Source organism: Microbacterium daqui (assembly GCF_050408675.1).
In the GTDB taxonomy this organism is placed as follows: Bacteria; Actinomycetota; Actinomycetes; order Actinomycetales; family Microbacteriaceae; genus Microbacterium.
The window spans coordinates 1-52413 of sequence record NZ_JBNTKF010000017.1 but is presented as its reverse complement, the minus strand read 5'-3'; the positions used below and the strand labels follow the sequence as shown (position 1 = coordinate 52413).

At 64.7% G+C, this 52413-nt stretch carries 49 protein-coding genes; 26 read left to right on the top strand and 23 right to left on the bottom strand.

Annotated elements, in window-relative coordinates; translation table 11 throughout:
* Positions 1 to 568: 568 nt before the first annotated feature.
* Complete coding sequence (locus ACQUSY_RS10450) at positions 569 to 1477, top strand: peptidase associated/transthyretin-like domain-containing protein (protein ID WP_428904422.1); 909 nt, start codon at positions 569 to 571, stop codon at positions 1475 to 1477.
* 9 nt (positions 1478 to 1486) lie between these two features.
* Here ACQUSY_RS10450 and purU read toward each other — a convergent pair whose 3' ends face one another.
* On the bottom strand, positions 1487 to 2341 hold the full coding sequence (purU, locus tag ACQUSY_RS10445) for a formyltetrahydrofolate deformylase (protein ID WP_428904421.1): 855 nt from the start codon (positions 2339 to 2341) through the stop codon (positions 1487 to 1489).
* An 85-nt stretch (positions 2342 to 2426) separates the two neighbouring features.
* On the opposite strand from purU, the gene ACQUSY_RS10440 reads away from it, so the two are divergent.
* Complete coding sequence (locus ACQUSY_RS10440; RefSeq protein ID WP_428904420.1) at positions 2427 to 2924, top strand: glutaminase; 498 nt, start codon at positions 2427 to 2429, stop codon at positions 2922 to 2924.
* Positions 2925 to 3005: 81 nt separating this feature from the next.
* Here the strand turns inward: ACQUSY_RS10440 and ACQUSY_RS10435 are convergent, their stop codons facing one another.
* From ACQUSY_RS10435 to ACQUSY_RS10410, 6 genes are all read right to left on the bottom strand, one after another.
* Positions 3006 to 3833, bottom strand: coding sequence for a LysR family substrate-binding domain-containing protein (locus ACQUSY_RS10435; protein WP_428904419.1), 828 nt, complete (start codon positions 3831 to 3833; stop codon positions 3006 to 3008).
* Positions 3834 to 3946: 113 nt separating this feature from the next.
* Positions 3947 to 4354: a transferase gene (locus ACQUSY_RS10430; protein WP_428904418.1), complete on the bottom strand. Its 408-nt coding sequence runs from the start codon at positions 4352 to 4354 to the stop codon at positions 3947 to 3949.
* A 108-nt stretch (positions 4355 to 4462) separates the two neighbouring features.
* Positions 4463 to 5236, bottom strand: a complete 774-nt coding sequence (locus ACQUSY_RS10425) for a DNA-formamidopyrimidine glycosylase family protein (protein WP_428904417.1) — start codon at positions 5234 to 5236, stop codon at positions 4463 to 4465.
* On the bottom strand, positions 5229 to 9950 hold the full coding sequence (locus ACQUSY_RS10420; protein WP_428904416.1) for a DNA glycosylase AlkZ-like family protein: 4722 nt from the start codon (positions 9948 to 9950) through the stop codon (positions 5229 to 5231). Before ACQUSY_RS10420 ends, ACQUSY_RS10425 begins: the two co-directional genes overlap by 8 nt.
* A 358-nt stretch (positions 9951 to 10308) precedes the next feature.
* Entirely contained in the window at positions 10309 to 11910 is a 1602-nt protein-coding gene (locus ACQUSY_RS10415; protein WP_428904415.1) for an ABC-F family ATP-binding cassette domain-containing protein, read from the bottom strand.
* Positions 11911 to 12239: 329 nt separating this feature from the next.
* On the bottom strand, positions 12240 to 12932 hold the full coding sequence (locus ACQUSY_RS10410; RefSeq protein ID WP_428904414.1) for an alpha/beta hydrolase: 693 nt from the start codon (positions 12930 to 12932) through the stop codon (positions 12240 to 12242).
* Positions 12933 to 13083: 151 nt separating this feature from the next.
* Between ACQUSY_RS10410 and ACQUSY_RS10405 the strand changes: the two genes are divergently transcribed.
* Positions 13084 to 14097: an NAD-dependent epimerase/dehydratase family protein gene (locus ACQUSY_RS10405; RefSeq protein WP_428904413.1), complete on the top strand. Its 1014-nt coding sequence runs from the start codon at positions 13084 to 13086 to the stop codon at positions 14095 to 14097.
* 84 nt (positions 14098 to 14181) lie between these two features.
* A complete protein-coding gene (locus tag ACQUSY_RS10400; protein WP_428904412.1) occupies positions 14182 to 14805 on the top strand; it encodes an NUDIX hydrolase family protein in 624 nt (207 codons plus the stop codon).
* A gap of 14 nt (positions 14806 to 14819) precedes the next feature.
* Here ACQUSY_RS10400 and ACQUSY_RS10395 read toward each other — a convergent pair whose 3' ends face one another.
* The 6 genes from ACQUSY_RS10395 to ACQUSY_RS10370 all read right to left on the bottom strand — a co-directional run bounded on the left by ACQUSY_RS10395 (position 14820) and on the right by ACQUSY_RS10370 (position 21682).
* Positions 14820 to 15713, bottom strand: coding sequence for an ATP-binding cassette domain-containing protein (locus tag ACQUSY_RS10395; RefSeq protein WP_428904411.1), 894 nt, complete (start codon positions 15711 to 15713; stop codon positions 14820 to 14822).
* A complete protein-coding gene (locus ACQUSY_RS10390; RefSeq protein WP_428904410.1) occupies positions 15706 to 16551 on the bottom strand; it encodes an ABC transporter ATP-binding protein in 846 nt (281 codons plus the stop codon). The genes ACQUSY_RS10395 and ACQUSY_RS10390 overlap by 8 nt, the downstream gene beginning before the upstream one ends.
* Positions 16548 to 17399 carry an ABC transporter permease gene (locus ACQUSY_RS10385; RefSeq protein WP_428904409.1) on the bottom strand — a complete coding sequence of 284 codons (852 nt, stop codon included), beginning with the start codon at positions 17397 to 17399 and terminating at the stop codon, positions 16548 to 16550. The genes ACQUSY_RS10390 and ACQUSY_RS10385 overlap by 4 nt, the downstream gene beginning before the upstream one ends.
* Positions 17399 to 18361 (bottom strand): ABC transporter permease, encoded by a 963-nt coding sequence (locus ACQUSY_RS10380; RefSeq protein ID WP_428904408.1) that lies wholly within the window; start codon positions 18359 to 18361, stop codon positions 17399 to 17401. Before ACQUSY_RS10380 ends, ACQUSY_RS10385 begins: the two co-directional genes overlap by 1 nt.
* Before the next feature lie 70 nt (positions 18362 to 18431).
* Positions 18432 to 20015, bottom strand: coding sequence for an ABC transporter substrate-binding protein (locus tag ACQUSY_RS10375; protein WP_428904407.1), 1584 nt, complete (start codon positions 20013 to 20015; stop codon positions 18432 to 18434).
* Positions 20016 to 20236: 221 nt separating this feature from the next.
* Positions 20237 to 21682, bottom strand: a complete 1446-nt coding sequence (locus tag ACQUSY_RS10370) for a DUF6421 family protein (protein WP_428904406.1) — start codon at positions 21680 to 21682, stop codon at positions 20237 to 20239.
* A gap of 193 nt (positions 21683 to 21875) precedes the next feature.
* On the opposite strand from ACQUSY_RS10370, the gene ACQUSY_RS10365 reads away from it, so the two are divergent.
* From ACQUSY_RS10365 to ACQUSY_RS10350, 4 genes are all read left to right on the top strand, one after another.
* Positions 21876 to 23102: a sensor histidine kinase gene (locus ACQUSY_RS10365; RefSeq protein ID WP_428904424.1), complete on the top strand. Its 1227-nt coding sequence runs from the start codon at positions 21876 to 21878 to the stop codon at positions 23100 to 23102.
* On the top strand, positions 23099 to 23746 hold the full coding sequence (locus ACQUSY_RS10360; RefSeq protein ID WP_428904405.1) for a response regulator: 648 nt from the start codon (positions 23099 to 23101) through the stop codon (positions 23744 to 23746). Before ACQUSY_RS10365 ends, ACQUSY_RS10360 begins: the two co-directional genes overlap by 4 nt.
* Before the next feature lie 141 nt (positions 23747 to 23887).
* Positions 23888 to 24649, top strand: coding sequence for an ABC transporter ATP-binding protein (locus ACQUSY_RS10355; RefSeq protein ID WP_428904404.1), 762 nt, complete (start codon positions 23888 to 23890; stop codon positions 24647 to 24649).
* Entirely contained in the window at positions 24646 to 26106 is a 1461-nt protein-coding gene (locus tag ACQUSY_RS10350) for an ABC transporter permease (protein ID WP_428904403.1), read from the top strand. The genes ACQUSY_RS10355 and ACQUSY_RS10350 overlap by 4 nt, the downstream gene beginning before the upstream one ends.
* Before the next feature lie 77 nt (positions 26107 to 26183).
* On the opposite strand, the gene ACQUSY_RS10345 is transcribed toward ACQUSY_RS10350, so the two are convergent.
* Positions 26184 to 26690 (bottom strand): hypothetical protein, encoded by a 507-nt coding sequence (locus ACQUSY_RS10345; RefSeq protein WP_428904423.1) that lies wholly within the window; start codon positions 26688 to 26690, stop codon positions 26184 to 26186.
* A gap of 7 nt (positions 26691 to 26697) precedes the next feature.
* Here ACQUSY_RS10345 and ACQUSY_RS10340 point away from each other — a divergent pair, with 7 nt between their 5' ends.
* Together ACQUSY_RS10340 and ACQUSY_RS10335 are read left to right on the top strand one after the other, a co-directional pair.
* A complete protein-coding gene (locus tag ACQUSY_RS10340) occupies positions 26698 to 26940 on the top strand; it encodes a hypothetical protein (RefSeq protein WP_428904402.1) in 243 nt (80 codons plus the stop codon).
* 292 nt (positions 26941 to 27232) lie between these two features.
* Positions 27233 to 27874: a 2-phosphosulfolactate phosphatase gene (locus tag ACQUSY_RS10335; RefSeq protein WP_217336747.1), complete on the top strand. Its 642-nt coding sequence runs from the start codon at positions 27233 to 27235 to the stop codon at positions 27872 to 27874.
* Positions 27875 to 27921: 47 nt separating this feature from the next.
* On the opposite strand, the gene ACQUSY_RS10330 is transcribed toward ACQUSY_RS10335, so the two are convergent.
* The 4 genes from ACQUSY_RS10330 to ACQUSY_RS10315 form a co-directional block, all read right to left on the bottom strand.
* Entirely contained in the window at positions 27922 to 28473 is a 552-nt protein-coding gene (locus ACQUSY_RS10330; RefSeq protein ID WP_428904401.1) for a SprT-like domain-containing protein, read from the bottom strand.
* 21 nt (positions 28474 to 28494) lie between these two features.
* Positions 28495 to 29178: a hypothetical protein gene (locus ACQUSY_RS10325; RefSeq protein ID WP_428904400.1), complete on the bottom strand. Its 684-nt coding sequence runs from the start codon at positions 29176 to 29178 to the stop codon at positions 28495 to 28497.
* Positions 29179 to 29267: 89 nt separating this feature from the next.
* The gene (locus ACQUSY_RS10320; RefSeq protein WP_428904399.1) at positions 29268 to 30131 is read right to left on the bottom strand and encodes a spermidine synthase; all 864 of its coding nucleotides are present in this window, start codon (positions 30129 to 30131) and stop codon (positions 29268 to 29270) included.
* A complete protein-coding gene (locus ACQUSY_RS10315; protein WP_428904398.1) occupies positions 30131 to 30613 on the bottom strand; it encodes a 2-thiouracil desulfurase family protein in 483 nt (160 codons plus the stop codon). The genes ACQUSY_RS10320 and ACQUSY_RS10315 overlap by 1 nt, the downstream gene beginning before the upstream one ends.
* A gap of 46 nt (positions 30614 to 30659) precedes the next feature.
* Here ACQUSY_RS10315 and ACQUSY_RS10310 point away from each other — a divergent pair, with 46 nt between their 5' ends.
* A complete protein-coding gene (locus ACQUSY_RS10310; RefSeq protein WP_428904397.1) occupies positions 30660 to 31496 on the top strand; it encodes an SDR family oxidoreductase in 837 nt (278 codons plus the stop codon).
* Between the two features lie 110 nt (positions 31497 to 31606).
* Positions 31607 to 31738 (top strand): hypothetical protein, encoded by a 132-nt coding sequence (locus ACQUSY_RS10305; RefSeq protein WP_428904396.1) that lies wholly within the window; start codon positions 31607 to 31609, stop codon positions 31736 to 31738.
* 191 nt (positions 31739 to 31929) lie between these two features.
* Here the strand turns inward: ACQUSY_RS10305 and ACQUSY_RS10300 are convergent, their stop codons facing one another.
* Positions 31930 to 32397, bottom strand: coding sequence for a DIP1984 family protein (locus ACQUSY_RS10300; protein ID WP_428904395.1), 468 nt, complete (start codon positions 32395 to 32397; stop codon positions 31930 to 31932).
* A 475-nt stretch (positions 32398 to 32872) separates the two neighbouring features.
* Between ACQUSY_RS10300 and ACQUSY_RS10295 the strand changes: the two genes are divergently transcribed.
* From ACQUSY_RS10295 to ACQUSY_RS10240, 12 genes are all read left to right on the top strand, one after another.
* Positions 32873 to 33622 (top strand): winged helix-turn-helix domain-containing protein, encoded by a 750-nt coding sequence (locus ACQUSY_RS10295; protein ID WP_428904394.1) that lies wholly within the window; start codon positions 32873 to 32875, stop codon positions 33620 to 33622.
* A 66-nt stretch (positions 33623 to 33688) separates the two neighbouring features.
* Complete coding sequence (locus ACQUSY_RS10290; RefSeq protein WP_428904393.1) at positions 33689 to 34672, top strand: DNA-3-methyladenine glycosylase family protein; 984 nt, start codon at positions 33689 to 33691, stop codon at positions 34670 to 34672.
* A gap of 70 nt (positions 34673 to 34742) precedes the next feature.
* Positions 34743 to 34943, top strand: a complete 201-nt coding sequence (locus ACQUSY_RS10285; protein WP_428904392.1) for a hypothetical protein — start codon at positions 34743 to 34745, stop codon at positions 34941 to 34943.
* Between the two features lie 117 nt (positions 34944 to 35060).
* Entirely contained in the window at positions 35061 to 36230 is a 1170-nt protein-coding gene (locus ACQUSY_RS10280) for an exonuclease SbcCD subunit D (protein ID WP_428904391.1), read from the top strand.
* Complete coding sequence (locus ACQUSY_RS10275; RefSeq protein WP_428904390.1) at positions 36227 to 38335, top strand: AAA family ATPase; 2109 nt, start codon at positions 36227 to 36229, stop codon at positions 38333 to 38335. The genes ACQUSY_RS10280 and ACQUSY_RS10275 overlap by 4 nt, the downstream gene beginning before the upstream one ends.
* A 13-nt stretch (positions 38336 to 38348) precedes the next feature.
* Positions 38349 to 39470: an SbcC/MukB-like Walker B domain-containing protein gene (locus ACQUSY_RS10270; protein ID WP_428904389.1), complete on the top strand. Its 1122-nt coding sequence runs from the start codon at positions 38349 to 38351 to the stop codon at positions 39468 to 39470.
* A gap of 45 nt (positions 39471 to 39515) precedes the next feature.
* A complete protein-coding gene (locus ACQUSY_RS10265; protein WP_428904388.1) occupies positions 39516 to 39692 on the top strand; it encodes a hypothetical protein in 177 nt (58 codons plus the stop codon).
* Between the two features lie 60 nt (positions 39693 to 39752).
* Positions 39753 to 43289, top strand: coding sequence for a TM0106 family RecB-like putative nuclease (locus ACQUSY_RS10260; RefSeq protein WP_428904387.1), 3537 nt, complete (start codon positions 39753 to 39755; stop codon positions 43287 to 43289).
* A 42-nt stretch (positions 43290 to 43331) separates the two neighbouring features.
* Positions 43332 to 44786, top strand: coding sequence for an MFS transporter (locus ACQUSY_RS10255; protein ID WP_428904386.1), 1455 nt, complete (start codon positions 43332 to 43334; stop codon positions 44784 to 44786).
* A gap of 25 nt (positions 44787 to 44811) precedes the next feature.
* Positions 44812 to 45501 carry a hypothetical protein gene (locus ACQUSY_RS10250; protein WP_428904385.1) on the top strand — a complete coding sequence of 230 codons (690 nt, stop codon included), beginning with the start codon at positions 44812 to 44814 and terminating at the stop codon, positions 45499 to 45501.
* A complete protein-coding gene (locus tag ACQUSY_RS10245; RefSeq protein WP_428904384.1) occupies positions 45498 to 46061 on the top strand; it encodes a DUF4352 domain-containing protein in 564 nt (187 codons plus the stop codon). The genes ACQUSY_RS10250 and ACQUSY_RS10245 overlap by 4 nt, the downstream gene beginning before the upstream one ends.
* Positions 46058 to 46570 carry a hypothetical protein gene (locus ACQUSY_RS10240; protein ID WP_428904383.1) on the top strand — a complete coding sequence of 171 codons (513 nt, stop codon included), beginning with the start codon at positions 46058 to 46060 and terminating at the stop codon, positions 46568 to 46570. The genes ACQUSY_RS10245 and ACQUSY_RS10240 overlap by 4 nt, the downstream gene beginning before the upstream one ends.
* Here the strand turns inward: ACQUSY_RS10240 and ACQUSY_RS10235 are convergent.
* Together ACQUSY_RS10235 and upp are read right to left on the bottom strand one after the other, a co-directional pair.
* Entirely contained in the window at positions 46549 to 47832 is a 1284-nt protein-coding gene (locus tag ACQUSY_RS10235) for a hypothetical protein (RefSeq protein ID WP_428904382.1), read from the bottom strand. The two genes, ACQUSY_RS10240 and ACQUSY_RS10235, sit on opposite strands and share 22 nt — an antisense overlap.
* Positions 47833 to 47936: 104 nt before the next feature.
* On the bottom strand, positions 47937 to 48569 hold the full coding sequence (gene upp, locus ACQUSY_RS10230; RefSeq protein WP_428904381.1) for a uracil phosphoribosyltransferase: 633 nt from the start codon (positions 48567 to 48569) through the stop codon (positions 47937 to 47939).
* A gap of 80 nt (positions 48570 to 48649) precedes the next feature.
* Between upp and tadA the strand changes: the two genes are divergently transcribed.
* Positions 48650 to 49102 carry a tRNA adenosine(34) deaminase TadA gene (tadA, locus tag ACQUSY_RS10225; RefSeq protein WP_428904380.1) on the top strand — a complete coding sequence of 151 codons (453 nt, stop codon included), beginning with the start codon at positions 48650 to 48652 and terminating at the stop codon, positions 49100 to 49102.
* Between the two features lie 65 nt (positions 49103 to 49167).
* On the opposite strand, the gene ACQUSY_RS10220 is transcribed toward tadA, so the two are convergent.
* Together ACQUSY_RS10220 and ACQUSY_RS10215 are read right to left on the bottom strand one after the other, a co-directional pair.
* A complete protein-coding gene (locus ACQUSY_RS10220; RefSeq protein ID WP_428904379.1) occupies positions 49168 to 50085 on the bottom strand; it encodes a DUF808 domain-containing protein in 918 nt (305 codons plus the stop codon).
* 58 nt (positions 50086 to 50143) lie between these two features.
* Positions 50144 to 51247, bottom strand: a complete 1104-nt coding sequence (locus tag ACQUSY_RS10215) for an alpha/beta fold hydrolase (RefSeq protein WP_428904378.1) — start codon at positions 51245 to 51247, stop codon at positions 50144 to 50146.
* A gap of 214 nt (positions 51248 to 51461) precedes the next feature.
* Here ACQUSY_RS10215 and proC point away from each other — a divergent pair, with 214 nt between their 5' ends.
* Positions 51462 to 52292 (top strand): pyrroline-5-carboxylate reductase, encoded by an 831-nt coding sequence (proC, locus tag ACQUSY_RS10210; RefSeq protein ID WP_428904377.1) that lies wholly within the window; start codon positions 51462 to 51464, stop codon positions 52290 to 52292.
* The last annotated feature ends 121 nt before the right edge of the window (positions 52293 to 52413 follow it).

The following is a 52413-nucleotide window of genomic DNA, read 5'->3' as shown; positions in this document are numbered from 1 at the left end:
CGCGGCGGCCTGACCCACAGGCAGAGCTCTGCCCACCCCGCGATCCCGGAAAGGAAAGTGCCCCCGCACTCTCTGGAAGTCGACACACCCAGCCCTCTCCGGAAGCCGACACACGCCCAGCCCAACCTGAAGGTCGACACGCCCAACCGCCTCAGGACCCAACGCGCCCAGCCGTCTCCGGAGCCCAACGCGCCCAGCCGTCTCCGGAGCCCAACGCGCCCAGCCGTTTCGGGACGCCAACGTGTCCAATCATCTTTGCAAATCTCAGAACCGAGCCATCCCGGGAGGGCGCCCTACCCAAGAAGGAGCGGTGGATGGCGGAGAGAATATTGGTGGGTCTGGCAGGCCGACCCGCAGGGACGGCCCGGAGATACTCCCGCAGCTATCCGCCGCTCCGCTGCCGCAGCCCAGCCATCATGACCCGGTCCTGCAACTATCCGTCGTCGCACCCCAGTCACCGACCCCAGCCCGCCGAAGATCCCGACACTTATCGCAACCCAAGCCGGGCCAAAGTGCCTGCATAGGATTCGGGTGTGTGATGGAGCCCTCCCGAATAAGAAATGGCGACATGACTGAACCTGACAACACCCGCTGGCTGAACGCGGACGGCACCCAGATGGACGAAGACCACCGCGGCCTCGTCTATGACGTACAGACCCTCGTGAACCGCCGTGCCGCACTGGGGCTGTTCGGCGGCGTCGCGCTGACAACGTTGCTTGCGGCATGTGCGCCGGTGGCGTCAGGAACCGAACCCAAGGCGACGCTGTCGGCGACACCACGCACGAGCACCTCCTCGGCCTCGCCGTCGGCGTCGCCTTCTCCGTCACCCTCCGCTTCCACATCTGCCGTGCCTATAACGGAGATACCTGACGAAACTGGCGGACCGTACCCGGCAGACAACTCGAACGGCGTCAACATCCTGGATGACTCCGGCATCGTGCGCAGCGACATTTGCTCCAGCTTCGGAAGCTCCACAACCACCGCCGCCGGGGTTCCGCTGCAGTTCTCCCTCACGGTTCGTGACGCCGCGAGCGGCAACGCGATCGTTGGAGTCGGCGTCTATGCCTGGCACTGCGACGCGGCGGGCAACTACTCGCTGTACTCCCGCGGCGTCGAGAACGAGAACTACCTGCGCGGCGTGCAGCAGACCGACCCCGCAGGAACCGTGACGTTCACCTCGATCTTTCCGGCCTGCTATCCGGGGCGCTGGCCGCACATTCCCATCGAGGTGTACGCCGACGTCGCGACCGCCGTCGCGGCCGGGCCGATCCTTAAGACGAGCCAGCTCGCGTTGCCGAAGGAAGCCTGCGACGCTGTCTACGCCACCACTGGATACGAGTCGAGCGCCCGCAACCTCGGCGGCGTCACACTCACGAGCGACAACGTGTTTGGAGACGACGGCGGCATCTTCCAAATCGCGACCGTCTCCGGCGATGTCACGAAGGGCTACACCGCAGCCCTCGCCGTTGGGATTTAACGCCCCGAACTACAGAATGACGGTCGAGCGGCCGTGCACGATGACGCGATCCTCGGCGTGCCAGCGCACGGCGCGGGCGAGCACGAGGCGCTCAACATCCTGGCCACGACGCTGCAACTCGACAGCCGATTCCGCGTGAGTGACGCGGGTGACGTCCTGCTCGATGATCGGACCCTCATCGAGATCCGCGGTCGCGTAGTGGGCGGTCGCACCGATGAGCTTCACGCCGCGCTCCTTGGCGCGAGCGTACGGGTTCGCGCCGATGAAAGCGGGCAAGAACGAGTGATGAATGTTGATCACCGGAGCACCGATGTCGCGAATGAAATCGTCGGTCAGAATCTGCATGTAGCGGGCGAGTACGACCAAGTCGACCTTGCCGGCCAGCAGTTCGAGCTGTTGTGCCTCCATCGCGGCCTTGTCGCTCGACGGGATGTGCACGAACGGCACACCAAAGTTCGCCACAGACTGCTCGAGCGCGGTGTGGTTGGATACGACACACGTGATGTCGATGTCGAGATCGCCGCGCTGCACGCGCCAAAGCAGATCGAGAAGGCAGTGGTCGTACTGCGACACGAAGATGGCGACGCGCTTGCGCTGGCTGGCGTCGTGAAGCGACCATTCCATACCGAAGTCGGCGGCGAGCTCTTCGACGAGATGCTCGATCTCGGCGCGGCGATCCGCGAACCCCTCGATGTGAAACACCGTGCGCTGGAAGAACTTGCCGCCCTCAGCGTCGGTCGAGTGCTGGTCAAGCGAAATGATGTTCGCGCCTACCCGCGCCATCAGCCCCGCGACGGCAGCGACGATACCTGGCTGGTCGTCACAGGTGATCAGCAGGCGGGCGGTGTCGGTCGAATCAATCATCGTGCTCCTTTTCCGGTCAATTCTTCCCTCTCCGGCCCCGTTCCAACGAATCGCCGCCCGGCGTGTGACGGCGTAGCCTGAATCTGTGACTGCAGCACCTGGTTCCGTCGACCCCGTCTCGTACTTCGGTGACATCCGCTCTCAGCTCGACGGATTGCCGACCGAACTGCTGGGTGAATACCGCGCGGCGAAGCGTGTGCTGGGCATTCCGCGGGCGCCGCGCATCGTCGCGATCGGCGAAGCCTGGCACCTCGGCGCCCTGCTGGTGACGGCCGACGGTGTGCTCGCGACGGGCGATGTGGCGCGGTCGCTGGAACCATCACGCAAGGGATACACCGCCATTTCGGCGCGCGAACGCGACGAACTACGCTTCGCCGCGTACCGCGGTGGCGTGCCCGAGGGGCGTGCCGTGCACTACAACTGGACGCCGATCGACTTCGCGGCTTTGGCGGCGGGCGGAACCTCGGGGCCGCTGGCAATCCAGGATGGCGAGTTGCGAATCCGCTGGTCGGCGGCCGGTGGTTACGCGCCGCTGGATGGCTACCTCCGCGAGCGGATCGAGTTGGCCCGCGGAGTTCTCTAGACCCGATTAGTCGCGTGACGACTGCGCGGGTCCGGCGTTGCGGGGACGTCGGTTTTTTGACCGCGCGGTTGGCTGGCGTGTTTAGTCGCGTGACGACTGCGCGGTGCGGCCACGCACAATGCCGATGAAGGCCTGAACCTCGGCGGAATCATTCGCGCGATCCCACGCGAGGCCGACATGAGTTGGTTCGGCACCGACGATCGGGCGGAACGTCACATCCTTACGTTTGTGCGCCCGCGCGATCGACATCGGCACGATCACGACGCCCACGCCAGAAGCGACGGTTTCGATCGCGTCTTCGGTTGTCGCGGGGGCGTCAAAGCGCGGCTCCACGGTGCCTTCGATCGGGCCGAAGTGCGCGGCGTCATCTCGCGGCACGATAATGACTTCGCCAGCCAAGTCATCGAGCGTGATTTCAGCGACCGACTCCAGCGCACTGTCGATGCTGACAACGGCACCGACAACCTCGTCGTAGAGCGCGATGACGTGCAGATCGTCGTGGGAGAACGGTTCGCGGGAAATCGCGATGTCAATGTCACCGGCGAGCAGCGCGGTGCGAGTATTGGCGGCATCGAGCGGGATGAGTTCGAGCTCGATCTCGGGGTACCGCTCGCGCCAAATGGAGACCCACTTACCCGGCGTCGCACCGGCGACAAACCCGAGGCGGAACGGCTCGGTGCGCGGTGCCGGCGGCAGATCAAACACGACCTGCGAGTTGCGTGCGTTCTTACCGGTGCCGCTCTTGCCAGCTGCTTTCTTGGTTCCGGAGCCCGTGGTTCCGTTCTTCGCGGCGTTCTTACCCTTCGGAGCAGAGCCCTTCGCCGCGCGACCCTTGCCGGCCGGACCTTTCGCGTGCGACGACGGCCGCTTTCCGGACTTTCCCACCGGCCCACGTCGCGCAGAATTCATTCCCCCAGCGTATCCCGCCCGGGTTTCGTCGCGCGACGATGCTGGGTGAATCCGCACCCAAGAAACACAAAATCCCCGAGCACGCGGGGCGCTCGGGGATGAGTATGTGGCGGCTAGGCCGCGAGCCAAAGGCCCTTACGATCAGTCGAGATGCGCATGCCGGGGTGGACGATCTCATCGTCACCGATGCGGGCACCGCGGGCGATACTTGCACCTTCGCCGACCGTGGTGCGAACGCCAATGCGTGCGCCCTGGCCGATGACGGCGCCGTGGCCGATGTGCGCGTGCGCGTCAATGATGGCACCCGGGCCTACCTGCGCGTCGCGTTCAATCCAGGCTCCGCGCGCGATGTGTGCGCCAGCGGCGACGTGTGCGTGCGGCTCAATATAGGCGCCCGCCTCAACGATGGCGTCGGCGTCAACCTTCGCGCCGTGCGCGATGAGTCCGCGCCCGTTGACGTGCTTGCGGTACCGAAGTGTCTGACCCTTGTCGTCTTCGATATCGATGTAGTTCTTTCCCACGTTTTCCTCCATCCGAGAGGGGTGTACCTGAGATAACGGTGCCCGTGCATTTTTCATTCCGTCGAATAAATGAACTCGGCGTTCTCCCAGCGAAGGGTGGCGATCAGGCTATTTCTGGCAGCGGGGGCACCAGAACACATTGCGGAGCTTCGTGGCGTCGGCACCGAGTTGGTCGGTGCGCAGTGGCGTGGAACAACGGCGGCAGTTTTCGCGCTCGCGGCCGAATACCCACGTTGCGCGGCCCGGTCTCGCGTCACCGGTGAAGACACGTCCGCGGCGGGAGAGGTTCGAGCGCATCATGCGTTCGCCGGTCGTGACGAGCTTGAACGCTTCATCAAATGACACCGTGCGATGCGGATCGATGCCCGCCACGAACAGCATTTCGTTGACGTATTCGTTGCCGAAGCCCGCGATGTTGCGCTGATCGAGGAGGGCGACGTGCACGGGCCGCTCATCGGTGGCAACCGCCTCGGCTGCGGCCGCTGGGTTCCAATCGGCGGCGAGCGGGTCAGAGCCTAGGTGTCCAACGAGTTCGTACTCGCGTTCGCGGGGCACAACGCTCACGCCCGACAGGTCGAAACCAACCGTCTGCACGGCATCGGATCCAACGACGGCACGTGCCTGAAAAGCGGGTCGCCGCCACGTGGTTCCGCGCTTGTAAACATGCCACGTGCCCTCCATACGCAAATGGCTGTGCAGCGTGTAGTCACCGATGTGATGCAGGATGTGCTTGCCGCGCGGAACCACGTCGGTCACGGAGAGGCCGGTGAGATCAACCGTTGCGGCGCCGGGCACGCGCAGGTCGAACTCGGTGATCGTCGCGCCGAGCAACACCTGCGCGAGGTGGTGCGCGGTGCGGTAGACGGTATCGCCCTCAGGCACCGGGGCCCGCCTTGCGGAAGGTGAGACCCTTCGTCGACTCGACGAATCCGGCGTCGCGCAGGGCGCGGCCGACGGGCGAGGTGTAGACGAATTCGCCGTTGACCTGTTCGATCGTCAGGGTCTCGAGCTTTCGGGCGCGCGATGTCTGCACGAGGTTGGTGGTTGCGGCGCGGAGCACGTCTTCGTCCATCGTGAAGGCGAGGGCGGTGCGGCCGCCGCGCTCCAGGTACAGCACGAGTTCGCCATCGACGAGGGTGACGAGCCCACCCGCCTTGCGACCCGGGCGGTGCTTGACGCCGTCGAGTGCCGGCCAGCTGAGCGCTGCGCCGTACGCGTTCGCGGGGTCGGTCGCGGCGAGCGTGATGGCGGCCAGCGGTGGTGGGTCGCTGAGTTGTGAGAACTGTCGCAACCGGTCGATCGTTGTACTGCTCGCGAACTGCGCGGCACCGAGCTTCTCGATGAAGTAGCCACGGCGGCAGTGCCCGGCCGTCTCGAACGTCGCGAGCGTGCGGTACACCTGCGCGAAACCGCCGGGAATCTGCTCGCTCTGCACCGGCCCCCGCGTCACAACGCCGTACCGATCGAGTAGGAGAGAGGCCGTCGCCGCGACGCGTTGCGCTGACTCTTCGCCGGCTTCGGGGAGCAGCGACCAGCGTCCGCCGAGCGCGGGTGGCCGCGGCGGAGTCGGCAGGCTGGTGCGGGTGGCGGAACCACGGTACAGCCGGGCGCGTGGGGTTTTGCGGGTGACGCGGTGCGCTTGGCTGCCGCCGCCAGCGAGGGTGCGTAGCGGTGCGAAGGTGTCGTTGGTGACGCGGCCTGCCCACACGAGCTCCCACAGCGCGTCAATGACGGACTGTTCGTTTTCGGCATCGGCGAGATGCTGGAGTTGTGATGCGAAGTACGCGCCTCCCGCACCCAGAATGTTGACGAGTCGCTGGCCGAGGCTTCCCTCGGCGACCTCACCCTCGGGCGGTGTGAGTGTCAGCGGGGCGGAGTCAGCGAGGTGCAGGCTCACCCACCCATCGCGGCCTGGCAGGGCGCCAACACCGGCCCACAGCACTTCGCCGGTTGCGGTGAGTTCATCGAGCATCGCGGGCGTGTAGTTGTGCACGCGCGACGGCAGAATCAACGACTCCCACGCGCTCGCCGGAATCGGTACTCCCGCGAGCTGATCGATCGCGGCAACCACGCCGTCGATGCCCTCGAGCGGACGCGTGAGGTGCTGCCAATCGGGCAAGAACCGTGCGTAGGCTTCGGGCGCGACGGGTTCGACGGCGCCACGCAGGGCGGCGAGCGATCGTAGTCGCAGGCGGCGGAGTACTTCGGTGTCGCACCATTCGGCCTCGTCGCCGCGGCCTTCGGGCAGGAAGAATCCGCTCTGCACGCGTCCGGCAGACTCGAGTCGCTGCAGCGTGTGTCGCACGATCGCGACGCCGAGTCCGAGCCACGTGCTGATGCGCTCTGCCGCAAACGGCCCGTGGGTGCGCGCGAAGCGCGTGACAAGGTCGGCGAGCGGGTCGGCGAGCGGTTCGAGAAAAGCGACCGGAACCCCGACCGGCAGGGCAACACCCAGCGCATCGCGCAGACGCCCGGCATCTTCAATCGCCGCGAACCGCTGCTCGCCCGCGACCGTCACAACGATCGCGCGACGGGTGTCGACGAGCGCGTTCGCGAACGCCTGGGCCTCGGCGAGCGTCGCGTGACCGGGGTCGTGCGGGGTGTCGGAGGCTTCGCGCTCAGCCGCACCCGTGGTTCCGTCGTTCTCCTCTGACCCTTGCAATCGCGGGGCGAGCTCGGTCGCGGTCAGCGGCCCAAGCACACGCAGCAGATCGGCGACGCCCTCGACGCCGCGGGCGCGACGGTCGGGGGTGAGGCGCTGCTGTTCGGCTTCGAACTGGGCGATAACGTCGGGGTCGAGAAGCTGACGCATCTCGACCTTGCCGAGCAGTTCGCCAAGGAGGGTCGGGTCGACGCTGAGGGCCGCGGCGCGGCGTTCGGCGAGGGGCGAATCGCCCTCGTACATGAACTCGCCGACGTATCCGAACAGCAGGTCTTTCGCGTACGGCGATGCCTGCGCGGGTTCGACTTCGATCAGGCGAATCTGGCGTTCGGCGATCTGCCGCGTGATGCGGAGGAGCGCGGGCAGGTCGTAGACGTCCTGGAGCACTTCACGGAGGGTCTCGAGGATGATCGGGAAGGTCGGGTGATTGCGCGCGACCTCGAGCAATTGTGCCGAGCGCTGGCGCTGTTGCCACAGCGGCGTACGCTTGTGCGGGTTGACGCGTGGCATGAGCAGGGCGCGGGCGGCACATTCGCGGAATCGTGCGGCAAAGAGGGCGGAACCGCCGACTTCTTCGGTGACGAGCTGCTCGAGTTCGTCGGCGTCGAAGACGAACAGGTCGGCGCCCGGTGGCTCGCTGATCGCATCGGGAATACGCACGATGATGCCGTCATCACTCGCGACCGCGGCGCCGTCGACGCCGAGTCGTTCGCGAATGCGTGAGCCGATCGCGAGCGCCCACGGCGCGTGCACCGAGCGCCCGTACGGCGAGTGGAGGATGAGGCGCCAGTCGCCGACATCATCTTTGCCGCGCTCGACGGTGAGCGTTTTGTCGGTGGGGAGGGTTCCGGTCGCTTCGCGCTGCTCGGTGAGGTAGGCGAGGAGGTTATCGCGGGCCTTGTCGTCGAGTCCGGCGTCGGCCAACCGCGCTTCGGCCTTTTCGCGCGGGGCAGAGATCAGGGCGCGACTCATCGCGCCGAGCGCTTCGCCCAGTTCGGCAGGTCGGCCCAAGCCATCGCCGTGCCAAAACGGCAGGCGACCCGGCTGGCCGAACGCGGGCACGACGTTGACGCGATCGTGCGTGATTTCGACGATGCGCCACGACGTCGTACCGAGCGTAAACACGTCGTTCACGCGCGATTCGTAGACCATCTCCTCGTCGAGTTCGCCAACGCGCGCGCCACGGGATTCGCCTGCGACGAAGACACCGAACAACCCGCGGTCAGGAATTGTGCCACCGCTCGTCACCGCCAACCGCTGTGCGCCCGGGCGCCCGGTAATGGTTCCGAGGTCGCGATCCCACACCACACGAGGTCTCAATTCGGCGAACTCTTCGCTCGGATACTTGCCGGCGAGCAGATCGAGCGTCGCTTCGAACGCCGAGCGCGGCAGGTTGCGGAATGGCGCCGACCGCTTGACCGTCTCAAACCAGTCTTCGACGTGCAGCGCGTCGAGCGCGGAGGCCGCGACCGTCTGCTGGGCGAGAATGTCGAGCGGATTCTGCGGAATCGCGATCGCCTCAATCTGCCCCTTCAGCATGCGTTCGGTGACGATCGCGGTGTGCAGGACGTCGGCTCTGTGCTTGGGGAAGAGGGCGGCCCGGCTGATCTCGCCGACCTGGTGGCCGGCGCGGCCGACGCGCTGGAGTCCGCTCGCGGCTGACGGTGGTGCCTCCACCTGAATCACGAGGTCGACGGCACCCATGTCGATGCCGAGCTCGAGGCTCGACGTCGCCACGACACAGCGCAGCACGCCGCTCTTGAGCTCTTCTTCGACGAGTGAGCGCTGTTCTTTCGAGACGGAACCATGGTGTGCTTTCGCAAGCACCGGTGCGACACCCGCACTGATGCCGGCTTGTGCCACCATGTCGGGAATCTTCATCTTCGCACCCGCACCGGTGCTGGTTCCGCGACCCATGGTTCCGTTGGTTGCGCGACCTCCGGTGTGAGAATCGTCGCCGAGATTGAGGGGTGTGCCGTCGACGGCGAGGCCGAATCGTTCGGCGTAAATCTCGTTGAGTCGACCGGTGAGGCGCTCGGCGAGGCGGCGCGAGTTCGCGAACACGATGGTCGACGTGTTGGCGACGATTCTGTCGACGATGGCCTCTTCGACGTGCGGCCAGACCGACCCGGTGACTTCGGTGAGCACGGGTCCGTCGGCGTCAAACCAGTCGGCACCGTCGTTTTCGGGCACCGGCGGATTCGTCATGTCATCGATCGGCACCACGACGTTGAGATCGAACGTTTTTGAGGCTTTGGGTGCGACGATCTCGACGGGAGCTGAGCCGCCGAGAAAGCGCGCGACCTCGTCGATCGGGCGCACGGTTGCCGAGAGCCCGATGCGCTGCGCGGGCTTTTCGAGCAGGTTGTCGAGGCGCTCGAGGCTCACCGCGAGGTGGGCCCCGCGTTTGGTTGCTGCGACCGCGTGCACTTCGTCGATGATGACGGTGTGCACGCCCTTGAGGGTGTCGGCCGCGCGACTCGTGAGCATCAAATACAGCGACTCTGGCGTCGTGATGAGGATGTCGGGCGGATTCCGCACCATCTTGGTGCGCTCGTTCGAGGGGGTGTCTCCGGAACGCACACCCACCGTCACAACGGGAGGTTCGGTGCCGAGCCTGCGTGCCGCGTGCGATATGCCGATCAGGGGCGAACGGAGGTTGCGCTCAACATCGACGCCGAGAGCCTTGAGCGGCGAGATATAGAGCACACTCGTGCGCTGTGGCCCGTCGGGGCGGGGCTCGTGAAACACCCGGTCGATTGACCATAGGAACGCCGAAAGCGTCTTACCCGAACCAGTCGGCGCAACAACGAGGGCGTTTTTGCCGTGGGAGATTGCCTCCCACGCGCCGGTCTGCGCCGTGGTCGGCTTCGTGAACGCGCCCTGAAACCATTCGCGCGTCGCCGCGCCGAACCGATCCAGAACATCACTCACCCCACCATTCTTATCCCTGCCACCGACATTCGCCCCGCCCCCGCGGTTCCGGAGCCGCCTGATCAACCGACCCCGCGACCGTTCTGCAGGATTTCGTCGGCGAAAACCGCGAATGGGGCTTGTTTTTCCTGCAGATCGTTCTGGATCCTGCATAACGGTCACCAGCGGCTGCTCCAACAACCGTTATGCACGATTGGGTGTGACTCGTGGGGCTGGAGTGGCTGGTGGGGCACTTTTTGCGTGCCTACCGATTTCAATCGTGCATAACGGTCGTTGAGTGGTGGGGTTCCGGAACCGGGGCTGGAACCAGGGTGCGGAATCGGGGGGCGGAACCACGGATTGCGGAACCACGGTGCGGCTAGACAACCTCGGCGAGGGTTTCGGAGAGGTGCAGGGTCAGGGTGATGCCCAGCCGGTCGAGGAAGGGCTGGTCGTGGCTGACCACCAGGACCGCGCCGCGGTACACCGACAGGGCGTCGACGAGCTGATTCACGGTGTCGATGTCGAGGTTGTTGGTGGGTTCGTCCAGGATCAGCAGCTGCGGCGCGGGCTCGGCCAGCAGTAGAGAGGCGAGCGCCACCCGAAAGCGTTCACCACCCGAAAGCGTCGACACCGGCCGGGTCATCGCATCACCCCGAATCAAGAACCGGGCGAGCCGGTTGCGGAGTTCGCGATCCTCGATGTGGGGCGCCGCCGCACGCACGTTGGCTTCGGCGGACAGAAACTCGTCGAGTCCATCCGCACTCTGCCGAAGGAATCGCACGCGATCCGTGTGAAGCTTGCCAGTGATCTCTGAAGCCAACCCGTCACCCGCACCCCGTGGTTCCACCCCCACGAGCCGCTCGAGCAGCGTCGTCTTGCCGGCGCCGTTGCGGCCAACGAGGGCGACGCGCTCCGGGCCCTGAATGATCCACTCGCGTTCGCCATCGCCGAGCGTCGCAATGCGTCGCACCGCCGACACATCGGGGTCGGGCAAATCAATGCGGATTGAATCGTCGTCACGTAGCCGGCGCTCGGCCGCATCGTGGGCGGCACGAGCCGCGTTCTCCTTTTCCCGCGCGTCGACGCGGAGCTTGCCGGCCGAAACCTGCGCATCCTGACGGCGACCGTGCGCGATGATGAGCGGCACCCGCTTTTCCCGCTCGGCCTTTGCTGCGGTGCGCTCGCGGCCGGCGAGCTTCGTCTCGGCCTCGATGCGCACCCGCTTCTCACGCTTCACGGTGGCTCGGGCAACACGCTCGGCCTGTTGGGCTGCGGCCTGCTCCTGGTCGAGCCACGCGCGAAACTCCGAGTACGGCCCGCCGAACACGGTGAGTTCGTTGCTGTAGAGCTCGGCCGTTTCGTCCATGAGCTCGAGCAGTTCGGTGTCGTGGCTGGTCACGACGAGGGTTCCTGGCCACGACGAAATCAGCCCGCACAGCTTCGCCCGCGCGAAGCGGTCGAGGTTGTTCGTCGGCTCGTCGAGCAGCACGATGTCGGCACCGCTGAGGCGCAATCCCGAGATCGCCGCGAGCATCGTCTCACCACCCGACAGCGTGCCGACGGTGCGTTCGAGCGCCTCCGGCGGCAACCCGATGTCGGCCAGTGCGGCGTGCGCGCGGGCCTCGACATCCCAGTCATCGCCGATCGTGTCGAAGTGCGCCGGGTCGACGTCGCCCAATTCGACAGCGCGAACCGCGCGCAGCACATCGCCAACACCGAGCAGGTCGGCAACCGGCAGATCTGCCTGCGCGGTGATGCGTTGCGGCAGCATCGCGACGGTTCCCGACGCGCGCACGCCACCGACCGTGGGCGTCAGCTGTTCGGCAATGAGTCGCAACAGCGTGGACTTGCCCGAACCATTGCGCCCAACCAGCCCGGTGCGGGCCGAACTGAAACTCCCCGACAACGCGTCGAGGGCAACCTGGCCATCCGGCCAAATGAAAGAGAGGTCGTCAATGACGACAGCAGGATTGAACATGGGGCCTCCGTTTCGGCGACGTCGCGCAGACGCCGCAGTGTCTGTGCTGCGCGGGCGCACCAAACACTGAAGGCCGGTGACGCACGCGCGGAAAACGCTGCGTCGTCACCAAATCGCCATCAAACGTGATGGCGGTGTGGCTCACATGCGAGACCTGAAAGGCCGTCAAACAGGCGATGCCACCGAAGTGGGTCGACAATCAGCGCTTAAGCGCGGGTGTCGATAATGGTCACTTCATTCCAATGTTCTGCGAACAGGGCGAAGCCAGCGTAACCCCACAGGCCGCGAATTGCGAATCCCGGGCGTGTCGCTTCGATAGGAGTCTGCCCCTACTCAGCGGATGGTTCCGGAACCTCGGCTGCGGTGTCAGCGTCGCGGATGTCATCGAGGCGCTTACGGAGGAAGACCCCCAGATCAAGCATCTCCTCTTGTGAAACGGCATGGCCGAGACCGTTGTAAACGCGGCCGGACAGCTCAACAACACCGGGCAGCCATGCGGTCGTGTGCTCGATGAGGGGAGCGGGGATGACCTCGTCATGCGTACCGCGGCCCCAGAACACGGGCGGGCGTCGCTTCGCGAGCGCGGCATCGGTCGGCAGCTCGCCCGCGGCGGCGTAGCCAGACAGGTTGATCGCGAACGCGAACCGCTCGGGACGCAGTCGCATGGACTGCAGGGCGATCGCGCCGCCCTGTGAGAATCCGAGCACGCCGACGTCACCAATATCTTGTTCGTCGAGCCACGCCAACAGCTTCTCGGCACCCGCGGTGACGCTCTCACCGGAGCGGCCATCGAGCCCCTCAATCGGGTACCAGGAGTACCCCGGCGCCGGCCACGGCGGCGTCAGCGGAGCCCGCACCGCAACATAAACGAACTCGTCAGGCAGGTGCGGCACGAGCCCAAACAGGTCGCGCTCGTCTGACCCATAGCCGTGCAACAGCACGACGACGGGCCGCCCAGCGCGCGCTTCAGCGGGCGCCGACCACAGCACAGAATCAGCGTCGATGGCATCAAGATTCGACATGGCCCCCATCCTGCCACGCCCCTCCGACATCGTGCTCTTCCCACGTCCGCCCCCTCCGACATCGCGCGCCCCCTCATGCCGCACCCGTGGTTCCGCCCCACCCACCGGTCACACGGTGGCACGCTCCGCCGACTCGTGTCAGGCTGGCGGCATGAAGATTCTCGTGCTCGGTGGCACCGGTTGGGTGAGCTCTCACGTCGCGCGCATTGCGCTCGAGTCCGGTCACGCCGTGACATGTCTCACGAGGTCCGCCGGGGTGCCGAACGGTGCGCGCTCGGTGCGCGCCGACCGCGACACCAATGACGCTTACGCGCAGGTCGCGAACGAGCAGTGGGACGCTGTGATTGACGTCGCCAGCGAACCCGGCCATGTACGTCGCGCCACGAAAGCTCTCAAAGACCACGCGAAGCGCTACATCTTCGTCTCGACCGTGAGCGTCTACGCCGGCAACGCCGAGCGCGGGGCCGATGAGACAGCTGAGCGTCTCCCCGCCCTCGCAGCCGACGCCATGCAATCCACGGCCGATTACGGCCAGGCCAAGGTTGCCGCCGAAGACGCCGTGCTTGACGCCTTCGGCGCCGACGGTTCGGTGATCGCTCGCCCCGGACTCATCGGCGGCCCCGGCGACACGACGGGCCGCACGACCTACTGGCCGTGGCGCTTTGCGCACCCCGTCGACGCGACGCACATCGTGGTTCCAGACGCCCTCGACCTCACGTGCGCCGTCATCGACGCCCGCGATCTCGCGGCATGGCTCGTGCACTGCGCGAATGCTGAAGTGAGCGGAACCTTCAACGTGCTGGGCGAGCAGCTCACGTTGGCAGAACACCTCTCCGTGTCGCGCGAAGTCGGCGTCGCCGAGGGTGGCGCTGGCGTTGATGAGCCGTGGCTTCTGCCGATGCCGGCCGACTTCTTGCAGGCGCATGGTGTGAACCCGTGGGCAGGGGAGAAGTCGCTGCCGCTGTGGATTCCGGATGAGTCGATGGCCGCGATGAGCGCCCGCAGCGTAGCTGCAGCTCACGCGAACGGCCTCCGCTTGCGCCCGCTCGCCGACACCCTGCGTGACGGCATGTGGTGGCGCGGCAACAACGGCGGCGGCGCCGGGCTCAACGACGCCGACGAACGCGACCTGATCGCCGCCTGGCGCGCCCGCGCCGACGGCTGACGCACCGCGTAATCGCCAACCGCGCCTCGTTCGCCGTTGGCCGAAACCCTCCGCAATAGCGGGCGGGTCGGGTATACAAGAACCATGGCAGTGCGCACTCCGGATCCTGATCCCAATGAGTCAAACGACGAGACGCCGCGCGACCCGCTCGCGGGCTTCGGACTCAATAGTGAGTTTCACGCGCCCGGAGCCAACCCCGGCTGGCTGAGCGAAGTTGAACTCGCCGAAGCACGCCGACACCTGCCTATCCTCTACGTTGAGGCGATTCCGGTGCGCCAAGACGGCACCGGTGCGGTCACCGAGGTCGGCATTCTGTTGCGCGCGACGCCGATGGGTGAGATGACCCGCACGATCGTTTCGGGTCGCGTGCGCTACGGCGAGACGGTGCGCGATGCGCTGTTCCGTCACGTCGAGAATGACCTCGGCCCGATGGCCTTCCCGTTGCTGCCGCCGCAGCCGACGCCCTTCACGGTCGCCGAGTACTTCCCGATTCCTGGAGTCAGCGCGTACCACGATGACCGTCAGCACGCGGTTTCGCTCGCTTTTGTGGTGCCCGTGACCGGAACCTGCGAGCCGCGCCAAGACGCACTGGAAGTCACATGGATGACACCGGAAGAAGCATCATCCGAGACCCTGAGCGCTGAAATGGAGGGCGGCCGCGGCACACTCGTGCGCCTCGCCCTCGCGAGCGTCGGCGCGCTGCGCTAGAGCACCGGGAGAAACTACCCCTCGCGCACCCAGTGGCCGGGCTCGACCTCGACAAGTTGAGCTTCGGCCGGAATGTCCAGCGCAGACCGCACCGACGCCCCAAAGTTCGCGAGCCTTTCGCGCGCAACCGCAGGTTCCGGAACCAGTACGGCGTCCAGCAGACGGTGCGTGTAGGCGTGCTTCGGCGAGGCGAAGAGCGCGGCCGTCGGCCCGACCTCGACGAGCTGGCCGCGGTACATCACGGCCGTGCGAGTCGCAATTTCGCGTACTACGGAGAGGTCGTGCGAAATGAACATGTAGGTGAGGCCGAGGTCGCGCTGGAGCTCTTGCAGTAGCTCCGTCACCTGAGCCTGAATCGACATGTCGAGCGCTGAGACCGGCTCATCGCACACGATAAAACGCGGCCGCACCACAATCGCGCGGGCGATCGCGATGCGCTGACGCTGGCCACCCGAGAATGAGCGGGGCAAGCGCTCGGCCTGCGCCGCCGAAATCCCCACGCGGTCGAGAGCCTCGAGCGCACGGGCACGCATGTCACGGCGGTCGGTGAGAACTTCAAGCGGTTCCATGACTTGCTGGAGCGCCGTGCGGCGCGGATTCAGCGACGAATACGGATCCTGGAAGATGATCTGCATGTCACGCTGATGCCCGTGCAACTCGCGGGAGCTGAGGCCGGTCAGCGTGGTTCCGTCAAATGTCACGGTTCCGCTCGTCGCGGTCTCGAGTCCGAGAATGCAGCGGCCGAGCGTCGACTTGCCACTGCCCGATTCGCCGACGACGCCGAGCGTCTCGCCGGCGGCAATCTCAAGCGACACATCGCGCACGGCCGAGACGACAGACTTGTGCCCGCGCTCGCGAACGATGAAGTCCTTCGACAGCGCCGACGTGGAAATCAGCGGGTTAGACATCGCGCACCTCCGCAGCGGTCACGTCAGAAGAGTCAGATGAGCCAGACACACCAGACGCATCGAGCCCCGGAGCGCGCGGAATCGCCGCCAACAGCGTCTTCGTGTAGTCGTTTTGCGGCGCCGCGAACACGTCATTGACCGGCCCGGTCTCCACAACCCGACCGTCCTTCATCACGACGACGCGATCACACAGCGCCGCCACAACACCGAGGTCATGCGTCACGATCACGATCGTGAGGTCGCGTGATTCACGCAGCGACGACAGCAGCGACAAAATCTGAGCTTGAATCGTGGCGTCCAGCGCCGTCGTCGGCTCATCTGCCACCAGCACTTCTGGTTCCGACAGCAGTGCCATGGCGATCATGACGCGCTGGCGCATGCCGCCAGACAGCTCGTGCGGGTACTGGCCGAGCACACGCTTCGCGTGCGGAATACCGACCTGCTCGAGCGCCGCGGCCGCCCGCTCGCGCGCCACCGAACCCGACACCTTCTGAAAACGCTTCACAACTTCGGTGAGGTGCCCACCGATTTTGCGCAATGGGTTGAACGACGTCAGCGGATCTTGAAACACCATCGACAGCGGTAGGCGCTCGCGCTTGAAGGTCGGCGACACATCGCGGTCGTCGAACGTGATCGCATCCATTGTGGCGACGGCGCGCGGCGGCAGAATCTTCATCAGCGCGCGCAGCAGCATCGTCTTGCCGGAGCCCGATTCGCCCACGATTCCGAGCACTTCGCCACGGTCAACGGCAATCGATACGTCGTGAAGAATGTGCGCTGTGGAACCATCGGGCTGGCCGATAGAGACGTTCAGATTTGAGATGGAGAGCTGGCTCATCGCGATTCCTCCCGCATGATCGCGGACCGCAGACCGTTACCGATGACGTTGATGCAGAACACGGTGATGGCGATCATCAGGCCGGGCACAATCGCGAGGTGCGGCGCCGTCGCGAGCTGTCCCTTCGAAGTCGACAGCAGTGAACCCCACGATGCGAGCGGCGCCGGAACACCGAGACCGAGGAAGCCGAGCGCCGACTCCGTCATGATTGCGCCCGATACCGTCGCCGTTGACACGACAATGATGGTTCCGATCGCCCCCGGCAAAATGTGGCGGAAGATCACGAGCGACGGCTTCTGGCCAATGTATTTGGCGTAGCCGACGAACGTGCGCTCTTTGATCGAGAGTGCTTCAGCGCGCACGAGGCGTGCCGTTGACATCCAGCTCAGGGCACCGATGATGAGGATGATCGTCCAGAGCCCGGGCGGGAAGAACGCGCGGGCGACGATGACGAGCACCATCCACGGCACCGCCGTCATGAGGTCAACGAAGCGCATCAACGTTTCGTCGACGAAGCGGCCGAAGTAGGCGGCGCACACGCCGACCAGCACACCGACCGTCATCGACACGAGGGTGGCAACGAAGCCCACGAACAGCGTGATGCGGCCACCGTCGAGCACGCGGGTGAAGTAGTCCTTGCCTTGCTCGTCGGTGCCGAGCCAGTGCTCTGCGCTCGGCGGCAGCCAGCGGGCGTCGAGGTTCGACTTTTCGCCGTAGTGCGGCAGCAGGGGAGCGGCGAAGCACGCGATCGCGATGAGGACGAGCACGATGAGCGCCGTCATGGCTGCAGGGTTGTGCGTGAAGCGACGCAGCGCGGTGTCTTTTGCGGGGGTTCGTGTTTCAGACATCATGCCGCCTTCTTTGCCAGACGGATACGCGGATCAGCGGCCACGTAGAGCAGGTCGGCGAGCAGGTTGCCGAGCATCACCAGTACGGCAGACAGCAGCAACACCGCGAGGATCACGGGGTAGTCGAGCGCTGCCGTGGCATTCAAGATGTAGAGACCAACGCCAGGCCACGCGAAGATGCTCTCGGTGACGATGGCGCCGGTGACGAGGAGGGGAAGAGCGAGGCCGAGCTGCGTGATGATCGGCAGCAAGATGTTGCGGCTCACGTGGCGGCTCAGGATGAAGCCGTTCGACGCGCCGTAGGCCTTCTGCACCTGGACGTAGTCTTCGTCGAGCTGCGTGATGGTGGAGGAGCGCACGTAGCGCGTGAGGTCAGGGAAGAACGCGACCACAAGTACGAAGTACGGCATCGCGAGGTGCAGTAGGAGGTCGCCGATGTCGCCCTCCTTGCCGATCGAGTGCATGCCAAACACGGGGAAGAGTCGCAGCACATAGCCGAAGACGAACATCACCAGCAGGGCAAACCAGAACGATGGCGTCGCGATGCCGATCGACGAGATCGAGTCGATCGTGCGATCCAGCAGGCTGCCCTTGCGACTGCCGGCAGCGAGGCCAAGCACGATCGCCAGCACGAGGGCGGTGAGGTAGGCGGGTGCCACCAGAATGATGGTGTTCGGAATGCGGCGGGCAAGCTCATCACCGATGGGCAGGCCGGTGGCGAGCGAGTTACCGAAGTTGCCCTGCAGGACGTTCCACAGCCAGGCACCGTACTGCACCCAGACGGGCTCGTTCAGGCCGAGGCGTTCGCGAATAGCGGCGACGGTCTCGTCTGACATTGCGGGTGTCGTGTACGAATCGACAACGTCGTACGGCGCGAGGTGGATCAGTAAGAACACCACCATGCTGAGAACGAGTAGCAGCGGGATAACCTGCGCTAACCGTCGGGCAATAAAACCGAGCAACTCTTCCTCCTCTGCTCACCCTAAAACACGAATGCGGGGGCCAGCCTCCGCCGACCCCCGCATGTTCGCGCTACTTGACGGCGAGCTTGCCGAAGTTCTCCAGCGAGTAGATCGGAACGAGGCGTGCCTCTTCGATACCCGTGAAGGTGTTGCTCATGGCAATGATCTTCTTGTTGTCAGCGATCGGGAAGAACACGGCGTCTTCCTGGATCTTCGCCTGGATCTGGTCGTAGATGTCGCCACGCTTGGCTTCATCGAGCTCCGCCACACCGGCGTCGAACAGGGCGTCAACCTCGGGGTTCGAGTAGCCGAAGTAGTTTGCCGATGCTCCGGTGCGGAACAGTGCCGAGTAAGCGTCGGGCTCGAGACCCATGATGTAGCCACCGAGGAAGAGATCGAACTTGTTGTCGGCACCCTTCTCGAGCTCGGCGTACAGCGCCGAAGCGTCAACACCCGACAGCGTGACCGTGACACCAACCTCAGCCAGTTGCTCCTGAATCTGCGTCGCTTCGGCAACCTGTGCCGGGTCGGTGCCGATGTAGCCCAGCGTCAGCTTCAGGTCGGAGACGTTTGCCTCGGCGAGAAGCTTCTTCGACTGCTCAACATCCTGGTTGTACTGCTCAACCTCGTCGGTCGCCCAGGGGTTGCTCGGCGGCAGAATCGAGTACGCGAGCTCGTAGTACTCGTCGCTCAGGAAGGCAGCGTCCGACAGCGCGGTGCGGTCGAGCGCGAAGAACAGAGCCTGGCGGACCTTCGGGTCAACCAGTGCCGGCTTCTGCGCCTCAACGCCGAGGTACGCCACGCGACCCTCGGAGTACGGGTACGTCGAAACGTTGGTGCCTTCGAACTCAGCAACCTGTGCCGACGTCACGAACGACGCCGAAACCTGGTCGGTCTGCAGCGCGGTCTTGACGGTGTCGGCGTCGGTCAGAATCTGCAGAATCAGGTTCGGAATGTGCGGGGCGTCGCCGTAGTAGTTCTCGTTTGCGGAGAACTTCAGGTATTCGCCGGGCTTGTATTCGTCGAGCTTGTAGGGGCCGGAACCAATGGCTGCGGGGTCGAGTTGGGTCACCGAGAAGTCGGTGACTTCACCGTAGATGTGCTTCGGGATGATGTACGTCTCCGTCGCGATGTTGCTGATCGCAGCGGCACTGATCGACGGGAGCGTGAAGACGACCGTCTTGTCGTCGGTTGCCGACGCGGTGATCGGCTTGTCGCCGACGTACAGCAGGTCAGCGTTACCGTTTTCGCGCACGGCCTTGTTCGTGTACGTGAAGACGACGTCCTCGGCGGTGATGGGCTCACCGTCAGACCACTTCAGGTCGTCCTTCAGCGTGACCGTCACCGACAGGCCATCGGCTGCCGGCTCAATCTTGTCGGCCAGCTCGTTGACGACGGTACCGTCAGCCTCAACACGGGCGAGGGGCGAGTACACGATGTTTGCGAACGTCAGACCCCAACGGTCGTTGAGGTTGATCGGGTTCATCGACATCGGGTCGCCGCCAATGGCGTACGTGAAGGTCGCGGTGCTCGACGACGATGATCCGCCGTCAGACGTGCTACCGCCGTTTTCAGGCGTGCTGCTGGTGCAGCCCGAGAGCAGCAGGCCAGCGGCCGCGACGGCCGCGATGGAAGAAACAATCTTGCGAGGCATATGCACTCCTCAGAATGGGGCAGGGAAACCCGAGCTGTGTGGGGTGTACTTACCTTAAGGTCGCCAGAACACCCCGAGGCGATTCGATGACGGTTCGTGACAATGTTTTGATAAAACATGCACATGAGCGCGCCACGGTCTCATTCAACCGAAAATTCGTGAGATGGCTCCGGTCGCCTCGCGATTGAGCCTCGCGAGGCGACCGGTTTGGGAGTAAATCCCTAGTCGGTGCCGCGGATGCCAGCGGTCGACGTGATGACGTCTGCCATCTTCTTGTCGAGGGCCTCGAAGAACATCGACAGCGGGAATTCGTCATCCAGCACCGCGTCCGTAAAGCCCTTCGGTGGTCCGGCGAGAATCTCGTCACTCAGCCCACGGTTCCACTTCGACGCGGGGTGCGGCGTGACGGTCTTGCTGACGAGTTCGTAGGCCGCCAACCAGTGCACCGTCTTCGGGCGGTCGATCGAGCGCCAGTACAGGTCGTCGATCGCATCGCCGAGCTCGACGACGGCGTCGGGTAGGCGGTCCCACTCGATCGCAAGCGAAACGTCGGTCCAATGCAGCACGCCGCGCTGGTGCAGCCACGCGAACAGCAGCTGGCCGCCGAGGCCGTCGTAGTTGCGCACGCGGGAGCCGGTGAGGGCGAAGCGGAAGACACGGTCAAACAGCACCGCATACTGTACGAGCTTCGCCTTCTCCAGCATCTCCGTCTCACTTGCGGTGAGCTCGTCGCCCGCGTCGACGCGTGCCGCGAGGCGACGCTCGATCGCGACCGATTCGCGGAACGCCGTGAGGTCGCAGCGCATCTCTTCAAGCGAGTACAGGAAGAACGGCATGCGCTGCTTGATCATGAACGGGTCAAACGGCAGGTCGCCACGCATGTGCGTGCGGTCGTGAATGATGTCCCACATTACGAACGTCTTCTCGGTGAGCTCCTGGTCTTCCAGCATGCGCGCGGCATCTTCAGGCAGCTCGAGCTTCGTGATCTCAGCGGCTTCGCGCACGACGCGACGGTAGCGGGCGGCTTCGCGGTCTTGGAAGATCGCGCCCCACGTGAACGTGGGGATTTCGCGCATCGCAACGGTCTCGGGAAACAGCACGGCAGAGTTCGTGTCGTATCCCGACGTGAAGTCGATCAGTCGCAGCGAGACGAACAGCTTGTTGCCGTAGTCGCCCGCCTCCAGGTCAGCGATGAACTCGGGCCAGATGACCTCCGTGATGAGCGCCTCAACGTGCCGATCGGGGGAGCCATTCTGCGTATACATCGGAAACACGACGAGGTGACGCAGACCATCAACGCGGTGCTGCTGTGGCTGGAATGCCACGAGCGAGTCGAGGAAGTCGGGCACGCCGAAGCCCTCCGAAACCCACCGGTCAAAGTCGACGACTAGCGCCGACAGATACTCGGCGTCCTGCGGAAACAGCGGCGCAAGCGCGGTCGCCGACGCCGTGATCGTGGCGACGTGCTGGCGAGCCGCATCGTGGTCGCTGGGCTCGGGGACGGAACCATCTTTCACCTGCAGAGATTGCAGGGCGGTGGCTGCGGCCTTCAGCGCCAACCATTCGGGCGACGTTTCGACGCCGGGTGCGCGGCCATCCTCGACAACCTCGGGCTCACCGATGATGGCCTTGGGTGCAACCTCGTTGCGTGTCTGGCTAATGGACATGGGAACCTCCGATCTCGAGGCTCAGGCCGCCGCGTCATTGCGGAGCACCACGCTTTCGCACTTCTGGTGCTCGGGCGCAGCGGCAGGTGAATGGTTATCGCGACAAGTCTACGGGGCGATGCTGGACAGCGGTGGAGGAGATACATCTGCAGGCTGATGTGGGCGCCATGGTGAACGCGTAGCGTTGGCCGTGATGTTTACCACTCTGACCCGTAAGCAATTGATTTTTGATGTCGTTGCGGCGCTTGTCGTGTGGCTGTTCTTTTCGCCGGTGTCGCTGTACCCGCAGGTGTGGTCTGGTAGCACCGGGTGGCCCGACATTGATTGGCCGGCAACGGCCGTGAGCGTCATCTTGGCGGGCGCACTTGCCGTGCGACGCTTGTCACCCGCGCTCTCGCTGGCTCTCGCCTGGGTCGGTGCCATCGTGCAGATGCTCTTTGGCCTGCCGCCGCTGGGCATTAACTTCGCTATTTTCGGGGTGCTGTATGCCGTTGCGGCCTATGGCTCACCCCGTGTTCGTCGATTCGGCTTCATCTCCGTGTTTGTCGGGGCCGCGACCGTGGCCGCTTATCTCGCGATTGGCGCATGGCTGGTCAACGGCGAAACCATGAGACCGTCTGCCGATCTGATTGCACCCCTCGTGCTCATGCTCGCGCTGGTGTTTGCAGCTTCGACGTTTGGCCTTGGCCTCAGTTATGCGCTCGGTGCGCTGAAACGAACGCGCCTGAGCGCTATTGAGACGCAACGGCAGGCCAGCGTCGCGGAGGCGCTCGCGGCGTCAGAACAGGAGCGCAACCGCATCGCCCGCGACATGCACGACGTCGTCGCGCACTCCCTCGCCGTCGTCATCGCGCAGGCCGATGGCGCACGATATGCCGCGGCCACACAGCCCGAAGTGGCCGCCGAAGCACTCACCACGATTAGCCAGACCGCACGCTCCGCACTCTCCGACGTGCGCCTTCTCCTCACCCAGCTGCGTCACTCGCAGGCCGAAGGACCGCAGCCGTCGCTCGCCGACCTCGAAGAGCTCTACTCCCAGGTGCGCGGCGCCGGCGTCGAACTGCGCATCAGCGTCGACCCCGCGCCGCGCAGTGATCCGCCCGCCGCCGTGCAACTTGCGCTCTACCGCATCATGCAGGAGGCGCTCACCAACGCTCTCCGCCACGGCGATGGTTCCGCCGTCGATGTCTCGCTCGCCTTCGAACCGCACACCATCACGCTGCGCGTGAGCAATGCGGTGGCCGCCGACGATGCGGCCAATCCCGGTGGTCACGGCCTCATCGGCATGCGCGAGCGTGCCGCGCTCGTCGGCGGCAGTCTCGAAACCGAGCGCCGTGGTTCCGACTTCGTGGTGACGGCGGTGATTCCGGTGCGCGAGGTACAGTCGGTGGCGGAACCATCAGCGCGGGAGAGTGTGTGAGCGACAATATTCGAGTGGTGCTGGTTGACGACCAGGCCCTGTTTCGTGCGGGTATTCGCATGCTCATTCAGTCGCAGCCCGATCTTGAAGTTGTTGGCGAAGCGGGTGACGGTGATGAGGCTCTCGCGGTGGTGGCCGCGACGGCGCCCGATGTTGTGCTGATGGACATTCGCATGCCGGTGAAAGACGGGCTCACGGCGACCGCTGAGATTCTGGCGAAGCCAAACCCGCCGCGCATTGTGATGCTCACGACGTTTGACCTTGATGAGGCGGCGGCGCGAGCGATTCGGCAAGGTGCGAGCGGGTTCTTGCTGAAGGATGCCGACCCGGAGTTTCTGCTGGCCGCGATTCGCACGGTGTACTCGGGGTCGAGTGTGATTGCCGCGGCCGCGACGCGCGAGCTGTTTGCGCAGTTCAGTCAGCCCGCGGCCCGCGCATTGCCTGCGGAGTACGAGACGTTGACCGACCGTGAGCGTGACATCTTCGCGCTCGCCGCGCGTGGGCTGTCGAACTCGGAGATCGCGGCGCGCGAATACCTGTCTGAAGCCACGGTGAAGACGCACATTTCGCGTATTTTGGGCAAGCTTCAGTTACGAGACCGCGTGCAGCTCGTGGTGTTCGCCTTCGAACACGGCCTGGCCTGAGTTTTTTGCTTCGGGTGCACTGAACCCCGCCGCGAGTGCCGGGTCATCCGCTGGTTGCACGTGAAACATCATCCTTGAGATGTACGCGGATGAGTCGCTGGGTCGATGCGAAGACGGGGCCCCGATTTCTACCGTTGAAGTATGGAAATCACATCGAGCGACCTGGGCCTCGCCGCCCGTGTACAACACCTCACCAAGACCTACGGCTCGGGCGAGGGCGAAGTTCGTGCCCTCGATAATGTCAGCGTTGGCGTTCGCCGTGGTCAGTTCACTGCCATCATGGGCCCGTCGGGTTCGGGCAAGTCGACCCTCATGCACATCATGGCCGGCCTCGACTCTCCCACCCAGGGCAACGTCTTCATCGGCGACACCGACATCACGCAGATGAGCGACCGCGACCTGACGATCTTGCGCCGCCGGCGCATCGGCTTCATTTTTCAGTCTTTCAACCTGGTTCCGACTCTTGACGTTCGTGCCAACATTCTGCTGCCGTTTGATCTCGATGGTCGCAAGCCCTCGGCGCTCGAGCGTGCACGCATCGACGGCCTGATCGATTCGCTGGGGCTCGGCAACCGTCTCACGCACCGCCCGCATCAGCTTTCTGGTGGTCAGCAGCAGCGCGTCGCGATTGCTCGCGCATTGGCGACCGCACCCGACCTGGTGTTCGCCGATGAACCGACCGGAAACCTCGACTCCCGCACCGGCCGCGAAGTGCTGTCGCTGCTCGCCGCCGCGAGCGCTGAGCACGGCCAGTCGATCGCGATGGTGACGCACGACCCGGTCGCCGCATCGCACGCTGACCGGGTGCTGTTCCTCGGCGATGGTCGCCTTGTGGCCGACAAGCCGCGCCAGACGCCGGAAGAGATTTCGGCCTACATGCTCTCGGCGGAGGTGTCAGCATGACCGCGCTCGCGCCAGCTCCCGCGCTGGCTGACGTCAAGGCGGAGCGCACACCGCCGCTCGCCTGGCTCGGCGACCGCGGCATGGGGGCGTCGATTCTCATTGCTGCAATCTCGAGTGCCTTCGGCGTTGCGCTCCTGACAGTCACGAATTACCTGGCGGCGGACGTCCGGGCCTCGGTGGTCGCCGCTTTCGAGTCGGTGCAGCTCACGCTCAGCATTTTGAGTTGGCTGTTCATCGGAATCGCGATGTACGTCGCCGCGATTGTTACCGCCAATACGTTCTCGACGATCATTGCCGGCCGCACGAGGCAGATCGCCCTGATGCGTCTGATTGGCGCTTCGGCCGAGTCGGAGCGTGCTCAGATCGCTCGGCAGGGTCTCGTTATTGGTGCGATGGGCGCCGTCATTGGCTGGCTCCTCGTTATCGGCGCGGCCCTCATCGCCCTGCCGTGGGTCAACGATGCTGTCAATGCACCCCCGGGCTTTGAATTCACGCCGATCAGCGTGGCCTCCGCCCTTCCGCCTCTCGTCGTCATTGCGACCACAGTGGCGTCGGCGTGGATCGGGTCGCGCCGCGTACTGACGGTCACCCCGCTGGCAGCGCTCAGTGGTTCCGTCGACCGCGCCCCGGAAGACATCGCGGCGGTCCCCCGCAAGCGTGGTGCCATCGCAATGCTGCTCATCGGTGCTGTCTTGCTCGGTCTTGGTGTCGTCGTGGGGCTCGCTTCGCCGATGGGCGTTGTCATCGCCTTCTTCGGTGGACTGTTGTCATTCACGGGCCTCGCGGTTGGTGCCGTCGTGATCATGCCGCCCGTGTTGCGGTTGGTCGGACGCCTCTTTGGCCGCTCGACGCCGGCACGCCTCGCGGCCGAAAACGCGATGCGGTACCCGGAACGCTCCAGCCGCATGGCAATTGGCGTCGTCATGGGAGTGACGCTCGTGGTGATGTTCTCGGTCGCTGCTGCCTCGGTCAACACCATGCTGTTTGGTAGTGCCGAGAGCGAGATTCAGGACGTGGCTGAGATCGCGGTCATACTCAACAACATCGCCGCGATCATGATGGTTCTGGTCAGCATCTCCGCGGTCATCGCGGGTGTCGGCCTGATCAACCTGTTGACGATCAGCATCGTGCAACGCACCCGCGAGCTTGGCCTGTTGCGCGCGCTGGGTCTGACCAAGACGCAGATTCGCGCGATGGTGATGCTTGAGGCTGCGCACATCGCGATCGCTTCGCTGGCGACGGGCCTCGTGCTCGGAACCATTTACGGATGGGCCGCTGCCCAATCCACTCTAGGGTCGGCTCGCCTGGGTGGCGCGGCTATCGTGTGGCCGAACGTCCCGTGGGGGCTCATCGTCGGCGTCATTGCTGCAACCGTTGTGCTGACGCTCGTCGCTTCCGTGGTTCCGACTCGCCTCGCCACTCGCGTCGCACCGGTGCAGGCGCTCGCGGTGGACTAAAGGGTGGCAGAACCAACAGCTGGCGTTTGACGGAACCAGCCGTTGGCTGCGTCGCGGAGTGCCGGCTGGATGCGGCTTCAGGCGTCTGGGACCGCCTGATCGCTCTGCTCCGCCGGATCAAACGCCCACGATGGCGCCAGTTGTGTAATGCGCAGCTGGCGCCACTGCCATGTTGCCCAGAGGGCTGGCCACAGCAGGGGTGCGGTGGCGCCGCCGATCGTGAGGCGGTCGCGCCAAAGGGTGCGGTGGGGTTGGCCGGCGACGGGGGAAACGGCCATCTGGTGATCCCACACGTCGAGCGTCGCGAGCGGGCCGGTGAGGGGAATGCCGGCGTCGCGCATGATGCGCACGTGGCGCCCAGCGTGCGTGCGCTCGCGGTTGGTGATCGAAATGAACTGTTTGCCCATCGGAATGCCGAGAGCTGACAGCGCGACGGCGGCATTGTCGCCGTGCTCCCATGACGTGGGCACGTCGCTCCACGGCTTCATCGCGACGAGCGGCCCGTACAGCTCACTCGCGACCTGCGGCGAGTGAATCGCCCGCCATGCCGCGTCAACGTCGCACTCAATCTCAAACTTCAGCATCACGCGCATGCTTCCATCATGTGCCGCTCCGGGCACCCCGGTCTACACCCTGCCCGTTCTCCCAGCCGCCCCCGCCGTCATCAAGCCCCGGCAGCCAGCCCATGGTTCCGCCCCAGGGTTCGGGCTCAACAAGCCGGCGCGTGGTTCCGTTCCCGTGTCACCCAGCCCCGTGGTTCCGCCCCAACTCCGTGGTTCCGCACTCCGTGGTTCCGCCCCAACGTCTCAGGACAACGACCGTTATGCACGATGAGGTGTGACTGGTGTGACTAGAGTTGCTGGTGGGGCACTTTTTGCGTGCGTACCGATTTGAGTCGTGCATAACGGTCGTTGTGGCGGGCGGAACCACGGGTGCGGGAAGGGCGGATGGCCGTTACGTCGGATTTGGTGGCCCAAAAGGGCAGATATGGGCCGAACAAGTCCTGCGGATTGGTTGGTCCTGCGGCACCGCCACGGGGACAGGCGGAACCACGGCGGAACCACGGCGGAACCACGGGCGGAACCACGGGGCACGTTCCAGAGCAACACATCGCTACGCTGGATTCATGTCATTCGACGATCAGAGCACGTACCAGGTTCGGGCCGAGTGGGGTGTTGCGGGGCTTCGCCGCCTCGCTCCCGCCGACATCGTGATCGTCGTTGACGCCCTCCGCTTCACGACCACGGTGACCGATCGTGTCGCCGCTGGTGACGTGGTTCCGCTCGACGACGACGCCTTCGCGGTGTCGATCAACGGCGCGGTCGTCGCGGCGGCGGCAGCTGACACCGGAGCGATCGTGCTCGCCGGCTCACTTCGCAACGCCAAGGCCGTTGCCGATGCGGTGCTCGCGATTCAACACGAGCGCGCTGCGCGCACGTCGATCGCCGTAATCGCGTGTGGTGAGCGGGTTTCGCGCGACAGCGCTGAGGTGCGGTTTGCCGTCGAAGACCAGCTCGCCGCCGGTGCCATCATCTCGGCCTTGAGCGACCTTGGCATCGACCACACGTCACCCGACGCCGCCGTCATGGGTGAGGGGGCGCGTGCCCTCAGCAGAGCCTGCGTTCACCTGTTCTTGGCGAGCGCCTCGGGCCGCGAACTCGTCGAGATGGGCCGCCGCGATGAGGTGGTCAGCGCGGCTACACGCGATGCGATCGACGCCGTCGCTATCTTGCGCGACGGCGTTTTCGAAGCCCTCGTCACCAACTAGCCGGTGCTTCGCCGCGGACTCAGCCCCGTGGCGCCGCGACACCGAGGCTAGAACAGGGACTCGCCGTGGTACGTGGGTTGCACGTCGCGCGTGGGCGCCGGGGGAGTCGTCTCACGAGGCTTCATCGCTTCGGCGCGCATTTCGTTGGTGACTTCGCGGCGCATCCACCCGATGCGGAAGGCCTCGTTGTAGACGGGGGAGCACTTCAAGCACGACGTTGCGCGTGACGGCTTGCGGTGGCGGTAAACGGTGTGACCCGAGGGGCACATGCCTACCCAGGCAGCGAGTTCGCGCGCCGTCTCACCGGTGTGGCGAACGCCGCCGACGTAGCCCAGCTCGCGGGCGATGCTGAGCCAGCGGCGGTTGTGGCCCTCGCGGGGCCCGGCCAACGCGTGCGCAACTTCGTGCAACAGCGTCTGGTAGTTGTCTTCGTCATCAAAGCGCGCGGCAAGGTATCGAGACACCGTGATGCGCTTGCGCGTGAAATCACACAGACCGGCGCGCACCTTCGCGTGGTCAAACGCAAATGTCCACGTCGAATCGAGGTGCTGGGCAATGAGGGCCTCGGCCCACACCCTTACGCGATCGAGATCTGACACACCTTGAGCCTACGCCGGAGTTCAGACACCAGCTCGATGGGCTGTGGAAACTGAAATCGTGTAGTGCGGTTGCGTCTCGTCTTCGTCGCCAAAATCCAGAGTGTCGGGGTCGTTGCGTAGCGCCGCCTCAGCGGCCGCCGCGGCCTGCTCTGACGCAATCGACACCGACACTTCGTCGGCGTGCTCGATCGACTCCCGCGCCAAACGACGCTCCACCGCGTCAATCGCCAAGAACGTGGTCTCCAGTTCCGCATCGTTCGCGCCCGCCTCCTGACGGAAGAACAGTGAACGCTTAAAGGCAGAACGCGCCGCCTCAAGAGCGCCCGCGTCAAAGTGCACCTTGCCCAGGTGCTGCATCGCGAACGCTGCGATGTTCGGCCACCCCTGGCCCTCAGCCTCGTTCGCGCACGTCACCAACTCCGCCTCAGCGGCAGCGAACGACGAACGCCAGTGCAACACCGACGCGTGCAGCACGCGAGCGCGCAACAGATCTTTGCGGGTGCCAGCCATCCGCGCCAACCGCACCGATTGTTCCGATACCTTCAGCGCATCGTCGAGCTCGCCCAGCATCTTCAGCAGAAACACCTGTTCGAGAAGCGCAGCCAGCGAGCGCTGCTCGGCAATCTGATCGAGCCGCTCGCGGCACTCGGCCAGGTCGACGCGCTCGCGAAGGGTGTCTCGGTCATACCCAAGAATGAGGCTCATGAAATCTCCCTGCGACGGCGATGAATACAGTCTGCCCCGGGATTTCTGCGAATCAAGTCGGGCACGCCGCCCTGCAAGCGATCCATAGGTTAGCGGTCGAAAAGCGACTTCGATGGTGCCGGTGAGGCCACCGCGTCGGCGTCAGTGACGATGGCGGAACCACGATAAAAGGTGCGCGCATCGGCACCGGCAAGAAGCTGGGCGGGGTGGGGCCCGGCGGCAAGCAACCGCGGCAACCATTCGGTCGGCAACTCGGTGGCCGACGCCGCCATGACGAGGTTGCCGAAGCGGCGTCCCTTCAACACTTGCGCCTCAGCGAGCACCGCGACGTGCGGCAGTACCGACTGAATCGTCGCGAGCTGACCGCGGGCAAACGCGAGCCCGGGAGCATCAGCAACGTTGACGAGCAAAACACCATCGGCGCGCAACAGAGCCGCGGCCTCACGATAAAACTCGACCGACGTGAGGTGCGCCGGCGTGCGAGCGCCCGAATACACGTCACTCACCACGAGATCAACGTCACTCGTCATCGACGCGGGCAACCGCGAGAGCCCCGCACGCGCATCGCCAATGCGCACGCGCACCTGCGCATCACGAGCGAGCGGCAGGTTCTCCCGCACCAAGTCCCACAGCGGCTGCTCAAGCTCAATCACCTGCTGGCGCGAACCCGGCCGGGTCGCCGCGATGTACCGCGGCACGGTTAGCGCGCCACCGCCCAAATGCACGGCCGAAATCGGTGCCCGCTTCTCACGAAACACGTCAATCACCGCGCCCATGCGCGCGATGTATTCAAAGTGCAGATGGGTCGGGTCGGCCAGGTCAACGTGCGATTGTGGCGTCTCGCCGACCACCAACTCGAACCCAGAAACGTACGGCGAGACGATCACCTGCGCCGTGGTTCCGTCACTCAAAACGGCAGACGGAACCTGCGCTTCGTGACGCTGACGGCCCACTATGCGCTCACATCGCGGGGTGCGGAAGTTCCGCGGCGCACCGAAATTGTGAGGCCGCGGCGGGTGAGCGCGGCGGCGGTCACACCATCGCCGTCGATGAGTTCGCCCGAGAACGAACCGTCGTAAATGCGTCCGCACCCGCACGACGGGCTGCGGTCTTGCAAAATTGCGTGCGTCGCGCCGAGCGCCACCGCGGCGTCGGCGACGCGCTCGGCACCGGCAACGAATTCAGCGGTGACATCATCCCCGGTGTTGGTGACGACGCGCGCGGCGCCGTCGAGAACAGCGGAACCATCACCGCCGACAATTTCGGCTGCGGGCCTGGGGGTGGGCAAGTCGCCCAAGACCTCGGCGCACAGCGGAATCATCTCGCCCCGCTGCACGGCCGCAACGACCTCAGCATCTGGCTTCGCACGCCCGTCGTAGCGGCACGCGGCACCGGCCAAACAGGCCGACACTATCGTGCGGGTCGTCTCGGTCATTGCGCTTGCCTCCTGCATCCAGCCTACGCCGGGGCAGAATAGGCATATGACGCGTCAACTTGAGGCGGGATCGGTCGTTGTTATTACCGGTGCCGGCATGGGCATGGGCGAGCTCTATGCGCATCGTGCGGTCGCTGCGGGTGCCGCTGGTGTCGCACTATGGGATATCAACCGCGAACAGGTCGAACGCGTGGCCGCTGACATCGAAAAGCGCGGCGTCACGGCACGCGCCTATGTCGTGAACATCGCTGATCGTGACGCGGTCGCCAAGACCGCTGAGCAGACGCTCGCCGACTTCGGCCGCGTCGACGCGCTCATCAACAACGCGGGCATCGTGCGCGGCAAACGCTTTTGGGAGCACGACGCGGAGCACGACATCGAGCTCACGATGCAGGTCAACGCGCTCGCGCCGATGTGGATCACGCGCGCCTTCCTGCCCATCATGATGAAGCGCGGCCACCGCGCTCGCATCCTCAACATCGCGTCAGCCGCCGGCACACTCGCGAACCCTGGCATGAGCGTTTACGCGTCAAGCAAGTGGGCGATGATCGGGTGGAGCGAATCGCTGCGCCTCGAGCTGCAGGCCGACAACCACCCGCAGATCACCGTCACCACCTTCTGCCCGAGCTACATTTCGACCGGCATGTTCGCCGGTGCGCGCGGCCCGCTGCTCACCCCGATCATGACGCCCGACAGGGCCGTCACCGCGGCGTGGAACGGCATGATGGCGGGCACCCCGATGGTCACGAAGCCGTGGACGGTGAAGTTCGCCATGGCGCTGCGCGGCGTGCTCCCGACCCGCGCGTGGGACGCCGTCGCCGGCCGCGTTTTCCGCGTCTACTCGTCGATGGAAAAGTTCACGGGCCGCCCGGGCGACAACTAAACCTGCTTGTCCTGCTTCGGGATCCACACCTGCTGAATCACGATCAAGATTGCCGCGGCTATCGGAATCGCGATGAACGCGCCCAACAGGCGATCATTGGCGCGTTCGCGGTGCAGGCGCAACAGCTCATTTCCGGCCCGGCCGTCGTCGTCGCGCTCGTGCTCGCCGTGGCCACGCTCATCGTGAGCGCTGGTGGAATGATTGTGCGCAACGCGACACCGCGCGATATCGCGGCTGCTTAAAACTGAGAGAGTCCCCGAACCCACCCTCGTTACTCACTCGACGCCCGGTAATGCGGGGTGCGTTGTACGCGGTGACGTGTCTTGGTGCTGGGCATGCCCGGTGAGGGGAGAAGCGCCCGCGCTCCATGGACAGTGGTCGATTTTCCCGTCGACCGCGGGTTGGCATCCGCCGTGAGTAACTACCTGCTGTCTCAGTCTTCGATGAGCTCACTCGTCCAGTTGGCCTCCTGAATCTGGCTGTCAAGCTCACGCAGTTGCTGTGCCACAGCGTCGATCTCCTTGCGGAGAGTCGGTACGTCGATCGCGACAATCTGGCGTAGCTCAGAACGCATCTGGCGGTGGTAGTCGACCCCACTGATGGCCGACTGCGCGGCACCGCTCAGCACGCTGTGCCGCAGCTTCAGCATGTCGCGCGCGGCGAGGGCGGAAGTCATGGAACGGCCGTCTTTCAGCACAAGCGACGAGTTCGTCATGTTGATCGCGGCGATCAACGACTGCAATCGGTCGATCGTTTCACCCGCTTCGGCGAGGAGTTCGGTGGCGTTTTCTGAGGGTTCTTCGCCCTCCTGGAAACGCACGTTTGCGTGAATTCTTTCGCGCAATTGCGCGACCCGCTTCTGCAGATCGCCGCGGAGGGAGAGGGCTTCAGCCAAACGCATATGGTTCCTTTCGATGCCGCTGTGTGCCTAGTGAAACATGATTCAGCTGGCGAAGAAAGCCCCGACGGAACCAACAGAGCGCTTGGCTAGGTGCTGCTCATATGCGCACGGCATAGTCCCGTAGCCGCGCGCAAGCGCGAGGACTCAGTTTGACATTGAGTGACCAATATCGTCATAATCTGCACATGACTAACAACGCATTTCCTGTGTCCGCCCTGGAGGCGAACGGGACGACTGGCATGATGATGGCCGGTCGCGTTGCTATGTATTCGCGAATGTGTCGCTAAACCAGTAGCCCTTCGCCTGGTTCATCCTCGGTCAATTCACCTGAGTTTGTATGAACCCCCGCGTTCGCTCACTGCCCCCACCAGGGAAATGTGTGTGTCGATCGCGTACACCGGTCACCAGACCACAAACTTTCATCATCTGAGATCGACGTCCTCGTCGTCGTCTCCACCCCTCAAGGATTTTCCTCATGTCGAACGCAACCCTTCTCGCCCCCGTTCAGACCGCTCGTCCCGCTACGTCGATTGCCCGCCCGGTCACCCCGGCCGCTCGCGCCGCGGCCCCGGCACACACCGCACCCGCTCCGGTAGCTACTCGTCCTGAGCCCGCCGTTCCCGCTGGTTCCGCCGCTCGCGGCTTCGCTCTCTACGTCGGTATCGACGAGCAGAAGGCCGCTCAGGCTGGCGTCTCGCTCGGCATTCTGGTCGACGCACTGCGCCGCACCCTCGCTGACCTCGCTCCCGCCGCTCAGACCTACGCCACTGTCGCGCTCGCCCCGGTTGCTGCCGGCGGCCGTGACGTTGATGTGGTGCGCCTCGCTCTGCACGAGCCGAGCGCTGTTGCTCGCACTCGCCCGGAGCCCGTTGACGAAGACCTCGCGAGTCGCGTGATCGTTGACATTTCGCGCAAGCGCGTGCTGATTGACGGCGAATCGGCGAACTTTACCTACAAGGAGTTCGAACTGCTGCAGTACCTCGTGCTGCGCGAGGGCCGCACGATCGACCGCGCCGAGCTGGTCTCGTCGCTGTGGTCGGCCGGATCCGAAGATGAGGCTCCCGGCGAGCGCACGATCGACGTTCACGTTCGTCGCCTGCGCGCCAAGCTCGGTCGCTACGAAGACATTGTGCGTACGGTTCGCGGCATCGGATACCGCTTCGACCGCCACGCTGACGTTGTTATTCGCTACGGCACCGGCACCCCCTCGCCCGACCGCTTCTAAGCTCTCCCGTACGTCTGCCGCCCGACCATTGCGGTTGATGTCGGTGCTTGGGGTTAGTGTTGCCGCATGACCAGTTCGGCATCGACAATTCGTGCGCGCCCAGCGCATGTGCGTCGACGAGCCGCACCCCTGGTTCCGGCTGCCGCCACCTCCCGCATCGATAGCGTCTATCGGCCGCAGTTTCCGCTCGATTTTCGACGCGTTGCCGGTATCCATCGGCGTGGATTCACCGATCCGACGATGCGGTGGGAGAACGACGTGCTGTGGCGCGCGGTGCGCACGCCCGAGGGCGTCGGAGCCATTGCGCTGCGGCAAGAACAGGGTGCGATTCGCGCGTCTGCGTGGGGAGAAGGCGCCGCATGGCTGATTGACCAGGTACCAGCGCTGTGCGGTGCTCATGACGACGACGCCGGGTTTGATACCTCCCGACACCCGCTGATCGCCGACGCTGCGCGGCATAACCCTGGTTTGCGCATTGGGCGGTCAGATCTGTTGGCTGACGCGCTGATCAGCGCGATTCTTGAACAAAAGGTGACCGCGATTCAGGCTTTTCATGCCTGGCGCGATTTGATCTACTGGCACGGTGAACGTGCCCCCGGCCCGCGGCGACTCTGGGTCGCGCCGGCGCTTGCGACCTGGCGCACCATTCCCTCGTGGGACTGGCACCGTGCCGGTGTCGAGCCGCCGCAATCGCGTGCCGCCGTGACGGCCGCGGCGAGTGGCCTGCAGGAGCGGTTGTTTGCCGCCGCTGACGGTGCTGAGCGTGAGCGCCTGTTGACGACGGTGCGCGGTATTGGCGTCTGGACCGCAGCCGAAGTGCGTATTCGCACCTTTGGTGACCCCGACGCCGTAAGTTTTGGCGACTTCCACCTCGCACACGAAGTCGGCTACGCCCTCACCGGGAGCCGCGTAGACGATGACGGCATGCGCGAACTGTTAGAGCCGTGGGCCGGGCAGCGGCAGCGGGTCATTCGCCTCATCTTTGCTAGCGGTGTCATCGAGCCGCGACGAGCTCCGCGCCTGCACCCGGAGGATCATCGCGACCGCTAGCCACGTGATCTCCGAGTGCTGACCACGTCGTTTTCGCCTTACGGGGCCGACGGCCGCGTACGCTGAGGGCATGTCTCCCCGCATGGTCAGCGTCCTCATCTTCGTCGCCGTGGTGTGCGGCGGCGTGCTGTTTGGCGCGATTTTGCAGAACGTCTTACTCGGACTCGTGCTTGGCCTCTTGCTCGCGACCGGTTATGCATTGGCGCGTGCGTCATGGAAGCGTCGCGACGCCGGAATTTACGACGAAGACGACAACGGCGCCCAGGTTTAGGCACGGCATGAGAGCAGTCGCGCGTCAAGCGATGTGTGACCCTCGTGTTTCCGGGGGTTTCGCGGGTTTGCGGCGCGCTCAAATGGCAATGTCGGTGGCCCCTCCTAGCGTGGGGTTATGCGAATCCTGCACACCTCTGACTGGCACATCGGGCGCTCCTTCCACGGGCACTCGACGCTGAGCGCGCTCGCAGAGGTGCTGCAGGCGATGGTGCTGCAGGTGCGCGAGCACGAGGTCGATGTCGTGCTGGTCTCTGGCGACATTTTCGACTCGGCAACGCCGTCTGCTGATTGCTACACGCTACTCACCGACACGCTGGCCGAGCTGGCAGACGCCGGCGCGCAGGTCATTGTCACGAGCGGCAACCACGATTCGGCGGCCCGTCTCGGCTTTCAGTCCGGGCTGTTGCGGCCGGGCATCTACGTGCGCACCGATCCGCTACACCTTGACGACCCCATTACCCTCACCGACGATTTTGGTGAGGTCGATGTGTACCCGATTCCCTATCTTGAGCCGGCTAGTGTGCGCCACCTGTGGGAGGGCGTCGAGCTTCGCAAGCAGGTCGACACACTCACCCACGCAATGAGCCTCGTTCACCGTCATCGTGCCGAACGTGCGGCTGACGGAACCACGGTGCGCTCCGTTGTCATGGCACACTGCTTCGCAGCGGGTGTTGAAGCGACTCCCGGCGTTGAACGCGAGGTCCGTCAGGGCGGCGTCGACATGGTTCCGGTTTCGGTCTTCGACGGCGTTGACTACACCGCCCTCGGCCACATCCATGGCCGCCAAGAGCTACGTGAGGGCGTTCGCTACGCTGGCGCGCCGCTGCACTACAGCTTTGGCGAGCAACATAAGCCGCGCGGGTCGTGGCTCGTGACGCTCGACGCTGACGGGTTTGCCCGTGCCGATTGGCTTGATCTGCCGGTGCCTCGTCGCCTCGTGACGCTGCGCGGCACGCTTGATGAGCTTCTGAACGATGAGCGCTTTGCCGACGACGAAGCTGCGTGGGTGTGTGCGGAGTACACCGACGCGACCCCGCAGCGTGACCCGATGCGGCGCTTGCGCGAGCGGTACGAGCACTGTGCCCTCGTGCTGCATAAGCCGGAGGGCGTCGTTGCCGCGGAGAAGAAAACGTACGGCGAACGTCTGCAGCGGGCGGTGACTGATATCGAGCGCATCGAGGTTTTTCTCGCTGACGTGCGCAACGGCGAAGGGGCAAGCAGCGCCGAGCAGGAGATTCTGCAGTCGATGATCGACGAGCGCGTCCTCGCCGAGGCTCGCGCGTGAAGCTACATCGCCTCGAGATTGAGGGTTTCGGTCCGTTCCTGCGCCGGCAGGTCATCGATTTTGACGAGTATGACGCCGACGGACTCTTCCTGATCTCCGGCAAAACCGGTGCGGGCAAGTCGAGCCTGCTCGATGCGGTGTGCTTTGCGCTGTACGCCTCCGTGCCGCGCTACAACAGCTCTGGCGGCAAGCGGGTGCGTAGCGATCATGCGTTGCCCGACGATCCGTCCGAAGTGTCGCTGACCTTCTCGACGGGGAAGGCCACCTACCGGGTGACGCGCTCGCCGGAATATGAACGCCCGAAGCAGCGTGGCGGCGGCATGACAACACAGGCTTCTACCGTCCAACTCGACCGGTGGGACGGCAAGCAGTGGGTTGGTTTGGCCTCGCGCGCCGTTGACGCAGCCCATCAGCTCGCCGAGATCTTGCAGCTCAACAAAGAGCAATTTCTGCAGGTCATCCTGTTGGCCCAAAACCGGTTCGCACAGTTTCTCCTGGCCGACAGCAATGTGCGCCAGGGCCTGTTGCGCACGCTTTTCGGCACGCGCCGCTTCGAGGACTACCAGCGCCAACTCAACGAGCGACGCAAAACCAGCGAACAGACGATGGCGGCCGCACGCGCGCGCCTGCTTGACCGGCTGAGCGACGCCGAAAAGCTCGTTGAAACGCACGGCTGGGGTGACCAGCATGTTGTCGTGTCTGATGCCGAGGCATCTAGTCTCGGCAACACGAGTGACGTGAGCGACGACGCGAGCGCGGGTGAAACAGGTGACAGCGTTGGCGCGGGCGACGTGAATGACAACGCTGATGCGCCCGAGCAGTTCGGTGAAACTGCTCCGAACCCTGCTCACATCGACACCACGCTCCTTCCAGTCGCGGAGCGCCTCGAGCATCTGCACCGGGCCCGAGAGCGTGGCGACTATCGCGTGCAGACGACGATCGATGCCGCTGATCGCGCTGACGCCGCACGCATCGCAACGGCTTCCGAAGCCGCGACGAAACGCACGCAACGCGAGCACCAAACGCGTCGCGACACAACGCGCGCCGAACTGGTGCGTCTCGAGGAGCGCGCCCTCGCGATTGCCGCAGACCGCGCCGAGCTCGCCGCGGCACGCGAAGCCCAGACCGTGATGAGTAGCATCGCCGCTGCAACGCGCGATGCGTTGGCTGCGACGAACGCTGCTGAGAAGGTCGCCGCCGCACGTGAGCGTTGGGGCGCTTATGCGCCGACCGATTCGCCGGCGCTGTCGCTCCCCGAACTTCGCGCCCTCGTTGACGACCGCACAACGACCCTCGGTGCCTTGGCCAGTGCCGCCGCGCTAGAACAGGCGATCAGTCAGCACGAAGCGGCGGCTGCGGCAGCCGTGCAAGCGCTGGCCGACGCAGAATCGGCGCGGGCGAGCCTGCGTGAAGAAGCCGACCGCATTCCCACCGAGCTCGCGGCCCTCGACGTCACTTTTGCACAGCTCCAGACCCGCATTGATCGCCTCGACGACCTGCGCATGAACCAAACCGCCCTCGCAATTCAGCTCGGTGCGGCTCAGCAACTGGCGGGTCACGAGAAAGAACACGAGCGGGCGTTACACGCCGCTGCCGAGGCCAACAAAGCTGCGCGGTCGAGCGCCGATGCGCTCGATGCGCTGTACCAGCGCAAGCTCGAAGGCTCCGCCTCCGAGCTTGCGGCCACCCTCACCGACGATTCGCCGTGCCCGGTTTGTGGTTCCACTGCGCACCCGCAGCCCGCGCCGACCCTCGTCGACCCGGTCACCGATGCCGATCTAGCCGCGGTTACCGCCGAGCGCGACGCGCGTCAACGCGAAGCGACGGCGGCGTCAGAAGCCGAGCAACGGGCCGCGACCGCTCTTGCCCAAATGATGGCTGCCGCGGGCGGGCAAAGCCTGGAGAGTCTGATCGAGGCCGAGCAGAAGCTTGCCGACGACATCGCCGACGCCGAAGCCGCGCAGACCGAGCGCGACAAAGCCACGGGGGTGCGNCCTGGAGAGTCTGATCGAGGCCGAGCAGAAGCTTGCCGACGACATCGCCGACGCCGAAGCCGCGCAGACCGAGCGCGACAAAGCCACGGGGGTGCGAGACGAACTACGTGAGCGCGAAAGGACGATGGCCGCGGCCATCGAAGCCGCCAGCGCAACGGTTGCAACCGCGCTCGCGCAGCGCGCGGCCGCGGAAGAAAAGGTGCGCGCCGCAACCGACGTCATCGCGGCCGCGCGCGACGAGTGGGAGTCTGTCGTCGCACGCATCGCGGCGATCACCGCAGAGCGCGACACCGCGCAGGTTTTGGTGACGGCGCTCGATGACGCCGAGCGCGCTGACGCCGTCGTCGTTGCATCACGCACGGCACAGGAAACAGCTCTCAAGGCAACGACATTTGCCACCGCTGAAGCGGCGCAAGAGGCATCACGGTCTGCCGATCAGATCGCCGCGCTCGATGCCCGCATCGCGGAGCACGACATCGCCGTGCGCTCCGCCAAAGCCACACTCATGGAGCTCGAGCTCGAAGTATTGCCAGACGAACCGATCGACGTTGACTCGGCTGTCGCCGTCGCCGAGGCCGCACAACAGGAATGGGCGCGAATCGGCAGCGAACTCACCGCGCTTAGGGGTGCTGTTGCTGCTCTTACCGAGCGCACGGCCGCCGCCAAAGAAGAGCAAGCCAGCCAAGAAGAAGCACTCATTGCGCACGAGACCATCGTGCGCCTTGCCGACACGGTGAGCGGACACGAGCCAAACACCAAACGCATGTCGCTCGAGACCTTCATTTTGGCTGCGGAGCTCGAAGAGATCGTCGCCACCGCGAATGTACGCCTCGCCGATATGTCGAACGGGCGCTACCGCCTGCAACACAGCGACGAACGCGTCGGCAACGCCGCCGCGGGCCTGGGCATCAACATCTTTGACACGTTTACGTCAAAGGCGCGCCCGGCGCATTCGCTATCGGGCGGTGAAACGTTTCTCGCATCCCTCGCTCTCGCACTCGGCCTTGCCGAGGTCGTGACGAACCGCGCCGGAGGCGTGCGCCTCGACACCCTGTTCATCGATGAAGGGTTTGGTTCGCTCGACCCCGAAACGTTACAGACCGCGATGCAGACCCTTGATGAGCTGCGCTCGGGTGGGCGCACGGTCGGCATCATCAGTCACGTCGAGGCGATGAAGGAAGAGATTCCTGCGCAGCTCCGCGTTGAGGTTGCCTCCGACGGGTCCAGCGACATCATCACGCGCTAGGCGAACGTTCTGCTGGCGGCCAGCCACAACCCCTACGCTGAAATCATGAAGAGCACAGCCGGAACCATCATTGCCGTCGTCATCGCGGTTATCGTCGCGGCCGTCCTCGTGAACGTGCTGTTCAGCGTGATGTGGTTCGTCGCCAAAATCGTCGTGATCGCGATTGTCGCCCTCATCGTTTACGGCGTCATGCGCTCGTTCTTCAGCAACAGCAAAGAGTAGCCTGCACGACTCACGCAGCGATGTCGGCGGCCCCCGGTAACGTGAGGGGCAGGAGGCAACATGCGAATCAGTGACGGCCGGGTTATCTGGAGTGCGACAGACCTGAAGAAGGCGGCCGATTGCGAGTTCGCCTGGGCTCGCGGTATCGACGCGAAGCTGGGGCGCATTGCCGCCGTCGTTGAGCCAGAAGACGAGATGATGCAGCGCGCCATCACCCTCGGTCTCTCCCACGAGCACGCCGTGCTCGAACGCTACCGCTCGCATTACGGCAACGGTGTCGTTGAACTCGCGACTGTCGGCCCGACCGACCACGATGCGCTCGCGACGGCGCTCGACGAAACCGTGAAGGCGCTCCATTCTGACGCGCGCGTGCTGTACCAGGGCGCGTTCGCTCACGATGACTTCATCGGTTTCGCCGACTTCATGGTGCAGACCGACGCCGGCTGGCTCGTGCAAGACACGAAGCTGGCCCGCACCGCCCGCGTCACCGCCCTCATGCAGCTCGCCGCCTACGTCGACCAGCTTCGCCGCCTCGGCGTGCCGACCGATCCGACTGTCGAGCTCATCCTCGGTGACGGCGAAATCAGCACGCACCACATTGACGACCTCATGCCGGTCTTCGAACTCCGACGCGAGCGCATCCGCCAGCTCATCGCCGACCGGGCGGTGACTGAAACGCAAGCGCCCCTCGCCTGGAATGACGAGCGGGGCGACCTCGGCATCATCGCGTGCGGCCGCTGCGCGACGTGCGAATCCGAAGTCATTGCTCACCGCGACCTCCTGCTTGTTGCCGGCATGCGTCCGGTGCACCGTCGTCTCCTCCGGGCGGCGGGTATCGAGACGATTGACGCGCTGGGTGCCGCCGAAGCCGCACCAGAGGGCATGAACCTCGATGTGTTCGCCTCCCTGCGTTTGCAGGCTCAGCTCCAGTTGCGCAGCCCCGCCGGCGTACCGTCGCTCGACGCCTCCGCAGACCCGCACGCGGTTCCGGAGTACGAAGTCGTGATGGCTCCCGCCCTCAGCAGCCTGCCCCGCCCCAACGCGGGCGATATCTTCTTCGACTTTGAAGGCGACCCGCTGCACACCGAGGGCGACGGCACCATGTGGGGCATCGACTACCTGTTCGGCTGGGTCGATGTCAGCGAAACGTACACGGCACTGTGGGCGCACACGTTTGAAGATGAAAAGCGCGCGCTGTTGACGTTCCTTGACGCGGTCGCTGCGATGCGCCAGGCCAACCCGGGCATGCACATCTACCATTACGCGCCGTACGAGACGAGTCACCTGACCGCGATGGCCGCGCGCTACGGGGTGGGCGAGGCAGCGGTTGACACGCTGCTACGCGATGGCGTTTTCGTTGACCTCTATCCGATCGTCAAGCGTGCGGTGCGTGTTGGCTCCCGGTCGTATTCGATCAAAAAGCTCGAGCCGCTCTACATGGGCGACATGGTGCGCACCGAAGACGTGCAAAACGGTGGCGACTCGATTGGTCGCTATGTTGAGGCGCGCACCCTCGCAGCCGATGGTCACCACGATGAGGCCGATGTCATTTTGCAAGACCTCGCCGACTACAACAAGTATGACTGCGTCTCCACTCGACGCTTGCGTGATTGGCTCATTGAGCGTGCGATCGAGGCGGGCCGTCCGCCCGCGCCTGAGGAAGAGCCGGAGGAACGCCCGTACCAAGCGTCGCCGCTCGCGACGGCGCTGCAGGCCATCGCCGTCGACTATTCCGCGCCCGAGCAGGCCGGCCGCTCGCAGTCGCTACGCCTTGCTGCCGCCGCAATCGACTACTACCCGCGCGAAAGCAAAACCTTCTGGGCCGAGCATTTCCTGCGGCTGCGCGAAGTGCTGTCGGTGTGGGAGGGCCAGCGCAACGTTGTCGCGATCGACCCGCACAGCTCGGTCGTGCTCGATGACTGGTCGGTGCCTGACGGCTCCTACTCGATGCGCCGTGTCGTGCACGTGCGCGGTGCGGTGTCACCCGGCAGCACGATCAAAGTGGGCTCGAACCCCTACCTGATCTATGAGCGCCCGAGCCCCTTCACCCCGAAGCGACTCTCGCACCGCTGGCTCAACGTGGCGCACACCGCGACGGTCATCGATGAGGTGCCCGACGGCTTTATCATCGAAGAAAAGGCGCTCGACGGCCAAACGTGGAGTGCCTTGCCCATCGCACTGACCGAACCGGCACCGCCCAGCGCCGGCGCGCAACAGGGCGCGATTGACGAGTGGGCACAGAAGCTCATTTCGCATGAAGCGACCGCGGTTGAGTTCCGCGACCCGGCGTGGGATCTCCTGGTGCGCCGCGAGCCGCGCACCCTGGGTGGTGCGGTCGACGGCACCACAATTCACACGGTCGACAAGGTCGACGCAATTGTCTCTGCGGTCTCGGCCCTCGACCATAGCTACCTCGCGGTGCAGGGCCCTCCCGGCACCGGCAAAACCTACGTCGCCTCGCGCGTTATCGAAAAGCTGGTGCGCGAAAAGAACTACCGCATCGGCGTCGTCGCACAGTCGCACGCGGTCGTCGACAACGTTCTTGATCGCGTCGTTGAGGCGGGCGTTCCGAAAGACCAGGTCGGTAAGTCGTCACCAAACGCGGTCGATGATGCCGCCTTCACTCGCGTCGTGAAGCGCAAAATGGGCGACTTCGTCGAAAAGAACAGCTCGAAAGGCTTTGTAGTCGGCGGAACAGCGTGGGATTTCGCGAATGCGTCGCGCCTGGCTCGCGCATCACTTGATCTGCTCGTGATCGATGAGGCTGGGCAGTTCTCACTCGCGTCCACAATCGCCTGTTCGGTCGTCGCGAACCGGCTCCTCCTGCTCGGTGACCCACAACAGCTACCGCAGGTCAGCCAGGGCACACACCCCGAACCCGTCGACACCTCGGCGCTCGGCTGGCTCATGGGCGAGAGCGACGTGCTCGCGCCCGAGTTTGGGTTCTTCTTGGAGCGCAGTTGGCGCATGCACCCTGAGGTCGCGGCGGCGGTGTCAGAGCTCAGCTACGACGGCAAACTACAAGCCCACCAAGCGGCGGCCCTGCGCAGCATCGACGGCATCACGCCCGGCATCCATCCGGTTGCGCTGCCGCACCGCGGCAACACGTCGCACTCGCCAGAAGAGGCCGACGAAGTGGTGCGCATCGTCGAAAACCTCCTCGGCCGCACGTGGCACCCGGGGGAGGGCGAACAACCGCGCCCGCTCATGCAGGCTGACATCATCATCGTCACGCCCTACAACGCTCAGCAGCAGACGGTGAGGGAGGCATTGGCGGCATATCCCGACATCCGAGTCGGAACCGTCGACAAGTTCCAAGGGCAAGAAGCGGCCGTCTCGATCACGTCGTTGGCCGCCTCCACGGCACGTGATGCGCCGCGCGGCCTGGAGTTCTTACTCCTCGAAAACCGCATGAACGTTGCCGTCTCGCGCGCGCAGTGCGCGGCCTACGTCGTGTACTCGCCGTGGCTGCTCGACGACCTGCCGTACACGCCCGCCGGGGTGCGCCGGCTGTCAGCATTTGCGCGCCTCATGCAAGCGGGTATCTCATCAAGCGGAAGCCGAGAGCCGAGCCCCGAAGTATCGCTCGTAGACTGAATCGGTGCCTTCGCGAGGAGAAGCACGCGGAGAAGGAGCAACATGTCGCTGGAGACGCATAAGTGGCGTGCCTACTGGGTAGGTGTCTCGATCGCCGCCGTCACGATCCTCGACATGACGAAGGTCAACACGGCGCTCCCGGCGCTCGAGACGGCGCTGGGTGCGACCTCAACCGAACTGCAGATCATTGTGGCCGGTTACGTGCTGACGTTCGGTCTTGCCCTCGTGCCCGCCGGACGCATCGGCGACCAGCGTTCCCGCAAATTGCTCTTCCTGATCGGTCTCATCGTCTACACCGGCATGAGCATGGTCGCGGGATTCGCGGGCGACGCGACGACGCTCCTCATCGCGCGACTGCTGCAGGGTGTGGGCGCCGGCATCCAGATGCCGCAGGTTCTCGGCACGGTGCAAGAACTCTTCCAGGGTAAAGAGCGCGGCAAGGCGTTCGGTCTCTTCGGAGCCACGGTCGGCCTCGCGACAGCCTTTGGCCCCGGCCTTGGCGGTCTGGCAATCGAACTGGGCGGTCCGGTCGACGGCTGGCGCTGGATCTTCTGGATGAACCTCCCGCTTGGTCTCCTCCTTATCCTCGGCGTCATCCTGTTCATTCCGTCAGCAAAGGGTAAGCCTCGCGAGACTCTCAGCCTGGACCCGATCGGCATCGCGCTGTTCGCGACCACCGTGATCGCACTCATGTGGCCGTTCCTTTTCACGACGGGCTCCGAGGCCGACGACCCCGCACGCTGGTGGTTGCTCGTTGTCTTCGCCGTGGGGCTCGCCGCCTTCATTTGGTGGGAGAGTCGGTACGCACGCACCGGTCGTGCGCCGCTGGTTCCGCTCTCACTCTTCCGCAAACGCTCATTCCGCAACGGGCTCATGGTGGGCACGCTGTACTTTGCGGGCCTCCCGCCAATGTTCTTGCTCATCACGATCTTCATGCAGCAGGGCCTCGGCATGACGGCGCTCATCGCGGGGCTCATCACGACCGGCTTCGCCCTCTCGAGCGCCTATGCCAGCTGGTGGGCGGGGGCGCGCATTCACACCATTGGGGCGAAACTCATCGTCACCGGCATGATCGTCGTGCTCGGCATCATGGTGGCGATGGCGGCGGCCGCGACCTTCTTGCCGCACGCCTGGCTTCCCGCGATTGTCGCCGGCCTGCTGTTCATCGGCGGTATCGGCGGTGGCCTCGTGGTGTCGGCCAACCAAACGTTACTGCTCGAAGACGTCGCTGTGCGTGAGGGTGGGCTCGCTGGCTCCGTCGCGCAGCTCGGCCAACGCATCGGCAATGCGATCGGTACCGCCGTCGCGCTGTCGATCTACTACGCCACGCTGTCTCGCGAGGCGACCTCGGTGCCTGCGGAGCAGGTTCCGTTCGACGCCCTGCGCCTCGGCCTCGTCGCTGTCGCTCTCCTTATCGCGCTCGCCCTCATCGTCGCGGTCGTTGACTTGCGCGGCCGCGGCAACGCAGACGACCTGATCTCGCGTGCCTCAGAATAGCGAAGGCACCGCGTAGGCTGAGGGCATGGGGACGGGCACGAGCCGATTTCGCGCACTGGTGCGTGACGCCGACGGGAAGCGCCGAGCGTGGGCGGCTCCTGTTCCCTGGATCGTGGGAACGTCAGCGGCGGCGGCCATTGGTATCGCCGGACTCTTTGGGGGCCTGGCCCCGGTGCAAGAAACCGTGCTGGAGGGCGACGAAACGACCGTCGTCGATGCCGGTGTTGCAACCATCGGAGTCGAGAAGGCGTTGATCTTCGATGAAGCTGAAGCGTTGAATGTCACCCTCACACCCGACGAAGATTTGCTACTTCTGCGCGTGCGCGTAACCAGTACCTTTGACGAGCCGGTGTTCGCGAACTCGCTTTTCGCGACCACGATTCAGCTCGACACCCCGGGCGGTGTCGACGCCGAGCCCGCGAAGAAACAAATTCTGCGGGTGCCCGAACTCTCCACGAGTCCGATTCTCCTTCAGCGTCTTGACACAACCGAGACGCCTTCGGTCGTATTGCAGCCCAACGTTCCGACCACGCTCGCGGTCGGGTTTGTCATTCCCCGCGCCGACAATGACCTTACCGAAATTCACCTGCAGATCGACAAAATCACGACGTTTCAATTCACGTTTCTCGGTGATGGCGAAGACCACGGCTACAACTCCGAAGGTCGCGTCGCGATGCTCACGCTTCCTGTCATCTACGACGAGTTGACGCCATGAAACGGTTCGGAATCTGGGTCGCTGGTGCCGCCATGATTGCGGCCGCGTGGGGAGCCACGCTCCTGGTGCCGGCGTCGACCGCGTGGCGCACCCCGTACGTCACCGCCATCGAGATCGGTGAAGTCGCCACCTCTGGCAACCTCACAATCGAGGTACACGACGTTTATTTCGCCGATGAACTCGTCGATTCACAACCCACCGGTGTCTGGACGGGCGCCGGCAACTTTCTGGTACTCGACATCTCCGCCCAGGTGCGTGCCGATGAGTCGCTCAACGTTTTTGTCACACGTACGGCGATCCTAAACGGCGACGAGTACTGGCCTACCGAGCGCGTCTACACTCAGTTGTCGTTGGCGCCGCTGTCGGCGGCGATGGCAACGCGCGGAACCATTGTGTATGAATTGCCGCCGGAGGTGCGAAGCGGAACCATTCAGGTGCAGTTGGGCACGGGGGATGCGAAGCAAGCGGGGCAAGTCACGGAGCTTGAGATCACGCTCGACGATGTCGACGTGCGCGACAGCGTGCGCTTGGAGAAGGCGCGATGGGAGCCCTCGCTATGAGTTGGTTTCGCGCGCACTTGCCCGCCCTCGCTCTCGCGACCGGCGGTGCCATCGTGCTTGCTGGTTCCGTCTACTTCTTAGACGTCGTACCGCGCATGCCGCTGCATCAAACCACGCGCGTTGCTGATGCGGGCGCGCCCATCGAGCTCGATGATCTCGAGTTGAGCGACCCGACGCTTTCGGCCCGCGACGACGAGGGACACTTGCCCGACGGCGTTCAACTGTATGCCGTTGATATCGACTATGCGCCGATGCCGGAGTATGACGGGGTGTCGTGCATTGCGGTGAGCCTCGTTGAGCTTGACGGTGAGCATCGCGTTTTCGAAGCCATGAAGGATTGGGAGCTGGCGAGCGCCCTCGGCGACTACCCGACCGACTGCATATCATCATTCGATGGCGCCCCGGGAACTGCGCGAATCAGCTTTGTGCTACCCGAAGAGCACGGTGAAATGTCGATGATTCTGAGCGTTCCGTACGGCGAACGCGTTCAGGTTTCGCTTGGCGACTGAGCCGCTTCCGCTTTCGCCGCTTCCTCCTCGGCCTGGGCGACGTTATCGTTAACGGTCGTGGTCAGCACGGTGTCGTACGCTGCTGACACGAGTGCCGAGCGCAATGGTTCCGAAATTGCAAGTGCCAGCGGCCACGTGATCGCGGTCACCCAGTACATAACGTCGGGACTGAGCGGGCCCAGCATGCGAAGCAGGCCGACGTCGAGCCAGGCGGCACCCAGCACCCACAGTTGGTAGAGCAGCACGTATCCGCCGAGAACCAATGGGCCTGCGCGCAGCGCCATCGATAACGCCTTGCCGATCGTCGCGAGTCGGCCCTTGGTATCACCCGCCACCTTGTCGACCGCGAACGTGACGCCCTCGCGCACGGTCTGGTTTACGCGCCCATACCGGCTCTTCACGCGGGTGAGCGCCGAAACCTGAGCGGCGAGGGGGCGGGCTGCGACCGCTTGCCCGTACACAACGCCGGCGACGGTGAGCCACGCGAGGGGAGCGCCGATGAGGCCAGCGACCGCGCCGATCACCGCGACGAAGGCTTCCCACACCGCAGCGACGGGCGGCAGGGTCGCGGCGAACCAATCGCCGATGCCGAACAACCACGCGAACGCGGTGCGGTCTTCCAACCAGGCACTCGCCCCATTCACGAGTTCCCGAATCACCCGCACCGACAAGAACACCCACACCACTTCGAGATACACAGAAGCCAGACGCGTCCATGCTGGCAGGGTTTTTTCGAAGCGCTTCGCGAGCGCACGCAGCGCAAAAGCGGCGACAGCAATCACAACGATGAGCACGTTGATGTCGAGTTCAGCCCGTTCAAACGCCGTTTCAGTGCCGCCAGCGAGCGCCGACGTGAGCGTCCAGTCGCGCTGAATCGTCGCCGACACCTGAATGATCGAGCGCATGTCTTCGTTGAGGTAGCCGGTGGCGTAGTAGAACGCGAAAAACGGCAGAATCGCCATCAGGATTGCGTTGATGAGTGCGGTGCGACGCTCGGCACGGGGCGCGGAACCAGGGGGCACCATCGCAGAAAGTGACGGCAGCGCGTCGCGCACGATGAGCAACATCACGACGTAGCTGATGAGTCGCGCCAAAATCGGCAGCGGATGCACAAACATGCCCCAAAATTCGCTCGCTGCTGTCACGAGCCCCGCAAGGCGGATCAGCAGAAAGTGTGCGGCGGCACCCGCGAGATAGGCGGCCATGAGCTCGGGCCCGCGGCGCCACAGCACCGCCCCCATCGTGCGCGCGACCGTCAACATGCCTTAACGGTAATGCCGAGCGCGAAATCACCCGAGCCGAGAAACGCGAAACCGGAACCATCCGCGCCGACGCGCATGATGGTTCCGGTTTCGCAGAAAAAGTCTTAGACGGTTCCGTACAAACGGTCGCCAGCGTCGCCGAGGCCCGGCACGATGTAGCCGAGTTCGTTGAGGCGCTCGTCGAGCGCGCCGAGTACGAGCGTGACGTCGCGGTCGCCGACCTGCTTCTCAATAGCGGCGACACCTTCGGGAGCGCCGAGGATGCAGACGGCGGTGACGTCTTGTGCGCCGCGCTGGAAGAGGAAGTCGATCGCTGCACCGAGCGAACCACCGGTGGCGAGCATCGGGTCGAGCACGAAGCACTGGCGGTCGCTGAGGTCTTCGGGCAGGCGCTCGGCGTACGTAGTCGGCTCGAAGGTCTCTTCGTCGCGCGCCATGCCGAGGAAGCCCACCTCAGCGGTCGGGATGAGCTTGACCATGCCATCGAGCATGCCGAGGCCGGCGCGCAAAATCGGTACGACGAGCGGGCGAGGCTCCGAGATACGCACACCGGTGGTCGTGGTGACCGGGGTCTGAATCTCATACGGCTCGACGCGCACATTGCGCGTTGCCTCATACGCCAGCAGCGTCATGAGCTCTTCCGTCAGCTGACGAAAGACGGGCGAAGGCGTCCGCTTGTCGCGAAGTACCGTGAGCTTGTGGGTGATCAAGGGGTGATCGGCGACGTGAACACGCATAGATTCAGAATAACGTCTCTCCGTGCTGTGTGCGGAGTCGGTGCGCATCGGGCGGGGCTCGGCTCGATTAGGGTTCACATATGAGCACGACCGATGAGGCGATGACCGCGGCGCTCGCGTTGGCGCGTGAAGCGGCTGATGCGGGGGAGATCCCGGTGGGGGCTGTCGTGCTTTCGGCTTCTGGTGAGAGGCTCGGTGCGGGGCGAAACCGCCGCGAAGAAACGACCGACCCGACGGCACACGCCGAGGTCGTGGCGCTGCGGGAAGCTGCGCTTGCGACCGGCTCCTGGAACCTCAGCGGAACCACGTTGGTCGTCACGATGGAACCATGCGTCATGTGCGCGGGTGCGATTTTGCAGTCGCGCGTATCGCGCGTCGTGTTTGGTGCGTGGGATGACAAGGCCGGAGCCGCAGGGTCGCTCTACGACGTGTTGCGCGATCGGCGCCTGCCGTACCGTGCCGAAGTGATCGGCGGGGTACGTGAAGACGAAGCCGTCTCGCTACTGCGCGACTTTTTCGAAGCGCGCCGGTAGGTTCCGACTCTCTGCTGCTGTCGGTTTCGGGGCCTGCCCGTGGGTCCGGCTCGCCGCAGCGGCGCTTAGTGCGTGACGGCGGCCGGGTTTGCGCCGCCCTCGTTGAACGAGGGCTTCTTGCCGAAGATCTTCGCGATCAGCAGCACGATGCCGACGACCAGGAGGCCGACCGCGAGGCCAGCGATCGCGGAGACGAGGGTGTCGCCGAACCAGACGACGACAGCGCCGAGCGGGGCGAGGAAGTCGGCGACCGCGTGCAGCATGTCGGCGGGGAGGTGCCAGCCGACTTCGCCGAGGTTCGCAAGCACGAGGTGGCCACCGACCCAGAGCATGGCGACGGTTCCGATGATGGAGATCGTGCGGAACACGGCGGGCATCGAACGCACGATGCGGGTGCCGGTGTGGCGTACGCGCTTTTCGTTGTTCTTCGCCATCTTCAGACCAATGTCGTCGAGCTTGACGAGCAGGGCTACGGCGCCGTAGACGACGCCCGTCATGAGCAGCGCGATAACCGAGAGCACCGCGAGGGTCATGCCCATACCCATGCCCTTGTCGAGGCTTGCGAGCGAGATCAGCATGATTTCGGTCGAGAGGATGAGGTCGGTGCGCACGGCGCCGAGCACGAGCTTCTTCTCGTCGCGCGCCTCTTGCTCTTCGTGGCCGTGGCCAAAACCGAACCACTCGAGAACTTTTTCTGCGCCCTCAAAGCACAGGTAGGTTCCACCGATGATCAGCAGGAATGGCAGAACCTGAGGTGCCCACGCAGTCAGCATGAGTGCGATCGGAATGATGATCACAAACTTGTTGACGATCGAGCCAAGCGCGATTTTGCCAACAACTGGCAGTTCGCGTGCGGGGGTGAGCCCGTGTACGTACTGCGGTGTCACAGCGGCATCGTCAATGACAACACCTGCGGTTTTGGCCGAAGCCTTCATCGCCGCGCTCAGAATGTCATCGACAACTGCGAGCAAACCGACCGACATGGGTCCCCCTTTAAGTTTTGAGCGGGTTTAGCCTAGCGGTCGTTCGATGTGAGTTTTCTTAATCGGCCGACTTCAACACGATGGCTTCGGTCGGCGGGCCGCCCACCGGAACATATGCGATGCGGTGCAGGAGAGCAGCACGGAAGTCTTCCGGCTCCTCCAGGTGCGGTGCGTGGCCGACGCCCTCGAATACGAGTTCGGTGACGTGACCGCCGGCCTCGACGTAGGCGTTCAGCACGTCGCGGGTCTGGCTCACCATCTCCTGCGCGGGAGCCACGTCGTCGCCCGGCCATTCCGGGATGACGCCGAGCTTGCCGAGGTTGTTGATATCGAAAAGCGAGTTGTCGCTGACGATGATATCTTCGTCGCCGCGCACCCACAGAATTCCGGGCTTGTTTTCGAGGTCAACGATCGAGGAGACGTTGAAGTACTGCGGCGCCATCGCGTTGAGCACACCGATTTCACCGGGGGCGAAGCCGGGCCAGTTGTCTGAGGCTTTCATGTCGCCGGGGTAGTTGCCCTCAGCGGTGGAGGTGGTCAGCATCGACTCGACCCAGTGGTCTTCGTTAACGCTGTGGAAGTCGGTCGCGATGTAAGAGGCGCGGAAGACGCTGCGCGGCGACGTCGGTGCTTCGTCGGTCGTGTCTTTCGCTTCGAGACGCGCGACGAAATCGGGGTTTGCGCCGCCAGCGCCGGTTCCGGCGTCATCGTCGGTGAGGCGAGAACCATCACGGCGGGTGCCGCCGAAGCCGTACGGCGAGACGGGCGACTCGAGCGTGAGCGAGAGCGTTGGGTAATCGAGGGCGTACTGCATGATGACGCCACCACCCATCGACCAACCCACGAGGTGAGCAGTCTCAAGGCCGAGCGTTTCGAGCACCGAGTGCAGGTCGTCGGAGAAGTCACGGAGGCCGCGGGTCGCGTCAACCGGGAGCGAGTCAGAGTTGCCGAAGCCGCGGAGATCAACCGCGATCACGCGAAGGTCGCGGGGGAGGGCGAGCATCGCAACCTGCCAGAACTCAGCAGACGACACGTTGCCGTGAACAAAAACGATGGTGCGGTCAGCCGAAGCGTTGGCATCGTCGGTAGCGCGCTCAAGAATTCCGGCGTTCAGGCGCGGAGTTTCGACGATGCGTGCAGTGATTCCGTCAAAGAGTGTCATGTTCCCTCATTGTCGCCGTCGTTCGCGGGGCGCAACTTCGCACCTCTTCAGCCCATCGTAACGACCTTCTTGAGTGGTTCGTTGCCGTCTGCTGTGAAATGGTTGCGTGCTGTCGCCGCCCCAGCCATATCGGTGACGCGCTTCCCGCCCGCAACCTCGCCGATGGTTCCGGAACCTGAGCCGGTGGTTCCGCCCTCCTCCCTATGATGAAGGCATGACTGCTCCTGCGATTTCGATTCTTGGCGCCGGTTCTATGGGAGGCGCGATTCTGCGCGGCGTTGTCGCCAGTGGTTTACCTACCCGCTCACTGACGGTGACGAACCGCACGCCCGAGAAAGCCACCGAGCTGGCTGAGCTTGCCGGTGTGACGTCTGTTGCGCTGGCGGAGAATCCGCGGGGCAACCACGATGCCGTGGTTGATGCCGACATCGTGCTGATCGGAGTGAAGCCGGCGATGGTCGCTGATCTGCTACGCGACATTGCGTCGTCGCTGAAGCCGGGTGCGATTGTGGTGAGCCTGGCAGCCGGAACCACGCTGGCGACGATGGCGGCGGCGCTTGGTGAGGGGGCAAAGATTGTGCGAGTCATGCCGAACACTCCCGCGATTGTGCGCAAGGCCGTGACAGGGCTCGCCGCGAACGAACACTGTACGGCCGAAGACGTCGCCGCCGTGCGCCGCGTGTTCGAGGCGGTCGGAACCGTCATCACCACCGACGAAGACGGCATCGACCGGCTGTCAACGATTTCGGGCTCGGGCCCGGCGTACGTCTACTTCTTGATCGAGCAACTGACGCAGGCGGCGCTGCACCAGGGCTTTGCTTTGGCCGACGCGCGCGTCATGGCAGAGCAGACGTTCATTGGCGCCGCTAGCTTGCTCGAGGCATCGGGCGATGACCCGGCTGAGTTGCGCCGCCGTGTGACGAGCCCGAAGGGCACGACCGAGCAGGCGCTGTTTGTCATGCAAAATGCCGGCCTCGACTCGATGTTCATCACCGCCACCAACGCCGCCCTCGCCCGCGCCCGCGAACTCGCCGCCGGCGCCTAGGTGTACTGACCCGGATCGTTGTTGACGTAGGAGAGACCTCCGTAGTCGAGTTGGAGCTGTCTAGGTTCCCTCGAGTCCACGGAGGTCTCTCGTGTCTCACGCTAATGCCCGGCTGGCTCCG

What these genes read in the sequence shown, in the direction of transcription:
- ACQUSY_RS10340 (WP_428904402.1), top strand. Translation starts at nt 26,698, where the DNA reads ATGCTTCCATCATGTGCCGCTCCGGGCACCCCGGTCTACACCCTGCCC.
- ACQUSY_RS10390 (WP_428904410.1), bottom strand. Translation starts at nt 16,551, where the DNA reads ATGAGCCAGCTCTCCATCTCAAATCTGAACGTCTCTATCGGCCAGCCC.
- ACQUSY_RS10325 (WP_428904400.1), bottom strand. Translation starts at nt 29,178, where the DNA reads ATGAGCCTCATTCTTGGGTATGACCGAGACACCCTTCGCGAGCGCGTC.
- tadA (WP_428904380.1), top strand. Translation starts at nt 48,650, where the DNA reads ATGAGCACGACCGATGAGGCGATGACCGCGGCGCTCGCGTTGGCGCGT.
- ACQUSY_RS10250 (WP_428904385.1), top strand. Translation starts at nt 44,812, where the DNA reads ATGGGGACGGGCACGAGCCGATTTCGCGCACTGGTGCGTGACGCCGAC.
- ACQUSY_RS10235 (WP_428904382.1), bottom strand. Translation starts at nt 47,832, where the DNA reads ATGTTGACGGTCGCGCGCACGATGGGGGCGGTGCTGTGGCGCCGCGGG.
- ACQUSY_RS10385 (WP_428904409.1), bottom strand. Translation starts at nt 17,399, where the DNA reads ATGTCTGAAACACGAACCCCCGCAAAAGACACCGCGCTGCGTCGCTTC.
- ACQUSY_RS10260 (WP_428904387.1), top strand. Translation starts at nt 39,753, where the DNA reads ATGCGAATCAGTGACGGCCGGGTTATCTGGAGTGCGACAGACCTGAAG.
- purU (WP_428904421.1), bottom strand. Translation starts at nt 2,341, where the DNA reads ATGATTGATTCGACCGACACCGCCCGCCTGCTGATCACCTGTGACGAC.
- ACQUSY_RS10335 (WP_217336747.1), top strand. Translation starts at nt 27,233, where the DNA reads ATGTCATTCGACGATCAGAGCACGTACCAGGTTCGGGCCGAGTGGGGT.
- ACQUSY_RS10415 (WP_428904415.1), bottom strand. Translation starts at nt 11,910, where the DNA reads ATGTTCAATCCTGCTGTCGTCATTGACGACCTCTCTTTCATTTGGCCG.
- ACQUSY_RS10310 (WP_428904397.1), top strand. Translation starts at nt 30,660, where the DNA reads ATGACGCGTCAACTTGAGGCGGGATCGGTCGTTGTTATTACCGGTGCC.
- ACQUSY_RS10270 (WP_428904389.1), top strand. Translation starts at nt 38,349, where the DNA reads ATGGCCGCGGCCATCGAAGCCGCCAGCGCAACGGTTGCAACCGCGCTC.
- ACQUSY_RS10365 (WP_428904424.1), top strand. Translation starts at nt 21,876, where the DNA reads ATGTTTACCACTCTGACCCGTAAGCAATTGATTTTTGATGTCGTTGCG.
- ACQUSY_RS10450 (WP_428904422.1), top strand. Translation starts at nt 569, where the DNA reads ATGACTGAACCTGACAACACCCGCTGGCTGAACGCGGACGGCACCCAG.
- ACQUSY_RS10370 (WP_428904406.1), bottom strand. Translation starts at nt 21,682, where the DNA reads ATGTCCATTAGCCAGACACGCAACGAGGTTGCACCCAAGGCCATCATC.
- ACQUSY_RS10285 (WP_428904392.1), top strand. Translation starts at nt 34,743, where the DNA reads ATGTCTCCCCGCATGGTCAGCGTCCTCATCTTCGTCGCCGTGGTGTGC.
- ACQUSY_RS10375 (WP_428904407.1), bottom strand. Translation starts at nt 20,015, where the DNA reads ATGCCTCGCAAGATTGTTTCTTCCATCGCGGCCGTCGCGGCCGCTGGC.
- ACQUSY_RS10345 (WP_428904423.1), bottom strand. Translation starts at nt 26,690, where the DNA reads ATGCTGAAGTTTGAGATTGAGTGCGACGTTGACGCGGCATGGCGGGCG.
- ACQUSY_RS10215 (WP_428904378.1), bottom strand. Translation starts at nt 51,247, where the DNA reads ATGACACTCTTTGACGGAATCACTGCACGCATCGTCGAAACTCCGCGC.
- proC (WP_428904377.1), top strand. Translation starts at nt 51,462, where the DNA reads ATGACTGCTCCTGCGATTTCGATTCTTGGCGCCGGTTCTATGGGAGGC.
- ACQUSY_RS10435 (WP_428904419.1), bottom strand. Translation starts at nt 3,833, where the DNA reads ATGAATTCTGCGCGACGTGGGCCGGTGGGAAAGTCCGGAAAGCGGCCG.
- ACQUSY_RS10355 (WP_428904404.1), top strand. Translation starts at nt 23,888, where the DNA reads ATGGAAATCACATCGAGCGACCTGGGCCTCGCCGCCCGTGTACAACAC.
- ACQUSY_RS10240 (WP_428904383.1), top strand. Translation starts at nt 46,058, where the DNA reads ATGAGTTGGTTTCGCGCGCACTTGCCCGCCCTCGCTCTCGCGACCGGC.
- upp (WP_428904381.1), bottom strand. Translation starts at nt 48,569, where the DNA reads ATGCGTGTTCACGTCGCCGATCACCCCTTGATCACCCACAAGCTCACG.
- ACQUSY_RS10300 (WP_428904395.1), bottom strand. Translation starts at nt 32,397, where the DNA reads ATGCGTTTGGCTGAAGCCCTCTCCCTCCGCGGCGATCTGCAGAAGCGG.
- ACQUSY_RS10280 (WP_428904391.1), top strand. Translation starts at nt 35,061, where the DNA reads ATGCGAATCCTGCACACCTCTGACTGGCACATCGGGCGCTCCTTCCAC.
- ACQUSY_RS10405 (WP_428904413.1), top strand. Translation starts at nt 13,084, where the DNA reads ATGAAGATTCTCGTGCTCGGTGGCACCGGTTGGGTGAGCTCTCACGTC.
- ACQUSY_RS10410 (WP_428904414.1), bottom strand. Translation starts at nt 12,932, where the DNA reads ATGTCGAATCTTGATGCCATCGACGCTGATTCTGTGCTGTGGTCGGCG.
- ACQUSY_RS10395 (WP_428904411.1), bottom strand. Translation starts at nt 15,713, where the DNA reads ATGTCTAACCCGCTGATTTCCACGTCGGCGCTGTCGAAGGACTTCATC.
- ACQUSY_RS10255 (WP_428904386.1), top strand. Translation starts at nt 43,332, where the DNA reads ATGTCGCTGGAGACGCATAAGTGGCGTGCCTACTGGGTAGGTGTCTCG.
- ACQUSY_RS10350 (WP_428904403.1), top strand. Translation starts at nt 24,646, where the DNA reads ATGACCGCGCTCGCGCCAGCTCCCGCGCTGGCTGACGTCAAGGCGGAG.
- ACQUSY_RS10265 (WP_428904388.1), top strand. Translation starts at nt 39,516, where the DNA reads ATGAAGAGCACAGCCGGAACCATCATTGCCGTCGTCATCGCGGTTATC.
- ACQUSY_RS10290 (WP_428904393.1), top strand. Translation starts at nt 33,689, where the DNA reads ATGACCAGTTCGGCATCGACAATTCGTGCGCGCCCAGCGCATGTGCGT.
- ACQUSY_RS10295 (WP_428904394.1), top strand. Translation starts at nt 32,873, where the DNA reads ATGTCGAACGCAACCCTTCTCGCCCCCGTTCAGACCGCTCGTCCCGCT.
- ACQUSY_RS10400 (WP_428904412.1), top strand. Translation starts at nt 14,182, where the DNA reads ATGGCAGTGCGCACTCCGGATCCTGATCCCAATGAGTCAAACGACGAG.
- ACQUSY_RS10245 (WP_428904384.1), top strand. Translation starts at nt 45,498, where the DNA reads ATGAAACGGTTCGGAATCTGGGTCGCTGGTGCCGCCATGATTGCGGCC.
- ACQUSY_RS10220 (WP_428904379.1), bottom strand. Translation starts at nt 50,085, where the DNA reads ATGTCGGTCGGTTTGCTCGCAGTTGTCGATGACATTCTGAGCGCGGCG.
- ACQUSY_RS10315 (WP_428904398.1), bottom strand. Translation starts at nt 30,613, where the DNA reads ATGACCGAGACGACCCGCACGATAGTGTCGGCCTGTTTGGCCGGTGCC.